Annotated in this window: 57 protein-coding genes (2 of these 57 running past the window's edge); 17 read left to right on the top strand and 40 right to left on the bottom strand. The window is 67.3% G+C overall.

Annotated elements, in window-relative coordinates:
- Positions 1-330, top strand: partial view of an efflux RND transporter permease subunit gene (locus tag LZ005_RS11815; protein ID WP_237808267.1) — the 3' end only. Its footprint begins 2,874 nt before the window's first position; the window shows 330 of its 3,204 coding nt (coding positions 2,875-3,204); its start codon lies off the left edge, out of view; it ends in the stop codon at positions 328-330.
- Positions 330-1,685, top strand: coding sequence for an efflux transporter outer membrane subunit (locus LZ005_RS11810; protein ID WP_237808266.1), 1,356 nt, complete (start codon positions 330-332; stop codon positions 1,683-1,685). The genes LZ005_RS11815 and LZ005_RS11810 overlap by 1 nt, the downstream gene beginning before the upstream one ends.
- 5 nt (positions 1,686-1,690) lie before the next feature.
- Here the strand turns inward: LZ005_RS11810 and LZ005_RS11805 are convergent, their stop codons facing one another.
- The 4 genes from LZ005_RS11805 to LZ005_RS11790 form a co-directional block, all read right to left on the bottom strand.
- Positions 1,691-3,373: a tetratricopeptide repeat-containing response regulator gene (locus LZ005_RS11805; RefSeq protein WP_237808265.1), complete on the bottom strand. Its 1,683-nt coding sequence runs from the start codon at positions 3,371-3,373 to the stop codon at positions 1,691-1,693.
- An 8-nt stretch (positions 3,374-3,381) separates the two neighbouring features.
- Positions 3,382-4,095: a HAMP domain-containing sensor histidine kinase gene (locus LZ005_RS11800; protein ID WP_307727800.1), complete on the bottom strand. Its 714-nt coding sequence runs from the start codon at positions 4,093-4,095 to the stop codon at positions 3,382-3,384.
- A 79-nt stretch (positions 4,096-4,174) separates the two neighbouring features.
- The gene (gene mnmC / locus LZ005_RS11795; RefSeq protein WP_237808264.1) at positions 4,175-5,800 is read right to left on the bottom strand and encodes an FAD-dependent 5-carboxymethylaminomethyl-2-thiouridine(34) oxidoreductase MnmC; all 1,626 of its coding nucleotides are present in this window, start codon (positions 5,798-5,800) and stop codon (positions 4,175-4,177) included.
- Entirely contained in the window at positions 5,797-6,351 is a 555-nt protein-coding gene (locus tag LZ005_RS11790; protein WP_237808263.1) for a DNA-3-methyladenine glycosylase I, read from the bottom strand. Before LZ005_RS11790 ends, mnmC begins: the two co-directional genes overlap by 4 nt.
- Positions 6,352-6,458: 107 nt before the next feature.
- Between LZ005_RS11790 and LZ005_RS11785 the strand changes: the two genes are divergently transcribed.
- The 3 genes from LZ005_RS11785 to LZ005_RS11775 all read left to right on the top strand — a co-directional run bounded on the left by LZ005_RS11785 (position 6,459) and on the right by LZ005_RS11775 (position 7,981).
- The gene (locus tag LZ005_RS11785; protein WP_237808262.1) at positions 6,459-6,794 is read left to right on the top strand and encodes a hypothetical protein; all 336 of its coding nucleotides are present in this window, start codon (positions 6,459-6,461) and stop codon (positions 6,792-6,794) included.
- 104 nt (positions 6,795-6,898) lie between these two features.
- Positions 6,899-7,357, top strand: coding sequence for an OsmC family protein (locus LZ005_RS11780; protein ID WP_237808261.1), 459 nt, complete (start codon positions 6,899-6,901; stop codon positions 7,355-7,357).
- 3 nt (positions 7,358-7,360) lie between these two features.
- Positions 7,361-7,981 (top strand): FMN-binding negative transcriptional regulator, encoded by a 621-nt coding sequence (locus LZ005_RS11775; protein ID WP_237808260.1) that lies wholly within the window; start codon positions 7,361-7,363, stop codon positions 7,979-7,981.
- A gap of 6 nt (positions 7,982-7,987) precedes the next feature.
- On the opposite strand, the gene LZ005_RS11770 is transcribed toward LZ005_RS11775, so the two are convergent.
- Positions 7,988-8,482, bottom strand: coding sequence for a DUF4142 domain-containing protein (locus tag LZ005_RS11770; RefSeq protein ID WP_237808259.1), 495 nt, complete (start codon positions 8,480-8,482; stop codon positions 7,988-7,990).
- Positions 8,483-8,853: 371 nt separating this feature from the next.
- Here LZ005_RS11770 and LZ005_RS11765 point away from each other — a divergent pair, with 371 nt between their 5' ends.
- From LZ005_RS11765 to LZ005_RS11755, 3 genes are read left to right on the top strand one after another with little or no spacing between them, the layout of a single operon-like run.
- Positions 8,854-10,146: a carbohydrate porin gene (locus LZ005_RS11765; protein WP_237808258.1), complete on the top strand. Its 1,293-nt coding sequence runs from the start codon at positions 8,854-8,856 to the stop codon at positions 10,144-10,146.
- Between the two features lie 8 nt (positions 10,147-10,154).
- Entirely contained in the window at positions 10,155-11,885 is a 1,731-nt protein-coding gene (locus tag LZ005_RS11760; protein WP_237808257.1) for an ABC transporter permease subunit, read from the top strand.
- Positions 11,886-11,894: 9 nt separating this feature from the next.
- Complete coding sequence (locus LZ005_RS11755; protein ID WP_237808256.1) at positions 11,895-13,196, top strand: nitrate/sulfonate/bicarbonate ABC transporter ATP-binding protein; 1,302 nt, start codon at positions 11,895-11,897, stop codon at positions 13,194-13,196.
- A gap of 4 nt (positions 13,197-13,200) precedes the next feature.
- Here the strand turns inward: LZ005_RS11755 and LZ005_RS11750 are convergent, their stop codons facing one another.
- The 5 genes from LZ005_RS11750 to LZ005_RS11735 form a co-directional block, all read right to left on the bottom strand.
- On the bottom strand, positions 13,201-13,467 hold the full coding sequence (locus LZ005_RS11750) for a TfoX/Sxy family DNA transformation protein (protein ID WP_237808255.1): 267 nt from the start codon (positions 13,465-13,467) through the stop codon (positions 13,201-13,203).
- On the bottom strand, positions 13,464-13,934 hold the full coding sequence (locus LZ005_RS11745; protein WP_307727799.1) for a WYL domain-containing protein: 471 nt from the start codon (positions 13,932-13,934) through the stop codon (positions 13,464-13,466). Before LZ005_RS11745 ends, LZ005_RS11750 begins: the two co-directional genes overlap by 4 nt.
- 12 nt (positions 13,935-13,946) lie before the next feature.
- A complete protein-coding gene (locus LZ005_RS21790; RefSeq protein WP_307727798.1) occupies positions 13,947-14,186 on the bottom strand; it encodes an HTH domain-containing protein in 240 nt (79 codons plus the stop codon).
- A 5-nt stretch (positions 14,187-14,191) separates the two neighbouring features.
- The gene (locus LZ005_RS11740) at positions 14,192-14,509 is read right to left on the bottom strand and encodes an antibiotic biosynthesis monooxygenase (protein ID WP_237808254.1); all 318 of its coding nucleotides are present in this window, start codon (positions 14,507-14,509) and stop codon (positions 14,192-14,194) included.
- A 76-nt stretch (positions 14,510-14,585) separates the two neighbouring features.
- Complete coding sequence (locus LZ005_RS11735; protein ID WP_237808253.1) at positions 14,586-15,110, bottom strand: DUF1993 domain-containing protein; 525 nt, start codon at positions 15,108-15,110, stop codon at positions 14,586-14,588.
- 147 nt (positions 15,111-15,257) lie between these two features.
- Between LZ005_RS11735 and LZ005_RS11730 the strand changes: the two genes are divergently transcribed.
- The gene (locus LZ005_RS11730; protein WP_237808252.1) at positions 15,258-16,250 is read left to right on the top strand and encodes a GGDEF domain-containing protein; all 993 of its coding nucleotides are present in this window, start codon (positions 15,258-15,260) and stop codon (positions 16,248-16,250) included.
- A gap of 57 nt (positions 16,251-16,307) precedes the next feature.
- Positions 16,308-17,141, top strand: coding sequence for a transposase (locus tag LZ005_RS11725; RefSeq protein ID WP_237808251.1), 834 nt, complete (start codon positions 16,308-16,310; stop codon positions 17,139-17,141).
- A gap of 61 nt (positions 17,142-17,202) precedes the next feature.
- Here LZ005_RS11725 and LZ005_RS11720 read toward each other — a convergent pair whose 3' ends face one another.
- The 8 genes from LZ005_RS11720 to LZ005_RS11685 form a co-directional block, all read right to left on the bottom strand.
- Positions 17,203-17,979 (bottom strand): enoyl-CoA hydratase, encoded by a 777-nt coding sequence (locus tag LZ005_RS11720; protein WP_237808250.1) that lies wholly within the window; start codon positions 17,977-17,979, stop codon positions 17,203-17,205.
- Positions 17,980-18,086: 107 nt separating this feature from the next.
- Positions 18,087-19,283 carry an acetyl-CoA C-acyltransferase gene (locus tag LZ005_RS11715; protein WP_237808249.1) on the bottom strand — a complete coding sequence of 399 codons (1,197 nt, stop codon included), beginning with the start codon at positions 19,281-19,283 and terminating at the stop codon, positions 18,087-18,089.
- 20 nt (positions 19,284-19,303) lie between these two features.
- A complete protein-coding gene (locus LZ005_RS11710; protein ID WP_269106663.1) occupies positions 19,304-19,750 on the bottom strand; it encodes a PaaI family thioesterase in 447 nt (148 codons plus the stop codon).
- Between the two features lie 54 nt (positions 19,751-19,804).
- Positions 19,805-22,189, bottom strand: coding sequence for a 3-hydroxyacyl-CoA dehydrogenase/enoyl-CoA hydratase family protein (locus LZ005_RS11705; RefSeq protein ID WP_237808247.1), 2,385 nt, complete (start codon positions 22,187-22,189; stop codon positions 19,805-19,807).
- 28 nt (positions 22,190-22,217) lie between these two features.
- The gene (locus tag LZ005_RS11700; RefSeq protein WP_237808246.1) at positions 22,218-24,008 is read right to left on the bottom strand and encodes an acyl-CoA dehydrogenase C-terminal domain-containing protein; all 1,791 of its coding nucleotides are present in this window, start codon (positions 24,006-24,008) and stop codon (positions 22,218-22,220) included.
- 49 nt (positions 24,009-24,057) lie between these two features.
- A complete protein-coding gene (locus LZ005_RS11695) occupies positions 24,058-24,660 on the bottom strand; it encodes a TetR/AcrR family transcriptional regulator (protein WP_237808245.1) in 603 nt (200 codons plus the stop codon).
- A gap of 146 nt (positions 24,661-24,806) precedes the next feature.
- Complete coding sequence (locus tag LZ005_RS11690) at positions 24,807-25,472, bottom strand: hypothetical protein (RefSeq protein WP_237808244.1); 666 nt, start codon at positions 25,470-25,472, stop codon at positions 24,807-24,809.
- Positions 25,473-25,486: 14 nt separating this feature from the next.
- Complete coding sequence (locus tag LZ005_RS11685; RefSeq protein WP_237808243.1) at positions 25,487-26,527, bottom strand: S41 family peptidase; 1,041 nt, start codon at positions 26,525-26,527, stop codon at positions 25,487-25,489.
- Between the two features lie 136 nt (positions 26,528-26,663).
- Here LZ005_RS11685 and LZ005_RS11680 point away from each other — a divergent pair, with 136 nt between their 5' ends.
- Both LZ005_RS11680 and LZ005_RS11675 read left to right on the top strand, forming a co-directional pair.
- Positions 26,664-27,896, top strand: a complete 1,233-nt coding sequence (locus LZ005_RS11680; RefSeq protein ID WP_237808242.1) for a sensor histidine kinase — start codon at positions 26,664-26,666, stop codon at positions 27,894-27,896.
- Positions 27,893-28,534 carry a response regulator transcription factor gene (locus LZ005_RS11675; RefSeq protein WP_237808241.1) on the top strand — a complete coding sequence of 214 codons (642 nt, stop codon included), beginning with the start codon at positions 27,893-27,895 and terminating at the stop codon, positions 28,532-28,534. The genes LZ005_RS11680 and LZ005_RS11675 overlap by 4 nt, the downstream gene beginning before the upstream one ends.
- Here LZ005_RS11675 and LZ005_RS11670 read toward each other — a convergent pair whose 3' ends face one another.
- From LZ005_RS11670 to LZ005_RS11620, 11 genes are read right to left on the bottom strand one after another with little or no spacing between them, the layout of a single operon-like run.
- On the bottom strand, positions 28,535-28,906 hold the full coding sequence (locus tag LZ005_RS11670) for an RNA-binding S4 domain-containing protein (RefSeq protein ID WP_237808240.1): 372 nt from the start codon (positions 28,904-28,906) through the stop codon (positions 28,535-28,537).
- A complete protein-coding gene (gene clsB, locus LZ005_RS11665; RefSeq protein WP_237808239.1) occupies positions 28,906-30,066 on the bottom strand; it encodes a cardiolipin synthase ClsB in 1,161 nt (386 codons plus the stop codon). Before clsB ends, LZ005_RS11670 begins: the two co-directional genes overlap by 1 nt.
- Before the next feature lie 5 nt (positions 30,067-30,071).
- Positions 30,072-30,875, bottom strand: coding sequence for an endonuclease/exonuclease/phosphatase family protein (locus LZ005_RS11660; protein WP_237808238.1), 804 nt, complete (start codon positions 30,873-30,875; stop codon positions 30,072-30,074).
- Between the two features lie 18 nt (positions 30,876-30,893).
- Positions 30,894-31,613, bottom strand: coding sequence for an ABC transporter substrate-binding protein (locus tag LZ005_RS11655; protein ID WP_237808237.1), 720 nt, complete (start codon positions 31,611-31,613; stop codon positions 30,894-30,896).
- Positions 31,614-31,655: 42 nt separating this feature from the next.
- On the bottom strand, positions 31,656-32,372 hold the full coding sequence (locus tag LZ005_RS11650) for an ABC transporter substrate-binding protein (RefSeq protein ID WP_237808236.1): 717 nt from the start codon (positions 32,370-32,372) through the stop codon (positions 31,656-31,658).
- Between the two features lie 9 nt (positions 32,373-32,381).
- Positions 32,382-33,131 (bottom strand): substrate-binding periplasmic protein, encoded by a 750-nt coding sequence (locus LZ005_RS11645; protein WP_373889324.1) that lies wholly within the window; start codon positions 33,129-33,131, stop codon positions 32,382-32,384.
- Between the two features lie 53 nt (positions 33,132-33,184).
- The gene (locus tag LZ005_RS11640) at positions 33,185-34,366 is read right to left on the bottom strand and encodes an aspartyl/asparaginyl beta-hydroxylase domain-containing protein (RefSeq protein WP_237808234.1); all 1,182 of its coding nucleotides are present in this window, start codon (positions 34,364-34,366) and stop codon (positions 33,185-33,187) included.
- Positions 34,363-34,821 (bottom strand): dihydroneopterin triphosphate diphosphatase, encoded by a 459-nt coding sequence (gene nudB / locus LZ005_RS11635; protein ID WP_237808233.1) that lies wholly within the window; start codon positions 34,819-34,821, stop codon positions 34,363-34,365. The genes LZ005_RS11640 and nudB overlap by 4 nt, the downstream gene beginning before the upstream one ends.
- A 48-nt stretch (positions 34,822-34,869) precedes the next feature.
- Positions 34,870-36,675, bottom strand: a complete 1,806-nt coding sequence (gene aspS, locus LZ005_RS11630) for an aspartate--tRNA ligase (RefSeq protein ID WP_237808316.1) — start codon at positions 36,673-36,675, stop codon at positions 34,870-34,872.
- A 30-nt stretch (positions 36,676-36,705) separates the two neighbouring features.
- A complete protein-coding gene (locus LZ005_RS11625; protein WP_237808232.1) occupies positions 36,706-37,311 on the bottom strand; it encodes a DUF502 domain-containing protein in 606 nt (201 codons plus the stop codon).
- A gap of 17 nt (positions 37,312-37,328) precedes the next feature.
- Positions 37,329-37,595, bottom strand: coding sequence for an FmdB family zinc ribbon protein (locus LZ005_RS11620; protein WP_237808231.1), 267 nt, complete (start codon positions 37,593-37,595; stop codon positions 37,329-37,331).
- A 213-nt stretch (positions 37,596-37,808) separates the two neighbouring features.
- On the opposite strand from LZ005_RS11620, the gene LZ005_RS11615 reads away from it, so the two are divergent.
- The 3 genes from LZ005_RS11615 (at position 37,809) to LZ005_RS11605 (ending at position 39,446) form a co-directional block, all read left to right on the top strand.
- Complete coding sequence (locus LZ005_RS11615) at positions 37,809-38,735, top strand: FkbM family methyltransferase (RefSeq protein WP_237808230.1); 927 nt, start codon at positions 37,809-37,811, stop codon at positions 38,733-38,735.
- An 11-nt stretch (positions 38,736-38,746) separates the two neighbouring features.
- Positions 38,747-39,049 (top strand): putative quinol monooxygenase, encoded by a 303-nt coding sequence (locus LZ005_RS11610; RefSeq protein ID WP_237808229.1) that lies wholly within the window; start codon positions 38,747-38,749, stop codon positions 39,047-39,049.
- A 76-nt stretch (positions 39,050-39,125) separates the two neighbouring features.
- On the top strand, positions 39,126-39,446 hold the full coding sequence (locus LZ005_RS11605; protein WP_237808228.1) for a heavy metal-binding domain-containing protein: 321 nt from the start codon (positions 39,126-39,128) through the stop codon (positions 39,444-39,446).
- A 27-nt stretch (positions 39,447-39,473) separates the two neighbouring features.
- Here LZ005_RS11605 and LZ005_RS11600 read toward each other — a convergent pair whose 3' ends face one another.
- From LZ005_RS11600 to LZ005_RS11565, 8 genes are all read right to left on the bottom strand, one after another.
- On the bottom strand, positions 39,474-40,067 hold the full coding sequence (locus LZ005_RS11600) for a methyltransferase domain-containing protein (RefSeq protein ID WP_237808227.1): 594 nt from the start codon (positions 40,065-40,067) through the stop codon (positions 39,474-39,476).
- Complete coding sequence (gene ubiB, locus LZ005_RS11595; RefSeq protein WP_237808226.1) at positions 40,064-41,629, bottom strand: ubiquinone biosynthesis regulatory protein kinase UbiB; 1,566 nt, start codon at positions 41,627-41,629, stop codon at positions 40,064-40,066. Before ubiB ends, LZ005_RS11600 begins: the two co-directional genes overlap by 4 nt.
- Complete coding sequence (locus tag LZ005_RS11590; protein ID WP_237808225.1) at positions 41,626-42,222, bottom strand: SCP2 domain-containing protein; 597 nt, start codon at positions 42,220-42,222, stop codon at positions 41,626-41,628. The genes ubiB and LZ005_RS11590 overlap by 4 nt, the downstream gene beginning before the upstream one ends.
- A 73-nt stretch (positions 42,223-42,295) precedes the next feature.
- Entirely contained in the window at positions 42,296-43,213 is a 918-nt protein-coding gene (locus LZ005_RS11585; protein ID WP_237808224.1) for a Tim44 domain-containing protein, read from the bottom strand.
- A 9-nt stretch (positions 43,214-43,222) separates the two neighbouring features.
- Positions 43,223-43,957 (bottom strand): bifunctional demethylmenaquinone methyltransferase/2-methoxy-6-polyprenyl-1,4-benzoquinol methylase UbiE, encoded by a 735-nt coding sequence (gene ubiE, locus LZ005_RS11580; protein WP_237808223.1) that lies wholly within the window; start codon positions 43,955-43,957, stop codon positions 43,223-43,225.
- An 89-nt stretch (positions 43,958-44,046) separates the two neighbouring features.
- Positions 44,047-45,222 carry a DUF4214 domain-containing protein gene (locus LZ005_RS21890; RefSeq protein WP_237808222.1) on the bottom strand — a complete coding sequence of 392 codons (1,176 nt, stop codon included), beginning with the start codon at positions 45,220-45,222 and terminating at the stop codon, positions 44,047-44,049.
- A gap of 69 nt (positions 45,223-45,291) precedes the next feature.
- Positions 45,292-46,512 carry a DUF4214 domain-containing protein gene (locus LZ005_RS11570; RefSeq protein ID WP_237808221.1) on the bottom strand — a complete coding sequence of 407 codons (1,221 nt, stop codon included), beginning with the start codon at positions 46,510-46,512 and terminating at the stop codon, positions 45,292-45,294.
- Positions 46,513-46,591: 79 nt separating this feature from the next.
- The gene (locus LZ005_RS11565) at positions 46,592-47,995 is read right to left on the bottom strand and encodes an MATE family efflux transporter (RefSeq protein ID WP_237808220.1); all 1,404 of its coding nucleotides are present in this window, start codon (positions 47,993-47,995) and stop codon (positions 46,592-46,594) included.
- Positions 47,996-48,134: 139 nt separating this feature from the next.
- Between LZ005_RS11565 and LZ005_RS11560 the strand changes: the two genes are divergently transcribed.
- Together LZ005_RS11560 and LZ005_RS11555 are read left to right on the top strand one after the other, a co-directional pair.
- The gene (locus LZ005_RS11560; protein WP_237808219.1) at positions 48,135-48,848 is read left to right on the top strand and encodes an SIMPL domain-containing protein; all 714 of its coding nucleotides are present in this window, start codon (positions 48,135-48,137) and stop codon (positions 48,846-48,848) included.
- Positions 48,849-48,875: 27 nt separating this feature from the next.
- Positions 48,876-49,712, top strand: a complete 837-nt coding sequence (locus LZ005_RS11555) for an AraC family transcriptional regulator (protein ID WP_237808218.1) — start codon at positions 48,876-48,878, stop codon at positions 49,710-49,712.
- 88 nt (positions 49,713-49,800) lie between these two features.
- Here the strand turns inward: LZ005_RS11555 and LZ005_RS11550 are convergent, their stop codons facing one another.
- The 3 genes in view from LZ005_RS11550 to LZ005_RS11540 are tightly spaced (each overlapping or abutting the next) and all read right to left on the bottom strand, a layout consistent with a single transcriptional unit that may run on beyond the window.
- Positions 49,801-50,217 carry a gamma-butyrobetaine hydroxylase-like domain-containing protein gene (locus LZ005_RS11550; protein WP_237808217.1) on the bottom strand — a complete coding sequence of 139 codons (417 nt, stop codon included), beginning with the start codon at positions 50,215-50,217 and terminating at the stop codon, positions 49,801-49,803.
- On the bottom strand, positions 50,210-50,632 hold the full coding sequence (locus LZ005_RS11545; RefSeq protein ID WP_237808216.1) for an HIT family protein: 423 nt from the start codon (positions 50,630-50,632) through the stop codon (positions 50,210-50,212). Before LZ005_RS11545 ends, LZ005_RS11550 begins: the two co-directional genes overlap by 8 nt.
- On the bottom strand, positions 50,629-54,212 hold the 3' portion of the coding sequence (locus LZ005_RS11540) for an FAD/FMN-binding oxidoreductase (RefSeq protein WP_237808215.1). It continues 409 nt past the right edge of the window; the window shows 3,584 of its 3,993 coding nt (coding positions 410-3,993); its start codon lies beyond the right edge, outside the window; it ends in the stop codon at positions 50,629-50,631. Before LZ005_RS11540 ends, LZ005_RS11545 begins: the two co-directional genes overlap by 4 nt.

Here is a 54,212-nt window from a genome sequence, read left to right as displayed (position 1 = left end):
GAATTCGCCGGCCGCACGCCGCTCCAGGCCGCCATCGAAGCGGCGCGCCTGCGCCTGCGCCCGATCCTGATGACCTCGGTCGCCTTCATCATGGGCGTGCTGCCTCTGGTGCTGTCGACGGGGGCCGGCGCCGAAATGCGCTCGGCCATGGGCGTGGCCGTGTTCTCGGGAATGATCGGCGTGACCGCCTTCGGCCTTTACCTGACCCCGGTGTTCTATGCGCTGCTGCGCCAGCTGAGCGGGGCGCGCGCCCTGACCTGGCATGGCCAGCACAGCCATACCGCCGAAGCCTTTGCCGGGACCCATCCCGTGCAGGAAGGAGTGAAATGATGAAATTCAGCATACTCGTGGCCGCCCTGGCCCTGGCCGGCTGCGCCGAGATCGTGCGCGCGCCCCAGCCCGCCCTGCCGGAGGTGCCGGCCAGCTTCCAGCATGCCGACGCCAGCGCCGCGGCCAGCCTGCGCGCCGACTGGTGGCAGCTGTTCGACGACGCCCAGCTGGCCCAGCTCGTGGAGCAGGCCCTGCAGCAAAGCACCAGCGTGCAGGCGGCCACAGCGCGGCTGCGCCAGGCGCGCGCATTGAGCGGCCTGAGCGATGCGGCGCGCCTGCCCCAGCTCGATCTGAGCCTGGCCAGCACGCGCCAGGGCGGCAGCGCCCAGACCACGCCCGGCACCCTGCATGCGCTGCGCCTCGGGGCCTCGTACGAAGTCGACCTGATGGGGCGGCTGTCGGATGCCAGCCGCGCGGCCCGCCTGGACGCCACCGCCGCCGCCCAGCTGCTGGCCCAGGCGCGCCTGCTGGTGCAGGCCGACGTGGCCCAGAACTATTTCGCGCTGCGCGCACTGGACGCCGAGCGCGCCCTGATGCTGGCCACCGTCACCGCCTATCAGGAAAGCCTCGACCTGACGCTGCGCCGCCAGGCCCAGGGCGATCTGTCCGAGCTCGATGTCGAGCGCCTGCGCGCCGAAGTCAACGCGACGCGCGCACGCGCCCTGGCCCTCGAGCGCCAGCGCCAGAGCCTGGAATCGACCCTGGCCGTGCTGGTCGGCGCCCGTCCGGGCGCCTTCCATCTGGACGAAGCCATGTGGGACGGCAAGCTGCCGGCCGTGCCGGCCGGTCTGCCCAGCACGATGCTGGCGCGCCGGCCCGATCTGGCGGCGGCGCGCGCCAGCCTCGATGCGGCCGACCTGCGCATCGAGGCCGCGCGCCATGCCTGGTTCCCGAGCCTGAGTCTGACCATGGCCGGCGGCAGCGCCAGCAGCGAGCTGTCGCAGCTGCTCAAGGGCGGGGCCGGACTGTGGGGCGCGCAGGCGCTGCTGAGTACGCCGCTGTTCGATGGCGGACGCCGCACGGCCGGGGTGCAGGCGGCCGCCGGCGCGGCCGATCTGGCGGCGGCCGACTACCGCGCCCAGCTGCTGCAGGCCTTCAAGGATGTGGAGGATCAGCTGGCCGCGCTGCAGCTGCTGCAGGCGCAGGAGGCGGTCCAGGCCAGCGCCGTGCAGTCGGCCGCGCGCGCCCTGCTGCTGTCGGAAAGCCGCTACCGCAATGGCATGATCGGGCAGCTCGAAGTGCTCGATGCGCGCCGCACCGAACTGGCCAGCCGCCAGCAGGCGCTGCAGGTGAAGGCGGCGCGCTTCCAGGCCACGGTGGCCCTGATCAAGGCGCTCGGCGGCGGCTGGTCCTGAGCGCCCTAGCTGGACGCAGCCTCCGGCGCCAGGTCGCGCGCCGGATTGAGCTGCGCCAGCTGTTCCATCAGCTGGGCGAAGCGCTGCTGCCCCGGCGAAATCTTGTCGACGTGGCGCAGCACCTCGGCCGTCTCGGCGGCCAGGGCGTCGTCGTAGCCCTTCTGCTGCAGGGTTGAAATCAGAATCTGGGCGGCATTGAACAGAATCCGCAGATTGTTCGGCAGGGCCTTGCGCGCGCCGCGCATCCATTCGACGGCCTCGAACAGCTTGCCGGTCTTCCACAGCAGCACGCCCTGGTTCATCATGTCGGCCGCTTCCTTGCGCGAAGCCATGATCAGGCGGTTGCCCTCATCGCCCATGCGCGCCTTGTCGAAGATCTTCTGGACGTCGTCGAGCAGCAGGGCATTGTCGTGGTTATTGCGGATCACGTAGCACAACAGATCGACCGGCGCCTCCTTGACCCCGACCGCGAACAGCAGCGTGGCCAGTTCCAGACAGGTCGGCACGTCCGGCCGCTCCGGATTCTGATTGAGCATCTGTTCGAGCTCATCGCCGGTCAGGCGCGCGCGCCGGAAGTCGCCGCTTTCGTGATAGATCAGGCCCTCGGTGATCTTGGCGCGCAGCTGCACCAGATCGGTCGAGAATTCGCGCTGGGCCGTCAGCAGCAGGTTCAGCGCTTCCTTGGTTTCGTTCTTCTGGCCGCACACGCGTGCCAGGCCGAAATAGGCTTCCGGCGTCTTGTTGACCGAGTATTCGCCGACGGCGATGCACTTGCGGAAGGCCTTCTCGGCAATGCCGTAATTGCCCAGGCGCAGAGCCACTTGGCCAAGGCTGCGCTGGCGCGTGACCGAATTGGGCGAAATCTGGGCCGCCCGTTCCAGGATCGTGCAGGCGTCCTCGTGCTGGCCCATATGCTGATAGGCGGCGGCCAGCTGGTCGTAGGCGTCCATGTAGAAACGGTTCTCGACGATGATACCCTGGAAGATCTGGCGCGCGGCCTCGTACTCGCCATTGGCCATGCGGATCTTGCCCAGGCCAACGCGCGCCCATTGGAATTCGCGCTCCTGCAGGATGCGCTCGTAGACGGCCTTGGCCTTGTCCGGCTCGCCCGCCTTCATCAGCAGCGTGGCCTTCATGCGCAGCAGGTCGATCTCGTGGATTTTGTTCAGCTGAATCTGCTCGTCGCAGATACGCGCGGCGCGCAGAAAATCGCGGTCGGCATAGGCCTGGTCGATCTCGCGGAACACCTGCTTCTTGTGCCAGACGCGGTTCAGGCGGGTCAGCAGCACGCCCTCGGTGATCGGCTTGATCAGGTAGGCGTCGGGCTGGTGCTCGGCCGCGCCCATCACCGACTCGACGCTCTTCTCGGCCGAGACCATGAGGAACACGGCGCTCGGCAGCAGCAGGCTGCGCGCGCGGATTTCCTCCAGCACCTGCTGGCCGTTCTTGCCGTCGCCGAGGTTGAAGTCGCACAGCACCACGTCGTAGCGCGTGCGGCCGAGCGCGACGATGGCCTCGCCGCCGCTGCTGGCCTGGTCGATGTTCTTCGCGCCCAGATTGCGCAGGCTTTCGCGCAGCAGCTGGCGAATCCCGGCGAAATCGTCGACGACCAGATAGTTCTTTTCCGCCCAGTTGACGGAGGAGGCATTGAAGCTGGGCGAGGAGACCGCGCGCAAGGTGCCGTTCATCGGGCCTCCTAAGGCAGGCGCAGGATAAAGCAGCCGCCGCCGTATGCGCCGCCGTTTTCCAGGCTGACGCTGCCCGTGCGGCCGTGGGCGCGGTGCATGCGCGCGACTTCGCTGGCGAAGAACAGGCCCAAGCCGGTGCTATTGGTGCGGAAGTTGACGCCGCTGCGCTGGCCCGACAGCATGGCCTGGCCGGCGGCCAGCATGGCGGGCGGATAGCCGCGCCCATTGTCTTCGACGCGCAGCACCAGATAGCCGTCCTCCTCGGCGATGGCGAGGCGGATCTTGTCCTGGGTGTAGTTGATGGCGTTGTTCAGCGCGTGGCAGAGCAGGCCGATGATCAGGTCCTCATCGAAATACCAGATCTGCTGCGGGTCAACGTCGAGCGCCAGCTGGATGCCCTTGGACTGCAGCAGCACGCGCTCGGCCGAAATCACCTGCTGCACCAGCTGGCCGACTTCCTGCGGCTGCACTTCGAACGGATAGGCGGGCGTGCCGACCTGCTTGTACAGGGCCAGCAGCTGGATCAGATTATCGTTGAGGCGCTTGGTCTGGTAGAGCATGTGCGCCATCTGCGGGACCGCCTCCTGCATGGCCGGGTCCGCCTTGCCGAGCAGGCTTTCCAGCGTGCCGGACAGGACACTGACCGAATTCTTCATGTCGTGCGCCGTCGAGGCCAGAAACATGAACAGGTCGGGGTGACTGCTGTGATCGTCTTCCATCATGGCGGGGCCTTTCGCGGGCGGCATTGGGGGCCGCAAAAATTGCCATGTAACAATTATAGCGGGGCCCGCTGAAGCGTGCTCAGGAAACACCTTTGCGGCGTGCCCGCAACAGGAAGCGGCCCGGGTCGAGGGCCTCGGCCAGGCTGGCTTCGAGGGGCAGCGGTTCGCCCTCGAGCTGGGCGACCAGCAGTTCGGCCATCAGCGGCGCCCAGATCAGGCCGCGCGAGGCATAGCCGAGCGCCGCGTACAGGCCCGGCTGGCGCGCCAGATCGCGCAGGCGTTCGCTGCGTCCGGCCTGGCTGGCGGCCGGCAGCGCCCCGACCAGAGGCAGGCGGTCGGGCGCGACGGCGCGAAAGCCGACCCGCCCGGCCAGCGGCGCGCCGTGCAGATCGCAGCCGAGCAGCTGGCTGGCGCGCGCCAGATTGTCGGCATGGCTGACCGGGTCGAGCGCGCGCCCCTGATGCAGGTCGTAGCTGGCGCCGGCGCAGGCCACGCCGGCATGCAGCGGCGTCACATAGGCTTCGCCGCAGACCACCAGCGACAGGGCCGGCGCATGCGCCGCATCGAGATGGCTGACCTGGCCGCGCACGCTGCTGATCGGCAGCGCTGCCAGCGGCGGCAGCGCTGCCGCGCCGCTGGCTAGGATCAGGGTGGGGCTGCGGGCCAGGGTCGCGCCGGCAGCAGTTTGCACCTGCCAGCCGTCGGCGTCCGGCGCGATCTGCAGCGGGCCGGTGCCGAACTGGCGCTGCAGACGCGGACCGGCCGCGTCCAGCATAGCGGCGCAGGCGCTGGCCGGGCGCGCCCAGCCGGCCGCAGGAAAGTGCCAGGCCCCGTGCGGGGCCGCATACCCGAGCAGGGCGCTGGCCTCGGGCGCCTCCAGCCAGCGGGCGAAGTCGGCCGGGTAGCCCCAGCGCGCCGCGATCTCGCGCTGGGTGGCGGCATGGGCGGCGTCGCGCGCCAGATGCAGCACCCCGCACTGGGCGCCGAGGAAGGCTTGGCCAACCCCGCCCAGGCCCTGCCAGTAGCGCAGCGCGAACAGATAGGCGGCCCGCGTCAGGCGCGTCGGCACGGCGTCGTCCTTGGACAGGATGGGCATGAAAATCCCGGCCAGATTGCCCGAGGCCTCCTGGGCCGGCGCCGCATGCTGGTCGAGCAGGCTGACCTGCCAGCCGCGCGCGCACAGGCGCTCGGCCACGCTGCAGCCGGCCACGCCGGCGCCGAGCACCACAGCCGTGCGGGCCGGCGCGGGGGCGGCGGGCGGCATCGGTTTGCGGCTCATGTAGCGGGCGAGGTCCGGCCGATCGAAGGCGAAGCCCTGCGCCTCGAGGCCGTGGCGCTGGGCCGCGTCGAGCGCGTCCGCCGTCAGGATGGCGCCCGGCACGCACAGGCGCGCCAGCAGGCGGCACCAGTCGTGTCCGGCAATTTGCTGCAGATGGACGGCGTCGAGCTGGACGCGCAGTTCGCTCAGGCCCTGCCAGGCCGGGGCCACCAGCCAGTCCAGGGTCACGCGCGCATCAGCCTGCGGGTGGCGCTGCATGCCGGGCAAGGGGCCCTCGGCCTGCAGCACGATCAGGTGCAGGCGCGCGCCGTCCGCATGCTCGGCCTGCCAGGCCGCGATCAGCGGGGCGGGATCGGCGTCGCCCGCCAGCAGGACGGTAAAGCGCGCCCGGCCCTGCCAGGCGGCGCGCAGGGCGGCGAGCATCATCGGCAGAAGCAGTCCGGATCGTGGTCGTTGACCATGCCGATGCCCTGCATGTAGGCGTAGATGATGGTCGAGCCGACGAATTTGAAGCCGCGCTTGCCGAGGTCCTTGGAGATGGCGTCCGACAGGTCGGTGCGCGCCGGGCGCTCGCCGTCCTTGAAGCGGTTGACCCGGGGCTGGCCGTCGACCCAGGCCCACAGATAGCTGTCGAGCGTGAGGCCGGCTGCGCGCATGCGCAGATAGGCCTGGGCGTTCGTGATGCAGGCGCGCACCTTGAGGCGGTTGCGCACGATGCCGGGATTGGCCAGCAGCGCGGCCACCTTGTCCTCGCCATAGGCCGCGATCGCGTGCGCATCCCACTGGTCGAAGGCCTGACGGTAGTTTTCGCGCTTGTTGAGGATGGTTTCCCAGCTCAGGCCCGCCTGCGCGCCCTCGAGATTGAGCATCTCGAACAGGCGCGTCTCGTCATGGCAGGGCACGCCCCACTCATGGTCGTGGTAAGCAAGATACAAGGGATTGGCCGGATTGGCCCAGCGGCAGCGATGGACAGTCATAGCCACCAGTATAGCCGCCCCCCACTTGCGCCGCCTATTGCTTTGTGGCAATATTACACCCACTGTGCCCCCGACCCTGGTACAGCGCTGCAGACAGGAGTGGAAAGATGCTGAACATCCCCAAATTCGGAACCGTGCACGGCTGGCGGACCGCCCTCACCCTGCTCGGCACCCTCCCCCTATTGACGGCCTGCGGATCGGAAGAATTCGATACCGGCTTCACCGTCAAATCCGTGTCCTACTACCGGCGCAATCTGGACGAAGCGCGCACCGTGACCGAACAGTGCAAGCTGTTCCTGTCGCGCGAGTACGCGACCATGAATTCCCACGAACAGCAAGCCTGGCAGGACTCCACCGACGGGCGCAACTGCAAGACCGCGCGCGACGTCGTCAGCACCGAACTGTTGCGCGAACGCCAGCGCCAGCAACGCGAGCTGAACTAAATTTCGGGCGGCCAATGGCCCGCCCTGCCCGGGCCCAATTGGCCCTGTCCGCCTGTCAACACATGCGCTAGCATGGACGCTCCCTCACGTTCTGTGCCCAAGCCATGCACGACTACCACGCCCGCATCCACTGGACCCGCGCGGACCAGACTTTTACCGACAATGCCTACAGCCGCGCCCACGACTGGGCCTTCGATGGCGGCGCCCTGGTGCGCGCCTCGTCCTCGCCACTGTCGGTGCCGCTGCCTTTCAGCGACCCGGCCGCCGTCGATCCCGAGGAAGCCCTGGTGGCCGCGACCGCCAGCTGCCACATGCTGTTCTTCCTGTGGCTGGCGGCGCGCGCCGGCCTGGTGATCGACAGCTACACCGACCAGGCCGTCGGCCACATGGACACCGACGAGCGCGGCCGCATCGCCATCACCCGCATCCGCCTGCGCCCGCAGATCGTGTTCGGCGGCGCCGCGCCCACGCCGGACCAGCTGGCCGCGCTGCACCACGAGGCGCATGAACGCTGCTACATCGCCAACTCCCTGCGCGCCGAGGTCGTGGTGGAGGCGGCCTGAGCCATGTACACCCCGTCCGCCTTCAGCCTCGACAGCCTGGCCGGCCAGCACGCGCTGATGGCCGCGCATCCGCTCGGCGCCCTGGTCACGCACACGGCCGCCGGCCTCGACGCCGAGCACCTGCCCTTCTGCCTGATCGACCCGACGCCAGAAGCGCCGCTGGGCACCCTGCGCGCCCACGTGGCGCGCGCCAACCCCGTCTGGCGCCAGGCCGAGGCCGCCGCCATGGTCGTGTTCTCGGGCGCCAGCGCCTATGTCTCGCCCAGCTGGTACGAGGGCAAGGCCAGCCACCACCGCGAAGTGCCGACCTATAACTACGCGGTCGTGCATGCGCACGGGCGCCTGCGCGCCATCGAGGACCCGCAATGGCTGCTGGCCCTGCTGGAACGCCTGACCGCGCGCCACGAGGCCGGCCGCGCCGCCCCCTGGTCCGTGCACGACGCGCCGCGCGACTACATCGACAAGCTGCTGCAGGCCATCGTCGGCATCGAGATCGTGATCACGCGCATCGACGGCAAATGCAAGGCCAGCCAGAACCGCAGCGCCAGCGATCAGGCGCGCGTGGCCGCGGCCCTGGCCAGCGAAGCCCCGGCCATGAGCGCCCTGATGCGCAAGACGGGCTGAACCCGGCTAGCGGCGCTTGCCCGGCACATCGTGCAGGTGCTGCTCGACCGCGGGCTGCAGCTTGTCGATCAGGGCCACGAGGTCGGCGTCCTTGGCCTTGCCGCGCGCGGCCTTGAGCTTGCTGAGCACCTTGCGGTGGGCGTCCATGCCGGCCTGCTGCAGATAGGCTTTGTCGAAGTCCGCCCCATTCAGGCCGGCCAGCTTGTCGGCGATTTTTTGATGGGCGGCGTCGAGCGCCGTCGGCAGGCTGACGCCCTTGCTCTGGGCCAGCTGCTGGACCTGGGTCAGCGCCTGGCCGTGTTCGTCCACCATGCGCTGGCCAAAGCGCTTGACCTCGTCCGCACTGGCATGGCTGAGGGCCAGCTTGCCCCACTCCACTTCCGCCATATTCGCCACGGCCAGGTCGGAAAAAATGCTCTGGTCGGCCTTGGACAGGGTCTGGTCCTGGGCCAGCACGGGCGCCGCCAGCAATGCCAGCAGCATCAGAATTATGCGCATCATCGCTACCTCCTGAAGGTGATTGTGGTCTGTTCGACATCAGGGCGGCGGGCCAAGTTCCCCTGTCATGACAGCGACATCTGGCGGCCGCAGACTTACATTTTGAAACGGGTTCGGCGTTGACTCTCGTAAAGACGATCGCCTACACTACGCCGTTTTCATTTTTTGGAGCCCCTGCATGGGCACTTGTTCGAGTGGTAGTTCAGGCCGGTCCGACACCGGCCACCGCCCGGCAAGATAAGGCAGGCCACCGGCCTCACCCTCATCTGCCACCGGGCCGATGAGGGGTCTCCCGCGCGCACGCGCGCACTCCCCCGCCACAAGCACACACGTTCAATCATGCGCGGCGCTCCGCAGCGAATGCGGAGGCATACATGAGCAAGCACTTTTTGCTGGCAGCGCTGGCGGCCCTGGCCGTGCCGTGCGCGCACGCCGGCGACGACGACTGGAACCTGCACCTGCAGGCCACCCGCGTGTGGCAGCAGCAGGCCGCTTTCAGCGCGCCCTACACGGGCGCCTACAGCCTGCGCCCGCAGGCGGCCCAGGGCCAGTCGCTGAGCGCGACGGCCAGCGCCGGCCTGCGCCTCGGTCCCGAGACCGAGGTCTATCTCGATGCCGAGGCCATCGGCGGGCGCCTGCTGTCCGAGCTGCACGGCCTGGGCGGCCTGAGCAATGGCGAGCAGACCAAGGCCGGCGCCAGCGGCATCACGCTGTACCGGGCACGCGCCTATCTGCGCCAGCAATGGGCGCTGAGCGAGACGCGCGAAGCCGTGGCCGACGATGTGCACCAGCTGGCCGGCAGCCAGGCCACGCGCCGCCTGGTGCTCACGGCCGGCAATCTGTCGGCCGCCGACCTGTTCGACAATAACCGCTATGCGCACGACCCGCGCAGCGCCTTCCTGAATGCGGCCCTGATGGCCAATGGGGCCTGGGACTATCCGGCCGACGCGCGCGGCTACAGCTGGGGCGCGGCGCTCGAATACGTCGACGGCAAACGGGTCTGGCGCATCGGCCGCTTCGCCGTGCCGCAGGAATCGAACGGCCTGCCGCTCGACCACGCGCTGGCGCGCCACCATGCCGACCAGGCCGAGTTCGAGCAGGGCTACGACTGGAACGGCCAGGCCGGCAATCTGCGCGTGCTGGTGTTTCGCAACCGCGCGCGCATGGGCGCCTTCGCCGATGCCCTGGCCAGCCAGCCGGGCGCGCCCGACCTGGCCAGCGTGCGGCGCGAGCAGATCAAGCGCGGCCTCGGCCTGTCCTGGGACCAGGACCTGAGCGCGGCGCTCGGCCTGTTCGCCCGCCTGGGCAGCAGCGACGGCCACACCGAAACCTATTCGTTCGCCGAGATCGAGCAGAGCGCCAGCGCCGGTCTGGTGCTGCGCGGCGCCGGCTGGGGCCGCGCGGACGACCGCCTCGGCCTGGGCGGCGCCCGCAACGGCCTGCACGCGGCCCACCGCGCCTATCTGGGCGCCGGCGGCCACGGCGCCTTTCTCGGCGACGGCCGCCTGCGTTATGCGAGCGAGCAGATCGCCGATGCCTGGTACAGCGCCGCCCTCGCCCCCGGCCTCGACCTGAGTCTCGACCTGCAGCGCATCGTCCACCCGGGCTACAATGCCGAACGGGGACCGGTGCGCCTGGCCGCACTGCGCCTGCATCTGCAGCGATAAGGACCGCCATGCTCAACCTGTTCACCCCTCAGCGCGGCGCGCGCAATCTGCTGGCCACCACGCCCAACCGCTGGGACTGGGCCCTGCTGCCACTGGTGCTGGCCGTGCTGGCCATCCTGGCGTTTGGCGCCATGCAGATGAGCCGCCCCTTCGTGATCGGCCAGCCGACCCCGATCGTGCTGGACGCCGCCTACCTGCCCTACTACCTGCTGCGCACGATCCTGCGCATGTTCATGGCCCTGGCCTGCGCGCTGGTCTTCAGCTTCGTGTTCGCGGCGGTGGCGGCCAAATACCGCTTCGCCGAAAAAATCCTGGTGCCCCTGCTCGACGTGCTGCAGTCGGTGCCGATTCTCGGCTTCCAGGCGATCGCAATCGCGCCCTTCATCGCCCTGTTCCCCGGTAATCTGCTGGGGGTCGAGTGCGCCGCCATCTTCGCGATCTTCACCTCGCAGGCCTGGAATATGGCCTTCAGCCTGTACCAGTCGATGCGCACGGTGCCGCCCGAACTGGCCGAGGCCGCGCGCGTGTTCCGCCTGTCCGGCTGGCAGCGCTTCTGGCGCCTCGAACTGCCGTTCGCCATGCCCGGCCTGCTGTGGAATATGATGATGTCGATGTCGGGCGGCTGGTTCTTCCTGGTCGCGGCCGAAGCGATCTCGGTGGCCAACCAGGACATCAAGCTGCCCGGCATCGGCGCCTTCATCGCCGTCGCCATCGAACAGAAAAACGGCAGCGCCATCGCGCTGGCCATCGGCGCCATGCTGGCCGGGATCCTGCTGTACGACCAGCTGTTCTTCCGCCCGCTCCTGGCCTGGGCCGATAAATTCCGCTTCGAAGAATCGCAGAACGAAGTCGCGCCCTCGTCCTGGCTGCTCGACTGGACCCGCCGCAGCCGCCTAATGCGCGCCGCCACCCAGCGCTTCTGGGCCCAGCTGGGCCGCGCGCTGGGCTGGTTCACGCTGCCGCCCTTCGATCCCCCGCCGCGCCCTGCGCGCGCCCACAGCCGCCACTGGCCGCGCGTGCTCGACGCGCTGATGGCGCTGCTGGCCGCGCTGGCGGCCTGGCGCTTCATCGCCTTCGTGCATGTCGATGTCGGCTGGAGTGAAGCCCTGCACGTGGTCGGCCTTGGCTGCATCACCCTGGTGCGCGTGCTGGTGCTGATCGCGATCGCCTCGCTGATCTGGGTGCCGGCCGCGGTCTGGATCGGCCTGCGTCCGCGCTACGCCCAGAAGGTGCAGGCCGTGGCCCAGTTTCTGGCGGCCTTCCCCGTCAATCTGATGTTCCCGCTGGTAGTGTTCGTGCTGGTGCGCTACCAGCTCAATCCCGACCTCTGGCTCAGCCCCCTGATGGTGTTCGGCACCCAGTGGTACATCCTGTTCAACGTGGTGGCCGGGGCCACCACCCTGCCGACCGAGCTGCGCCTGGCGGCTGACAATCTCGGCCTGTCCGGCTGGCTCAAATGGAAGCGCGTCTACCTGCCGGCCGTGTTCCCCAGCTTCGTCACCGGCGCCATCACGGCCAGCGGCGGCTCCTGGAACGCCAGCATCGTGGCCGAATACGTCAGCTGGGGCAAAACCAATCTGGTGGCGGCCGGCCTGGGCAGCTATATCAAGCAGATGACCGATGCCGGCGACTTCCACCGCATCGCCCTCGGCATCGGTGTGATGTGCGTATTCGTCATGGCCCTGAACCGCTTTTTCTGGCGCCGCCTGTACCTGCTGGCCGCGAACCGCAGCAGCTGAGGAGTAGAGATGCAAGACCCGATCCTGATCGACCTGAAAGCCATCCGCAAATCCTTCCGTGCCAGCGACGGCAAGCCGCGCACCGTGCTCGAAGGGGTCGACTTCCGCCTGGCCGAGGGCGAAATCGTCGCCCTGCTGGGCAAATCCGGCTCCGGCAAATCGACGCTGCTGCGGATTATCGCCGGCCTGATTCCGGCCGAAGGCGGCAGCGCGCGCTACCGCGAGCGCGACATCCACGGCCCCCAGGCCGGCATCGCCATGGTGTTCCAGAGCTTCGCCCTGTTCCCCTGGCTGACCGTGCAGCAGAACGTCGAACTCGGGCTCGAAGCCCAGGGCGTGGCGGCGGCCGAACGGGCCGCGCGCGCGGACGCCATGCTCGAGCTGATGGGCCTGGCCGGCTTCGGCGGCGCGCTGCCGCGCGAGCTGTCGGGCGGCATGCGCCAGCGGGTCGGCATCGCGCGCGCTCTGGTCACCAATCCCGATGTGCTGCTGATGGACGAAGCCTTCTCCGCGCTCGACGTGCTGACCGGTGAGACACTGCGCACCGACATCCTTGAGCTGTGGGACAAGCGCGCGATTCCGACCAAGGGCATCCTGATCGTCTCGCACAATATCGAAGAAGCGGTGGTGATGGCCGACCGCATCATCATCCTGTCGAGCGACCCGGGGCGCATCCGCACCGAAGTGCCGATCACGCTGGCGCGTCCGCGCGACGCCGATTCGCGCGAGGTGCGCGCCCTGATCGACGAGGTGTACGGCCTGATGACCCAGCGCCCGGTGCCGGCCCCGCAAACCAGTCCGGTGGCGCCCAGCTTCGTCGACTACCGCCTGCCGCACACCGACGTGGCGCGCATCGAAGGCGTGCTCGATCTGATCGCCGAGCCGCCGTTTGGCGGCCGCGCCGACCTGCCCCAGATGGCCGAGGAAGCCGAGCTGGCCGACGAGGAGCTGTTCCCCACCTACGAAGCGCTCGGCATGCTCGGCCTGGCCATGGTGGAAGGCGGCGACATCCTGCTCACGCCCCTGGGCCGCCACTACGCCCAGGGCGACCACACGCTGCGCCAGGAGCTGTTCGGCCAGCAGCTGCTGACCCACGTGCCGCTGGTGGCGCGCATCCGCGAGCTGCTCGAACGCGAGAGTACGGGCGCCATGCCGGCCAGCCGCATCACCCGCCTGTTGGAAGAACATCTGGAAACCGAGGAAGCGCGCCGCGCCTTCGAGATCGCGGTGGAATGGGCGCGCTATGGCGAAGCCTTCGAATACGACTACCAGACCGGGCGCCTGACCCTGCCGGTGGACGACGAAGCCTGAGGCCTTACAGCAGGCCCATGGCCTCCAGGCGCAGCAGGATAGCGAGCTTGCGCTCGCGCTGCACCTGACGCCAGTCGATATCCTCGATGGCGCCGATCAGGCCATACAGCATATTGATGCTCAGGCCCGGCACCACGTCGCGCAGGCGCGCATAGACCTCGAACGGGTCGCAGGCGCGCAGCTGCTCGGGCGTTTCGATGCCGATGGCGTGCAGCCAGGCCTGGCTTTTCGGGCCCAGGCCACGCAGGCCCGCCAGCGCCGTTTTTTTCATCGCCACCCTCCGTGGTTCTCGATCCATTCAGCCGGCATGCGCACCCCATGCTGACGCTCGATATGGTCCCAGTAGTCGCGCAGCGTGCGCCCCGCCTGCTGCGGGTAGTGCTGATCGCCGGCGCGCAGCGCGCGCACGCGCTCGAGCCGGAAGTCGCGAAAATCCTGACGCAGTTCGCACCAGGCGTTCAAGGTCCAGACCCGCCCCCAGCAGACCAGGCCGAGAGGCCAGACCGTACGCGTGCTCGGTGTCCCATTCGCGTCCGCATAGTCGAGCGTCAGCTTGCGGCGCGTATCGATCGCCTCGCGCAGCGGGCCCAGAATCAAGGGCTGCTCGGGCGGGCCGGCCGCGAACAGGGCGACCGCATCGGCCGCGGCGCGCCGGTCGCGCGGCAGCGCATTGCGGATTTTTTCACCGGCCGTGGTGACCGCCACCCGCAAGGCCGGATCGCCCCACTGCGCCGCCATCCGCAGTCCGAACTACAGCGCCACCAGTTCCTCGCGCGAGAACAGCAGCGGCGGCAGATCGCAGCGTTCCGACAGGGCGTAGCCGACCCCGGCCTCGCCCACAATCGGCATGCCGCTCGCCTGCAGATCGGCGATATCGCGATAGACCGTGCGCAGCGAGACGCCGAGCCGCTCGGCCAGCAGCGCGCCGCGCGTCAGCCGGCGCGCGCGCAGAATCTGCATCAGCTGGAACAGGCGGTCGGCGCGACGCATCGGTGTCAGCTGATCTGGGAGCGCATCAGCAGGCCATGGCGCATCGACGCGCCGGTATCGTCCAGCAGTTCGAAGAAGGCCAGACAGGACGGGCTGTGCATGACGCCCTGCATGGCCGACTCGATGGCGGCGCGTTCACGCCAGCGCACGATGTCGATCCAGCTGCCATCGTGCATCTTGACGGTATCGCGCCCGATGAAGCCGGGGAAGGCGGCCAGCGCAGGGGCCATGCCGTCGATGCGGGCGAGCAGCTGCTGCTCATCGACGCCGGGCTTGGTACGGAAAGGCGCCAGTTCAATGACGCCCGTGGTGGTATGCGGCATAAGTCCTCCAGAACAGTAAAGAGGCCCGCAGTCTAGCGAGGGGCTGCTGACAGCGTGGTGTCAGCAGCCCGCGCATTCATTCCTGCAGCAGCGGCAGATTGCTGCCCAGGTAGTCGAACTTGCCCAGGTCCACACCCTGCGCGCGCAGGATGGCGTAGGAGGTCGTCAGGTGGAAGTAGAAGTTCGGCAGCGCATAGGTGTTGAGGTAATCCTCGCCGCGGAATTTGAGTTCGCGGTTGGGGATCTTGACCGTGATCGTGCGCCCATAGGCATCGGCGAACTGCTCCGGCTTCAGGGTCGCGAGGAAGTCCAGGGTCTTCTGCACGCGCGCCTTGAGTTCACCGAAATTGGCTTCGGTATCGGGGAAGCTCGGCACCTCGACGCCGGCCAAACGGGCGGCGGCGCCCTTGGCCTGATCGGTCACGATCATCACCTGGCGCGCCAGCGGGAACATGTCCGGCGCCAGACGCGCATTGAACAGCACGGCCGGATCGAATTTGCGCGCCTCGGCATTGGCCACCGCCTTGTCGAGGATGGCCAGCAGATTGTTCAGAAAACGGGTGTAGACACCCACGGATTGCTGGTGAATCGATTGGGACACAGGGATCTCCTTGGAGTGTGGGCAAAAGGGCAAGCCGGACGATTCTAGCAAACGGACGGCGCCTCTGCAGACGGCCGCATTTCTTCCCCAAACGCAATAATGTGAAAGAATCTTGGCCGCCAAATTCGGTAGCATAGATGCACAATCATGCCACCCACCGCCCTCTTCTCCGTCAGTCAGATGGCCGCCATACTGGCGCGTCTGCCGGACCCCGCCTTTGTGCTCACGCGCAGCGGGCGCTATGTCGCGATCCTGGGCGGGACCGACAGCCGCTACTACCACGACGGCAGCCAGCTGATCGGCAAGACGATCGGCGAGGTGCTGGTGCCGGACAAGGCCGCCTGGTTCCTCGAGGAGATCGCCGGCGCCCTGGCCAGCGGTTGCCTGCATGTGGTCGAGTACGGTCTGCACAGCAGCGACGTCAGCGGCCTCGGCGCCGACGGCCCCGACGAGACCATGTGGTTCGAAGGGCGCGTGCAGGCGCTCGACTTCCAGATCGACGGCGAGGACGTGGTGCTCTGGGTGGCCAGCAATATCTCGGCGCGCCACACGCTCGAGGGCGCGCTGCGCACGCAGGGCGAGGTCGACGAGCTGTCCGGCCTGCACAACCGGCGCAAGCTGATGGCGGCGCTGGCGGCCCAGTACGACAGTTTCGCGCGCTATGCGACCCCGGCCGCGCTGATGATCTTCGACATCGACCACTTCAAGGCCATCAACGACCAGTTCGGCCATCCGGCCGGCGACCGCACGATCGCCGCGATTGCCGCGATCTGCCGCAGCGAGCTGCGCGCGCCCGACCTGGCGGCGCGTTACGGCGGCGACGAATTCGTGGTGCTGATGCCGCACACCAGTGCGCGCGGCGCGGCCACGATCGCCCAGCGCCTGCGCGCGCGCGTCGAGCAGGAGCTCAATGTCGAGCGCGAGGGCGGGCTGCGGATCAGCATCAGTGCCGGCGTCAGCGAATTCCAGGCCGGCGACCCCGATTACGAAGCCCTGCTGCAGCGCGCCGACAAAGCCCTGTACCGCGCCAAGCACGCCGGCCGCAACGGCGTGTTCTGCCACTGCCACCCCTGCCCCGGCGAGCGCTACTGCCCCGCCGCAGATACCGAACGGTGTCAGGTCCGGCGATCGGACATTTAAGAACTTTTTCGCGTCGATGCGGTCAACGCTGGATCATCCTTTTGATCCGGAACGCGTATGACCCGTCCACTGCGATTTGAATTCCCCGGCGCTGTCTATCACCTGACCGCACGCGGCAACCGCCAGCGCCCCATTTTCCAGGATGAGATTGACCGGCGCTTCTGGCTGCGCATCCTCGGGGAAGTCTGCGAGCGCCGCCGCTTTCGTATCCATGCCTACTGTCAGATGGGCAACCATTACCATCTGGTGCTGGAAACGCCGGAGCCGAATCTCGCGCGCGGCACGCATGATCTGAACGGCCGCTATGCGCAATGGTTCAATGCGCGCCACCGCCTGGTCGGGCACCTGTTTCAAGGACGCTATCACGCGGTCCTGGTACAGAAGGAAAGGCACCTGCTCGAGCTGGCCCGCTATGTCGTGCTCAATCCGGTACGCGCGGGCCTGGTGGCACAGGCCGAGGATTGGCCCTGGAGCAGCCACCGCGCCGTGCTCGGCCTGCAGGATTGCCCCGTGTGGCTCGATGCCGACGCCACGTTGTCGCTGTTTGGCGATGGCGGCGCGCGCCTGCTGGGCTACCAGCGCTTCGTCGGCCAGCCCGTCAGCGCCCATCCCTTGCGCACCGTTCAATACCAATGCGTGCTGGGCGACGCCGCCTTCATCGCGCAGCATTGCCGCCAGGTCCAGCCCAGTAGCACGCACGCCAACCGCCAGCAGCGCCAGGCGCTAACAGGGCCGCTCAGCGAGATCTTTCAAGAAGCCAGCGACCGCGATACGGCCATCGGCGTGGCATACGACAGCGGTGCGTACTCGATTGCGGCCATCGCCGCGCAGGCCGGCGTGTCAACGCGTACCGTCGGCCGCGTGCTCGCCAAACTGCGACGACAGAGCTGAGCGACGAAAGTTCCCCGATGTCCGATCGCCGGACCTGACACCGTTCCGTTACACCGTTCCGTTAGTCGAATTTGGAGAAGTCGGGCTTGCGCTTCTCGAAGAAGGCGGTGAAGGCTTCTTTGGCTTCGGCGCCGTTCAGCATGGCGGCGAAGTGCTGGTTCTCGATCGCCATCGTGTCGTCGATCGCGGCCTGGCGGCTGCGCTTGATCAGCATCTTGCTGGTGCGGATCGAGGCCGCCGGCAGGGCCACCAGCTTGGCCGCCTGGGCACGCGCGTACGCGTTCAGCTCGGCCGCGGGCAGGATGCGCGCCACCAGCCCCATCTCGAGCGCTTCGGCGGCGCTGAAGGCTTCGCCCAGCAGCAGCTTCTCCTGCGCACGCGCCTGGCCGGCAATCTGCGGGAACAGCAGGCTCGAGGCGTACTCGGGACACAGCCCGAGCTGGGTGAAGGGCATCGAAAAACGCGCATTGTCGGCGCAGTAGACGAGGTCGCAATGCATGAGCAGGGTGGTGCCGATCCCGACCGCCGCGCCGGCCACCGCCGCCACCACCGGCTTGGCGCAGCCGTGTAGCGCCCGCATGAACTGGAACACCGGGCGGTCGCTATTGTCCACGCCGGGCTGGGGCGCATTGCGCAGGAAGTCCTCGAGGTCGTTGCCAGCGGTGAAAATCTCGGGCTTGCCCTGGATGATGATCGCACGCACGGCCGGATCGGCGTCGGCCGCCTTGAGCGCATCGGCCAGGGCCTGGTACATCGCGCCGGTGATCGCGTTCTTGCGCTCGGGGCGGTTGAATTCGAGGGTCAGAATGCCGTCGGCTTGGCTGCTCAGAATGTCCATGTTCGCTTGTCTCCAGATGGATGCAGGGCGGACCGCCGGGTTCGTACGTCGCTTGTGGCGCACGCACGCAACCGGGGGTCCGCCCTGCGGGGTGTTGTTGGCGGGTCTTACATTGCTTCGAAGATGCCGGCCGCGCCCATGCCGGCGCCCACGCACATGGTCACCATACCGTACTTGAGCTTGTTACGGCGCAGGGCGTGGATGGTGGTCGCGGCGCGGATCGCGCCGGTGGCGCCGAGCGGGTGGCCGAGGGCGATCGCGCCGCCCATCGGATTGACCTTGCTGGTGTCGAGGCCGAGATCCTGGATCACGGCCAGGGCCTGGGCGGCGAAGGCTTCGTTGAGCTCGATCCAGTCGAGCTGGTCCTGGCTGATGCCGGCTGCGGCGCAGGCGGCCGGGATCGCAAACTTGGGACCGATGCCCATGATCTCGGGCGGCACGCCGCGCACGGCGAAGGAGGAGAACTTGGCCAGCGGGGTCAGGTTGTGTTCCTTCAGGATCTTTTCCGACACGAGGATCAGGGCGCCGGCGCCGTCCGACATCTGCGAGGCATTCCCGGCCGTCACCGAGCCCTTGGCGGCGAACACCGGCTTAAGCTTGGCCAGGCCTTCCAGGCTGGTGTCGGCGCGCGGGCCTTCGTCCAGCTCGGCCAGGCGGGTCTTGAGGTCGACCCCGCCGCTGGCCAGATTCGGCGTGCGGTAGGTGATCTCGACCGGGCAGACCTCGTCCTTGAACAGGCCGGCCTGCTGGGCGGCGATGGCGCGCCGGTGCGATTCGACCGAGAACGCGTCCTGGGCCTCGCGCGAGACCTTCCACTGCTCGGCCACTTTCTCGGCCGTCAGGCCCATGCCATAGGCCAGGCCGATGCTCTCGTCCTTGAACATGTTGACGTTCATCGAGGGGTGGTGGCCCATCATCGGCACCATCGACATCGATTCGACGCCGCCGGCGATCATCACATCGGCTTCACCGACGCGGATGCGGTCGGCCGCCATGGCCACGGCCGTGATGCCGGAGGCGCAGTAGCGGTTGACGGTCACGCCGCCGATGGTGTTCGGCAGGCCGGCCATGACGACGGCATTGCGCGCCACGTTGAAGCCCTGCTCGGCCTCGGGGAAGGAGCAGCCGATGATGGCGTCGACGATCAGCTTGGGATCGAGGTTCGGCACCTGGCTGACGGCGTGCTGAATCACGCGCACCAGCAGGTCGTCCGGACGGGTTTTGTTGAACATGCCGCGCGGCGCTTTGCCGATCGGGCTACGGGTGGCGGCGACGATGTATGCGTCTTGAATTTGTTTGCTCATGATGTTCTCTCTTATGTCGGTCAGCGTTTGGCGGACAGATACCATTCAACCTGGACTTGGGCGGCCAGCGTGTCCTGCGCGTCGTAAATGTCGACGTGCACCGGAAACGCCAGCTTGCCTTCCTGCTTCAGGGCGGCTTTCAGGGCCGCCAGATCACCGGGTACACGGCCCTCGGCGCGCGTGGCCCCTTTGGCCACTTTCTGATACTGGATGCGCGATTCCTTGGCGACCGGCCGCATTTCCAGGATCAGTTCGGCGAACCCACCGGCCATCGCCGCCCCCGAGGCCGTTTCGGCCAGGGTGAACAGGGCGCCCGCGTGGGGCGTGTGCAGATGGTTGTGCAGTTGCGCCGCGTCGGGCATCGAGCACGTGGCCGTCCCGGGTCCAATCGCGTCGATCGTGATGCCGCACAGGCGCACGAAGGGCAGCGTGTCCATCATTTGCTGCCGGATTTTCTCGTACACCATGCTTGGCCTCACTTTCAACAGTACCCGGAACCCCAGTGACAGGAGCGACATGGTTTAGTTGCGTACCGGTTTGCCGGTTTGCAGCATGCCCATGATGCGTTCCTGCGTCTTCGGATGGTTCAGCAATTCCAGGAAGGCCTTGCGTTCCATGTCGAGCAGGTATTGTTCGCTGACCAGGCTGCCCTGGTCGACGTCGCCACCGGACACGATCTCGGCGATCATCGTGCCGAGCTTGAAGTCGTGGGCGGAGATGAAGCCGCCGTCGCGCATATTCACCAGCTGGGCCGTGAAGGTGCCGATGCCGTAGCGGCCGACCACCGGGATCAGCTTCTGCAGCGGCGGGCGGTAGCCCTTGTCGTACATGGCGCGCGCTTCGGTCTTGGCCACGTGCAGCAGCTCGTGGATGTTGAACACGATCGTGTCGTCTTCCTTCAGATAGCCCATGGCCTTCGCTTCCAGGGCCGACTTGGAGACGGCGGCCGTGGCGGCGTTGAGCATGCCGACCTTCAGGAACTGCAGAATGTCATTGCCCTTGGCTTCGGCCGCGGCGCGGCACACGGCTTCCTTCAGGCCGCCGCCGCCCGGCACCAGGCCGACGCCGACTTCCACCAGGCCGATGTAGGACTCGAGCGCGGCCACGCGCTTGCTGCACTGGAGCAGCATTTCACAGCCACCGCCCAGGGCGATGCCGGCCACGGCCGCCACCACCGGCACGTTCGCGTACTTCAGGCGCATGAAGCAGTCCTGCAGCTTGCGGATGTGCGGATCGACGGCCTTGGCGCCGCCCATCATGAAGGCGGGCATGGCTTCCTGCAGGTCGGCGCCAGCCGAGAAGGGGCCGCCTTCGGCCGCGTCGGCATTCCAGATCACCATGCCTTTGTAGTTCTGCTCGGCTTCGGCCACGGCGCGCTCGAGGCCGGCCACGACGGCCGAATTGAGCGTGTGCATCTTGGTCTTCAGCGAGACGACCAGCACCTCGTCGTTCATATGCCACAGGCGCACCGACTCGTCCTCGTGGACGGTGACGCCGGCCGTGCGGCCATCGATGGCGCCGGCGCCCAGCACCGGGGCGCGGAACACCTGGCGCGCGTAGACGGCCAGGTCGGAACGCGGCACATAGCTGTTGCTGGCGGCGCTGTACGAACCTTCCGGCTTGTGCACGCCGTCGACTTCCATCACCCAGGCCGGCAGCGGTGCATTGCACAGGGCCTTGCCTTCGGCGATGTCCTGGGCCACCCACTCGGCGATCTGCTTCCAGCCGGCGGCCTGCCAGGTTTCAAACGGGCCCACATTCCAGCCGAAGCCCCAGCGCATGGCGAAGTCGACGTCGCGCGCGTTGTCGGCGATGTCCTTCAGGTGGACGGCGATGTAGTGGAAGGCGTCGCGGAAGATCGCCCACAGGAACTGGGCCTGCGGATTGGTCGACTCGCGCATGGCCTTCATCTTCTTGACCGGATCCTTTTCCTTCAGGATGCGGCCAACGATGTCGGCCGCCTTGGCGCCGCCGGCCACGTACTCGCCGCTGGCGAAGTCGAGGCGCAGGATGTCCTTGCCGACTTTCTTGTAGAAGCCGGCACCGCTCTTCTGGCCGAGCGCGCCCTTGGCCACGAGCTGGGCCAGCACTTCGGGGGTCTTGTAGACCGGGAAGAAGGGATCATCGGCCAGATTGTCCTGCATGGTCTTGATCACGTGGCCCATCGTGTCCAGGCCAACCACGTCGGCGGTGCGGAAGGTGCCCGACTTGGCGCGGCCCAGCTTGGCGCCGGTCAGGTCGTCGACCACGTCCACGCTCAGGCCGAACTTCTCGGCTTCGTGGATGATGGCCAGCATGCCGAAGATGCCGACCCGGTTGGCGATGAAGTTCGGCGTGTCCTTGGCGCGCACCACGCCCTTGCCCAGGGTGGTGGTCAGGAAGCCTTCGAGCTGGTCGAGAATGGCCGGCGCGGTGGCCGTGGTCGGAATCAGCTCGACCAGGTGCATATAGCGCGGCGGGTTGAAGAAGTGCACGCCGCAGAAGCGCGCCTTGAGAGCCGCGTCGAAGCCGTCGGCCAGGGTGTTGATCGACAGGCCCGAGGTGTTCGAGGCGAAGATGGCCTGGGGCGCGATGTGCGGGGCGACCTTCTTGTACAGGTCGTGCTTCCAGTCCATGCGCTCTGCGATGGCTTCAATGATCAGGTCGCAGCCGGCCAGCTTGGCCAGGTCGTCTTCGTAGTTGGCCACTTCGATCAGGGCGGCGTCGTCCTTGTTGCCGAGCGGGGCCGGGTTGAGCTTCTTCAGGTTCTCGATGGCGCGCAGCACGATGCCATTTTTCGGACCTTCCTTGGCCGGCAGGTCGAACAGCACGACCGGCACTTTGGCGTTGATGCAATGCGCGGCAATCTGCGCACCCATCACGCCGGCGCCGAGTACGGCGACTTTCTTGACGATGAAGTTAGTCATGACTTTTCCTCAGTGATTCTGTGACGGGTTAGAACAGATCGGCTTCGAGGGCCATCAGCGCGGCCGCGCCCGAGCGGGCCTGGCGGATCAGCATGGCCGTTTCCGGGTACAGGCGGGCGAAGTAGAAGCGGATGGTGGCCAGCTTGGCCTTGTAGAAATCGTCGCCGCTGTCGAGCTTGGCCAGTGCGATCTTGGCCTGCTGGGCGAAGAAGTAGGAGAACACCAGGTGGCCGACCACGCGCAGATAGGGCACGGCGGCGGCGCCGACTTCTTCCGGATTCTGGAAGGCCTTCATGCCGATTTCCATGGTCAGCTTGGTGACCTTGTCGCCCAGTTCGCCGAGCGGGGTGACGAATTCGGACATCGACTCATCGAGGCCATTGTCTTCCACAAAGGCCTTGATCTTCTCGCCGAACTTGCGCAGCTTGGCGCCATTGTCCATCAGGATCTTGCGGCCCAGCAGGTCCAGCGACTGGATCGTGTTGGTGCCTTCGTAGATCATGTTGATGCGGGCGTCACGCACATACTGCTCCATGCCCCACTCGCTGATGAAGCCGTGGCCGCCATAGACCTGCAGGGCCTCGCTGGTGGCGATCCAGCCGTTGTCGGTCAGGAAGGCCTTGATCACCGGGGTCAGCAGGGCCACTTCGTCGGCCGCTTCCTTGCGCACGTCTTCGTCCGGGTGGTTCAGTTCGCGGTCGATCTGCAGCGCCACGTAGGAGCAGAACGCGCGGCCGGCTTCGGCGAAAGCCTTACCGGTCAGCAGCATGCGGCGCACGTCCGGGTGCACGATGATCGGGTCGGCCGCGCGCTCGGGCGCTTTCGGGCCCGACAGGCTGCGCATTTGGATGCGGTCCTTGGCATAGGCCAGGGCGTTCTGGTAGGCCACTTCGGTCAGGCCGAGCGACTGCATGCCGACGCCGAGGCGGGCCGCGTTCATGAACACGAACATGGCGTTCAGGCCCTTGTTCGGCTGGCCGATGATCCAGCCCTTGGCGCCGTCCAGGTTCATCTGGCAGGTCGAGTTGGCGTGGATGCCCATTTTTTCTTCGATCGCGCCGCAGGTGATGGCATTGCGCTCGCCCACGCTGCCGTCAGCGTTGGGAATGAATTTCGGGACCAGGAACAGCGAGATACCCTTGGTGCCTTCGGGGGCGTCCGGCACGCGCGCCAGCACCAGGTGGACGATGTTCTCGCTCATGTCGTGCTCGCCGGCCGAGATGAAGATCTTGTTGCCGGTGATCGACCAGGAGCCGTCCGCATTCGGGATGGCCTTCGAGCGCAGCATGCCCAGGTCGGTGCCGCAGTGCGGCTCGGTCAGGCACATGGTGCCGGTCCACTCGCCCGAGACCAGCTTGGGCAGGTAGAACTTCTTCTGCTCGTCGGTGCCGTGTTCCTTCAGGCACTCGTAGGCGCCGTGCGACAGGCCCGGATACATGGTCCAGGCCTGGTTGGCCGAGTTCAGCATCTCGTAGAAGGAGTTGTTCAGCACGATGGGCAGGCCCTGGCCGCCGTATTCGGGGTCGCAGGCCAGCGCGGCCCAGCCGCCGTCCACATACTGGCGGTAGGCTTCCTTGAAGCCCTGGGGCGTGCGCACGCTCTTGGTGGCGGCGTCATAGTGGCAGCCTTCGCGGTCGCCCGAGTGGTTCAGCGGGAACAACACTTCCTGCGTGAACTTAGCGCCCTCTTCCAGCACCTGGTTGATGATGTCGGCGTCGGTCTCGGCGTGCGCCGGCAATTCCTTCAAAACTTCCGACACATTCAGCATTTCGTGCAAGACAAAGTGCATGTCGCGCAGCGGTGCGGTGTACTGACCCATGATGTTCTCCAAATAAAGCGAAATGGCGGGGGACCTGCCCCGGAATTGGTTAAGCCCGCTGTTGCGGGTTCTGGTAATCCTTCATCAGGCGCTCGAAGCCGGCTTTGGCGCGCTCGACACTGCCCGGCGTGCGCAGGAAGCGCGCATCGTGGTGCAGGGCGAGGATCAGGCCGTACATCTCGTACACCAGCTGGCTGGCATCGGTGTCGGGACGCAGGTCGCCGCAGTCGATCGCCAGTTCCACACAGCGCAGCAGGGCCTGCTGCCAGGCGCGCACCATGGCCACCAGCTCCTCGCGGATCGGGCCCGGACGGTCGTCGTATTCGACCGCGCCACTAATATAGATGCAGCCCGAGGCGATTTCGACGCTGACGCGCTTGATCCAGCGCGCATACATGCCGCGCAGACGCACCATGCCGCGCGCCTCTTTCAGGCTCGGATAGAAGACTTCCTGTTCGAAGCGGTGGTGATACAGCTTGAGGACTTCGATCTGCAGGTCTTCGCGCGAGCCGAAATGCGCGAACACGCCCGATTTGCTCATGTTCATCTTGTCTGCGAGCAGACCAATGGTGAGCCCTTCGAGACCGTCGCGGCTCGCGAGTTCCAGCGCCACATCGAGGATGGCGGCGCGGGTCATTTCACCCTTGCGCATGAATTTGGCTGTGTGATTAATAGAGCTACCCGTTAGGCAGGAAACCGAACGTTCGTACTATTATCCACTGCCCTGCAAAAGTCAAACGGGAAGTTTAGAAGTGATGTTCTATTGCTGCACCGCAGCAGAAGCGCGCGTGATGAGGCTTATTCAAAAATGAAATCAATCACCTCGGGCGCGGCCCCCGTGCGCACTTCACCGGCGGCCGGCAGGCTGGCAAAGCGCAGCGTCACCTCCTGCACGGGCAGGCCGAACAGGCGGCGCGTGACGGCCGCCAGCGGCCGTGGCGGTAATGCGACAGGGTGCAGGCTGACCACGGCCGGCTGGGTCTGAAACCGCATGACCAGGCCGGCGCAGTGCTGGCTGGCCAGGCGCAGGCGGTGGCCGACGGAGAAGGACTTCACTTTCTGCAAGCCCTGCTCGCAGGCCGCGCGCAGTCGCGCGAGCGGATAGCGGCCATCGGGCCGGATCGCCACCGCGTACTGCAGGCTCAGGCCGAGGCTGGCGGCCGGGCGGTTGACCGACACCACCGCGTCCTCGCGCTCGGCGACCGCATCGAGCGGCAGGTCGACCCCGCCGAACAGCTGATAGGGCAGCGAGCGCGCGACGCTGTGCGAGCGCAGGCTGAGCACCAGGCCGTCGAGCGCCACTCCGCTCTGGCGCGGCCAGGTGACGACGCGCACCTGCAGGTCCGGGTAGAGGCGCGCCTGCTCCTGCTGGAAGCGCTGCAGCTCGGCATACAGGGGCCGGTAGGGCTGGCTGAGCGGGGCCGCGGCCGGGGCGGCGGCCAGCATCATGAGCAGGCTGAACATGCCGCGAGTCTAGCTCACTTCAGGCGCGCCAGGGCCGCTTCCAGCACCGGGTCGCGCCCGGCCGCGAAATCGGCCGCGGCCGCCACCACCGTCACATCGGGCAGAATGCCGCGGTCTTCGATCGGCTGCGTGTCGCCCGCATAGGCGACCCAGCGCGGCACCGTGTAGCTCCAGTCGGCATTCAGGCGGTAGCTGGCCGGATTACCGCTGGCGCCGGCGCTGCGCTCGCCGAGCAGGATCACATTCGGCAGGCCGTGCAGCAGACTGAGGAAGCTTTCGGTGCTGCTCGCGCTGGCGGCGCCGGTCAGCACGATCAGCTTGCCGCGGTAGGTCCAGGGCCCGCGCGGCTCCACGATGCGCGCTTCGAGCGGGGTGAAGTCGCTGTGGCGCGCGCCATTGCGCGTCTTGGTGTAATGCATGACGCGGCTCTGTTCGAGCAGGCGCGCGCCAAAGGCGGCCGCCAGGCTGTCATCGCCGCCGCCGTTCATGCGCACATCGATGATCAGGGCCGGGCTGTCGCGCAGCTGCTCGAACAGCTGGTCGATGTCGGCCACGCTGAAGGCGCCATTGCGCCAGCTGCGGATGCCGACATAGGCGCCGCCCGGCACCCGCGCATAGCCCAGCTCGTCGCGCAGCAGCACGCCCTGCTGCCCCTTGAACCAGTTGGCCAGCAGGTTCAGGTCGACATTCGCGGCGCGCGGATTCGTATAGCTGGCCAGCTGGCTGCCGTTGGGACCGTCGAAATGCACATGCAGATCGTGCAGGCGGCCCAGCATCTGCAGCAGCACGGCCTGCAGCTCGGGCTGGGATTTGCTGGCCGCGGCCTGGGGCCGGAATTCGCTGCGCAGCGCGTCCCAGTCGATCTGCTTGTCCTCGAAATGGGCATAGTCGCGGTCGAAGGTCGACCACAGGCTGTCGAACTGGCTCAGGGCCTGCTCCTGGCTCCAGCCGGCCGGGGCGGTGACGGTGACATTCAGGCTGGCGCTGGGGCCGCCGCCGCAGGCACTGAGCAGACCGGCCAGCAGCGCGGCGGCGCAAAGGGTTGGGGCTCGCATGGTATCGCTTCCTCGTAGTGAACAGGCCTGCTACTGTACGCAGGCGCGCGCCGCCGCACATGTGCCGAAAGTCGCAGCCGGCCGCCATGACTTTCGGCACAGTCTGCATGCGGCCGTTTCGCGCTACAGTCACGCTATGTGGAAACCACGCCATCCTTTCGGCCTGGCGGGCCTCGTGCCCTGCCTGGCCTTCATCGCCATCACCGCCGGCGCCCAGTGGGTCGCCCATGCGACCTATGCGGGCCTGGGCAATCTGCCACTGGCCGCCAGCGCCCAGGCCCTGGCCAACCTGATGAGCGCTCCACCGAGCGCCAGCTATGCGGGCAGCGCGCGGATGGCCCTGAACACGGCTCTGTACAACGGCGGCGCCGCCCTCGCCTACGCCCTGTTCGCCTGGGCCTTCTGGACCGCCAGCGATCCGGCCCGGCCGGCCACGCCGGCGCGCCTGCGCTTCTGGCTCGGCGTGCAGAGCGCGCTGGCCCTGTTCGCCGCGGCCGACCTGCTCTACTTCACACTGCTGGCGGTCGGCTATCTGCTGCCGTGGCGCGCCGCGCGCCGCTGGCTGCTGCTGATCGTGCTGGCCACCCCGGCCACCCAGTTGCTGATACTGGCCCTGGGCGTGGGCCAGGCCCCGCCCGACTTCCCGTGGCTGATCAAGATCGGCCTGACGGCCCTGCTGCAGAGCGTGGCCGTCGGCGTCGGCCACCTGATGGCGCGCGAACGCAGCGCGCGCCTGCGCCTGCAGCAGGCGCATGGCGAACTGCTGGCCACCCAACGCCTGCTGGCCGACATGGTGCGCAGCTCGGAGCGCGGGCGCATCGCGCGCAATCTGCACGACGCCATCGGCCACCACCTGACCGCCCTGCACCTGCATCTGGACCTGGCCGCGCGCCAGAGCGCGCCGGTGCCGCCCGCGCTCGATGTGGCGCGTGGCCTGGCGCGCGATCTGCTGGCCGAGGTGCGCGCCGTGATCAGTGCCGAACGCGCGCGCCTCGGGCTCGATCTGGAGCCGGCCCTGCGCGCGCTGTGCGCGGCCGTGCCGGCGCCGCCGGTCAGCCTGGACTTCGACGCGCCGCCACTGGACGCGCCCCTGATCGCCGACTGCGCCTTCCATCTGGTGCAGGAAGGCCTGACCAATGCGCTGCGCCACGCGGCGGCCAGCCAGATCCGGGTGCGCGTGCAGGCCAGCGCCGGCGCCCTCGAGATCGAGGTCACCGACGACGGCCGCGGCGGCGCGGCGGCCGAGGGCAATGGCCTGCGCGGGCTGCGCGAGCGCGTGGCTGCCGTCGGCGGCAGCCTGCATTGCACGGCCCGGCCCGGCGCCGGCTTCAGCCTGCACGCGCGTATCCCTTTGGAGTGGCAAACATGATCGAAGTGACTCTGGTCGACGACCAGCAGCTCGTACGCAGCGGGATCAGCGGCCTGCTGGCCCTGACGCCCGACATCCGCGTGCAGGCCGAAGCCGGCGACGGCGTCGCCGCGCTGGCCAGTATCGCCGCCGCGCCGCCGGCCGTGCTGCTGCTCGACGTGCGCATGCCCGGCATGGACGGCCTGGCCGTGCTCGAGGCCCTGGGCGCCCGCGGCGACCTGCCGCCGACGATTCTGCTGACCACCTTCGACGACGACGCCGTGCTGTTCGCCGGCATGCGCGCCGGCGCGCGCGGCTTTCTGCTGAAGGACATTTCGCTCGAACGCCTGGCCGAGGCGATCCGCGCGGTGGCCGCGGGCGGCACCGTGTTCCGCCCGGTGCTGACCGAGCGATTGCTGGCGGCCGTGGCGCGCCATCCGACCGGCTTTGACGCCTCGCCCCTGCCCGATCCGCTGTCGGCGCGCGAAATCGAAATCCTGCATCTGATGGCGGCCGGCCTGAACAACCGCGAGATCGGCGCCACGCTCGGCCCGAGCGAAGGCACGATCAAGAACCACGTCTCGAACATCCTGTCGAAACTCGGGGTGCGCGACCGCGTGCGCGCCGTGCTGCGCGCCATGGAACTCGGCTACGTGTAACTAGGGCAGCTCGTCGAGGCGGCGCCGGTCGCGCTTGGTGGGGCGGCCCTTGATGCTCAGGCCCGGCTCGGGGAACAGGCGCCGGTTCTCGGCATTGAGGGCACGGCGCGCCAGGCTGTCGGCGGTTTCCTCATACAGGGTGCGCGCCACCGTGGCCGGGCCGCGCTGGGCCGACAGGCCGCGCACCACCACTTCCCACTGCTCCGCGCCATTGTCGATCTGGTAGACCTCGCCCAGGCGCACCGTGCGCGCCGGCTTGATGCGTTCGCCGCCGAGGCGCACGCGCCCGCCGTCCACGGCCTGGGCCGCCAGCGAGCGCGTCTTGAAAAAACGCGCCGCCCACAGCCATTTGTCGATCCGGTAATCATCCATCACGCATATCCTATCGCGAACACGCGCATCAGGGCGCGGTAGATCCAGTAGGCGAGGCTGTAGCCGAGGCGGCGCTGCCACGGGATGTTGGCAAAGTCGACCGGGCTGACGGCCACGCCCTCGGCCATGGCCGCCTCGATCCGGTGGCGCAGATCGGCCGCGAAACGGGCGTCGCGCACGACCACGTTCGCTTCCTGGTTGACGAACAGCGACAGGCCGTCGACATTGCTCGAGCCGACCGTCGCCCAGACGCCGTCGACCACGGCCACCTTGCCGTGCAGCTGGGTCTTGCGGTATTCGATCACCTCGACGCCATCGGCCAGCAGGCGCGGGTAGAAAGCCTTGGCGACGGCGTCCTGCAGCGCATGCTCGCCGACCCCGATCAGCAGGCGCACACGCACGCCACGGCGCGCCGCGTGGGCCAGGGCGGCGCGGAATTTGCGTCCCGGCGCAAAATAGGGATTGGCCATCAGCACGCTGTCGCGCGCATTCGCAATCGCCTGCAGGTAGGCGCGCTGGATCATCGCGCGGTTGCGCAGATTGTCGCGCACGACGAAGCCGGCCTCCGTCGGCTGGCCCGGCTGCGAGCGCTGGAAGCGGCGCAGGTCGCGGTACAGGCCGATCCGGCGCAGCAGCGACAGGCGGCCCAGGCGCGCCCACTGGGCCTGCAGCTCCTCGTGGATCGGCGCCACCAGCGGCCCGCGCACATGGACTGCGAAATCCCAGCGCGGGGCCGGCAGCGGCTGGGCGCTGCCGTCGTCGCTGAGCAGATCGTCATTGGTGTTGATGCCGCCGACGAAGGCCTCGCGCCGGTCGACCACGCACAGCTTGCGGTGGGTGCGCGAGACGCCGCGCCGGAACCAGGGATTGAAGCTGCGGTGGCCGGCCCCGGCCGCGCTCAGTTCCGCGTGCAGGCTGGCGCTGTGGACGCGCCCCGTGCCCCACCAGTCGGTGATCACATACACCTGCACCCCGCGGCGGGCGGCGCGGCACAGGGCCGCGCACACGGCCTGGCCGGTGGCGTCGTCGGCAAAGATATAGGTTTCGAAATACACCGACTGCTGCGCCGTGTCGATGGCCGCAAGCAGGGCCGGGAACAGGGCCATTCCCGTGTGCAGCAGCGTGACCGTGTTATCGCCGAGATAGCGGACCGCTCGCATGCGTGTCAGGCATCCAGGGCCAGATTGGCCACGATCGGCGCATGGTCGGACAGCTTGCCCCACAGCGAACCGTGCAGCACCTCGGCCGCCTCGACCTGGAAGCCGCGCACGTAGATGCGGTCCAGGCGCAGCCAGGGCATCAGGGCGGGAAAGGTGCGCGCCGGACGCGGCCCCGGCTGCGGCCGCCCGGCCAGGGCGCGCAGGCGCGCCGCCACCGCCGAGCTCTGGCCCAGCTCATCGAACACTTCACGCACGCCGAGGGCCTGGCGCAGGCGCTCGGACAGGGAATTGCGCCAGTCATTGAAGTCGCCGGCGATGATCACCGGCTCGTCCGGCCCGGCCGAGCTGCTGACGGCCTGCACCAGCTGGTCGGCCTGGCGCCCGCGGCCGGCCTCGAACAGGCCGAAATGCACGACATAGCAGTGCACGGGGCGCGCGCCCGTTTCCAGCACGCAGTGCAGGATGCCGCGCTGCTCGTAGGCGTGGTCGGACACATCGTGGTTGGCCTGGCCGAGAATCGGATGCACCGACAGCAGCGCATTGCCATGGTGGCCGTGGTCGTACACGGCATTCATGCCATAGGCGGCGTGGTGCGAGTCGCCGGCGAAAAATTCGTGCTGGCCCATGCTCGGCCAAAACGGCTCGCCATAGCGTTCGGCATGGCGGTCATGGCGGCCCTGCACTTCCTGCAGGAACAGCACGTCGGCGCGCAACAGGCCGATCGCCTTTTTCAGAGCGTGCACGCGCGGTTTGCTGCCGATGCTCGATACGCCCTTGTGGATATTGTAGGTAACGACGCGCAGCTTCATACGTCCATTGTACGCCCGCTATTCGCGGCTTTGGGTATACCGCGCTTCGATCACGGCCACGGTGCCGTCGGTCAGCATCGCATGCCAGCCGGCGTTCAGGCGCGCGATCTCGGCGTCCGGCAGGGCGCGGTTGCAGGCCAGGTAGACGTCGGTGCGGCGAAAGGTCAGCAGCGGCACCAGTTGGCCCTTCAGGCCGCGCCGTTCGATTTCGATCTCGGCATGGCGGCGGCTGGCCACCCACAGGTCGATCCGGCCCATCAGCAGCTTCTTGATATTGAGCGCGTCGTCGGCCACGAATTCGACCTGCAGGCCATGCTCCTGCAGGGTGCGGGCGCGGTAGTCGCCCACGTAGGAGCCGATGCGCAGGCCGCGCGCATCGTCCAGGCTGCGCAGCACATGGCGGTCGCGCGCGCGGCCGACCAGCATCCAGTCGGACGCATGCAAGGGGCCGACCCATTTGAACAGGGCCTCGCGTTCGGGCAGACGCGCCATCGGAAACACGCAGGTGTCGGCCTGGGTCTGGGCCAGGCTGAAGCTGCGCGACCAGGCGTACATCGTCATCGTGTAGGGCGTGTGGGTGCGCTCCATCAGCGTGCGCACCTTGTCGGCCGAATAGCCGGTGATGCGCTCGCCCTGCTTCATGACCGAGGGCGGCACTTCCTCCGTCACCAGGCGCAGTGGCGCGGCGCGCGCCGGTGAGGCGCACAGGACGGTAGCAAGGAGCAGCAGGGGCAGCATGCCGCCAAGTCTAGCATTACCGACAGCAGGTGTTGCAAGAAATCAATCCCGCCAGCTTGCGTATTTCTGCTCGATGGCGGCGCCGCTGCCGTCCTCGTTGATGCTGGCGATGGCCGCGTTGAGGCGCTGGATCAAGGTGTCGGGCACATCGTGGTTGCAGGCCAGATAGGCCGAGGCGCGGCGGAAGGTCAGCACCGGCACCACCTGTTCGCGCAGGCCCTTGCGCGCGATGACGATCTCGGCGAAGCGCTTGCTCGAGACCCACAGGTCGATCCGCCCGTGGATCAGCTTTTGCAGGTTCAGTTCGTCCTTGGGCACATACTCGACCTGGAAGCCGCGGTCGCGCAGGTAGTCGCCGCGCACATCGCCGTAGTAGGCGCCGATGCGCAGCGGGCGGGCCGCCTCCAGGTCTTTCAGCTTGCGGCGGTCGCTGGCGCGGCCGTACAAAATCCAGTCGCTGACGGCCAGCGGGCCGACCCATTTGAACAGGGCCTCGCGCTCGGGGATGCGCACGGTCGCGTACAGACAGGTATTCGGCATGCTCTGGGTCATCGCGTAGCCGCGCGTCCATGGGTACATGTCGATGCTGTAGTCGACCTTGGCGCGCGCCATCATCAGGCGCACCTTCTCCGTCGAGTAGCCGGAAATCTCATTCCCGACCTTCATCACCGAGGGCGGAATCTCCTCGGTCAGCAGGCGCAGGCGCTCGGCCGCGGTGGCCGGCAGGGCGAGGCAGCAGAGCAGGAGCAGACGACGCATCGGCCTTCCTCAGCGCGAAGCCGTGGCAAGCGGGTCTTGCCAGAGCTCGTATTTTTTATCGATGGCGTGCGCCGTGCCGTCCTGCTTCATGGCCTCGAGCGCGCTGTTCATGCGCGCCACCAGGCTGTCCGGCACCGAGCGGTGGCAGGCCAGGTACATCTGGGTGTGGCGCCAGGTCAGGACCGGCTCGATCTTGCTCTGCCAGCCATTGAGCACGACGGTCGCGTTGCCAACGCGCAGGCTGGTGGCCCACAGGTCGATCCGGCCCAGCAGCAGCTTGCGCGGATTCGAGGACTGGCTCTGGACCGCGTCGACATTGAAGCCCTGGGCCTGCAGCGCGTCGCCGCGCACATCGCCGTTGTAGGTGCCGATGCGCAGCTGGCCGACATCGGCCAGGGTCTTGAACTTGTAATGCCGCTCGCTCAGGGCGAACAGGGTCCAGTCATTGTCGTGGGTCGGGCCGACCCATTTGAACAGGGCCTCGCGCTCGGGCGTGCGGGTGGTCGAGTAGACGCAGGTGTTGGGCTCGTTCTGTGCCATCAGATAGGCGCGCTTCCAGGGCAGCAGTACGATCTCATACGCGGTGCCGGTGCGGCGCAGGATCTCGCGCACCTTGTCGGTGGCAAAGCCGACCAGCTGGCCATTGGCCATCATGGCCGCGGGCGGCGAATGCTCGGTGGTGATTCTCAGGCGCGGATCGGCCGCAGCGGGACCGGCGGCCAAGATGGCCGCCAGCAGACCCGTTGCCAGTATGCCCAAGCGTCTCATATGAGCATTTAAACACTTTTTGGGACGGCTTGGGCGGACCGGCTTCAGATCGCCCAATCCTGCGGCAGACCGCCCTGCTTGTGCACGGCTTCGAACAGGGCCGCGATATGGGTGCGCTCGGCCTCGGTGATATCCGGACGCCAGATTTCAAACAGCAGGATCACGCGCTCTTCGGCGCTGTCGTTCCAGGCCTCGTGCTCGATGGTGTCGTCGAAGGCCCAGGCCTTGCCCTCCTCCCAGTGGCGCACGTCGCGGCCGACGCGGAAGCCGCAGCCGCCAGGCACGATCAGCGGCAGGTGGCAGATCAGACGGGTATTGGTCATGCCCGTGTGCGGCGGAATGCGCGTGCCCGGCTTCAGGCGCGAGAACATGATCGAGGGCGAGACCCCGGGGATGCTCGAAATCGGCGCGTCCTTCAGCACTTCCATCGTGGTCGGGCAGCGCGCGATCGCGTCGAGCATGGCCATGCCGTCCTTGACCAGGTAGTAGGCGCCCCAGTCGGGGTTGTTCATCATGCCGCCCTGGGCGATGGTGGCGCGGCGCGGGTCGCCCTGGATGTAGGGGGCGAAGGCATTCGGGTCGGCCAGGATGCCCTGCAGCTCGGCGCGGATGGCGTCGGTGGCCGCTTCCAGCTTGTCCATCCAGGGGAACAGTTCGCGCGGGAAGAAGGTCACCGGGGCCAGGCCGGGGAAATAGAAGAAATGCGGTTCCTGGAAGTAGATTTTCTGCTTGCCTTCGAGCAGATCGAGGGCCTCGGCAAAGCGCGGGCTCATCGGTGCATCGACCTTGGCCAGCTCGCTGCGCAGATAGTTGGAGAAGCCGCTCGCATAGCGCGCCAGGGCGGCGCGCGCGCGCTCCAGATCGTTCTTCTGCTCGGTCGCCAGCGCGTCCTCGGGCGGGGCCACCATCAGCGCCGCCTGGTAGTGCGAGGAGGCGGCCTTTTCGTCGCCGGCGGCGTCGAAGATGTCGGCCTTGAACACCAGCGCGCGCAGGTGGCGCGGCTCGAGCGCCAGCACCTGGTCGAGCGCGGCCATGGCGGCGCGCTGGTCGCCCAGGTGCATGCAGGCCATGGCGATGCCCAGGTGGGGCGTGACGTCATCGTTCAGGCCGGCGGCCAGGGCCGCGCCAAAGGCCTGGCGCGCGCGCACGGCGTCGCCTTTGCTCAGGAATTGCACGCCCTGGGCGACTTGGTTCTGGGCTGCTTGGGCTTTGTTCCGGGTCGTCATAATGTCTTGTTGGTGTAATGAGGCAGTTGCAGGATGGCTTCCGCGTTCGAGGGCGAGAAGCAGCGGTCGGCCGCTTCCAGATACGGATACCAGGCGTAGCGCAGGTGTTCGCGCGGGGCCAGGGTGACGGGGGTGTCGCGCGGCACGCAGACCGAGAACACGTGCTCGGTGTTCTGGGTCACGCCGGGCGCATAGCGGTGGCGCCAGACCGGATAGATGTCATACACATTGGCCAGCTGCCAGTCGCGCAGGACCAGGTCGCGGCCGTCGGCCAGGATGCCGGTTTCCTCCCGCAGTTCGCGCGCGGCGGTCTGCAGCAGCGGTTCATCGGGCGCATCGAGCGAGCCAGTGACCGACTGCCAGAAGCCGGGCCGGTCGGCCCGTTCGAGCAGCAGCACCTCGAGCGCTGGCGTGTGGATCACCACCAGCACGGATTCGGGAATTTTATAAGGCATGGGCGAGATGAAAAAATGGCGCGGTCGCCCGCGCCATCATTCGGTCGCTCAGGACGCGACTTTCGCGGCGTCCGGATTGTTGCGCAGACGGATGTGCAGCTCGCGCAGCTGCTTCTCGTCGACCACCGACGGCGCCTGGGTCAGCAGACACTGGGCGCGCTGGGTCTTCGGGAAGGCGATCACGTCGCGGATCGACTCGGAGCCGGTCATCATGGTGACGATACGGTCCAGACCGAAGGCCAGGCCGCCGTGCGGCGGGGCGCCGTATTTGAGGGCGTCGAGCAGGAAGCCGAATTTCAGCTGCGCTTCCTCGGCGCCGATCTTCAGCGCGCGGAACACTTTCGACTGCACGTCTTCGCGGTGGATACGGATCGAGCCGCCGCCCAGTTCCCAGCCGTTGAGCACCATGTCGTAGGCCTTGGCGACGCACTTGCCCGGATCGGTTTCGAGCATGTCCTCGTGGCCGTCTTTCGGCGAGGTGAACGGGTGGTGGGTGGCGGTCCAGCGATCGTCTTCCTCGTCGTATTCGAACATCGGGAAGTCGACCACCCACAGCGGCGCCCACTTGTCTTCGAACAGGCCGTTGTTCTTGCCGAATTCGCTGTGGCCGATCTTCACGCGCAGCGCGCCGATGGCGTCGTTGACGACCTTGGCCTTGTCGGCGCCGAAGAAGATCAGGTCGCCGTCCTGGGCGCCGGTCTGCTCGAGGATCGCGGCCAGCGCGGCGTCGTGGATGTTCTTCACGATCGGCGACTGCAGGCCGTCGCGGCCCTTGGCCTTCTCATTGACCTTGATGTAGGCCAGGCCCTTGGCGCCGTAGATGGCGACGAACTGGGTGTAGGCGTCGATTTCCGAACGCGGCATGGCGCCGCCGCCCGGCACGCGCAGGCCGACCACGCGGCCGTTGGGCATATTCGCCGCGCCGCTGAAGACCTTGAATTCGACGTCCTTCATCACGGCCGTCAGATCGGTGAACTGCAGCTTGACGCGCATGTCCGGCTTGTCCGAACCGTACAGGCCCATGGCGGTGGCGAAGTCCATCACCGGGAAGGGGTTGGGCAGTTCGACGTCCAGCACTTTCTTGAACACGTGGCGGATCATGTCTTCGAACAGATCGCGGATTTCCTGTTCGGTCAGGAACGAGGTTTCGCAGTCGATCTGGGTGAATTCCGGCTGACGGTCGGCGCGCAGGTCTTCGTCGCGGAAGCACTTGGTGATCTGGTAGTAGCGGTCGAAGTTGGCGACCATCAGCAGCTGCTTGAACAGCTGCGGCGACTGCGGCAGCGCGAAGAAGTGGCCGTCGTGCACGCGCGAGGGCACCAGGTAGTCGCGTGCGCCTTCCGGGGTCGACTTGGTCAGCATCGGGGTTTCGATGTCGATGAAGCCGCGCTCGTCCAGATACTTGCGCACTTCGATCGCGACCTTGTAGCGCATGCGCAGGTTGTTCTGCATCTGCGGGCGGCGCAGGTCGAGCACGCGGTGGGTCAGGCGCGTGGTTTCCGACAGATTGTCGTCATCGAGCTGGAACGGCGGCGTGACCGAAGCGTTGAGCACTTCGACCTGGGAGGCGTGGACTTCGATCTTGCCCGACTTCAGGTTGGTGTTGACCGTGCCTTCCAGACGCGCATCGACGCGGCCGGTGATGCGCAGGCAGAACTCGTTGCGCACGGCTTCGGCCACTTTGAAGACCTCGGCGTTATCCGGGTGGCAGACCACCTGCACCAGGCCTTCGCGGTCGCGCAGGTCGATGAAGATGACCCCGCCGTGGTCGCGGCGACGGTGGACCCAGCCGCACAGGCTGACGGTTTGGCCCAGCTGTTCTTCGGTGACGAGGCCGCAGTAATGAGTACGCATGGAAGACATAGGATTTTCGATCGAGGTTGGTTATTCGGTGGCGGGCAGCTGGTCGGGTGCGACCACGCCCATGGAGACGATGTACTTGAGCGCCGCGTCCACGCTCATGTCCAGTTCGATGACCTGGCTCTTTTCCATCATGAGGAAAAAGCCCGAGGTCGGGTTGGGGGTGGTCGGCACGTAGACGCTGACGTAGTCGCCCACCAGATGGTTTTTCACATCCCCGCCCGGGACGCCGGTCAGGAAGGCAATCGTGTAGCTGCCGGCGCGCGGGTACTGGATCAGCACCGCCTTGCGGAACGCATTCCCGCTCGAGGAGAACAGGGTGTCCGACACCTGCTTGACGCTGGTGTAGATCGAGCTGACCACGGGAATCCGGGCCAGCAGCTTTTCCCACAGGCGCACCACGTAGTTGCCGATCAGATTATTGGTCAGCAGACCGGTGACAAATACGATCAGCAGGGTCAGCACGGCGCCCAGACCCGGGATGCGGAAGCCGAACAGCGTCTCCGGCTGCCACTCGTGCGGCAGGATCAGCAGCGACTGGTCCAGGGTGCCGATGATCATGCTCAGCACCCAGGCCGTGATGGCCAGGGGCACGAGGATCAGCAGACCGGTGATGAAGTATTTGCGCATGCGCTCTCCAGGCGGGCTTATTCCGAGGCCGGGGCCAGGGTCGGCGCAGGGGCCGCGGCCGGGCTCTCGGCGGTGGTGGCGGGCGCGCTGGTGCCGCCGCTGCCGCCGCGGAAATCGGTCACATACCAGCCCGTGCCCTTGAGCTGGAAGCCGGCGGCCGTCACTTGTTTCTTGAATGAAGACTTGCCGCACGACGGGCAGTCGGTCAGCTGCGGGTCGGATACCTTTTGCAAGACATCCTTCGCGAACCCGCACTCGTCGCAACGGTAGGCGTAGATTGGCATCGTTTTACTCCGCAAAAATCATCAAAAACCCTGAATTATAAAGCTTTTTCTATCCTTCTGGCGATTTTGGGGCGCAAGCCGCCGGCTTCAAGGGCGGCGCCCCCGGCGCGCGCGCGGCGGCTTATTTTACTTGCAAGTCCGACCGCCGCGCGCGCATCCGGCCGGCTGAAGCCGCTACAATGCCTGTTATGACTTTTTCATCGTGAGCCGATCTTGCGTTCCCTGCTGATAGCCCTGCTGCGCCGCCTCTGCTTCGGCGCGCCCCCGGTCGATGGTCCCCTGTTCGCGCGCGGCGACGCGCCCCATCTGCCCGATGTGATCGAACTCGAGCATGGCCAGGTGCTCGTGCGCGGGCGCCACGGCTGGCTGGTCGGCAACCGCTATGACGAATACCTGGGCAAGGCCCTGATGCTGTACGGCGAGTACGGCGAGATCGAGCAACGCTACCTGGCCGGCCTGCTGCGCCCCGGCGACACGGTGATCGAGATCGGCGCCAATATCGGCAGCGAGACCGTGGGCCTGGCGCGCGCCGTCGGTCCAAGCGGGCGCGTGCTGGCCTTCGAGCCCCAGCCCGGCGTCTACCAGATGCTGTGCGCGAATGTGGCCCTGAACGGCCTGGCCCAGGTCCAGACCTTCCAGCTCGGCTGCGGCGCGGCCGAGGCCACGCTTTATGTGCCGCGCTACGACTTCGGCGCCGGCGGCAAGCACAATTCGGGCGCCGTCCAGCTCAGCGCCGAGGCGCGCGGCGAGGCCGTCAGCGTGCGCCCGCTCGATCAGCTCACCACCGAGCTGGCGCAGGTGCGCCTGATCAAGATCGACGTCGAGGGCATGGAGCGCGCCGTGCTCGAAGGCGCCCAGGCCCTGCTCAAGCGCTGCCGCCCCATCCTGTACGTCGAAAACGACCGCGCCGAGCGCAGCATGGCCCTGATCGAGTGGCTGCAGGCGGCCGGCTACCGCCTGTGGTGGCATCTGCCCCCCCTGTACAACCCGGTCAACTATTTCGGCAATCCGGCCAATGCCTATCCGCGCATCGTGTCGGAAAACATGATCTGCTTCCCGCAGGAGGCCGTCGACGAAGACGCCGTGGCCGGCCTGATGGAAGTGACGGACGCCAGCTGGCATCCCTCGCGCACACGCTAACGGAGACGCCCATGTACGGATTGATCGGCAACATCCAGGCCCAGCCAGGCCAAGGCGCGGCCCTGAGCGCCATCCTGCTGCAGGGCCTGGCCAATCTGCCCGGCTGCCTCAGCTACATCGTCGCGCGCGACCCGGCCGACCCCGACGTCCTGTGGGTGACCGAGGTCTGGGACAGCCAGGCCAGCCACCGCGCCGCCCTCGCCCTGCCCGTTGTGCAGGCCGCCATCGTGCAGGGACGGCCCCTGATCGCCCGCTTCGGCGAACGCCACGAGACCGAGCCGCTCGGCGGCAGCGGCCTGGGCGGCGCGCGGTAAAAACGGCCCCACATTGCCGTTTCGCCGCGCCGCGCCGACGGGCACACTGCGCTCACTTTCACTCAGGAGAGCCAGCATGATCGTCAGCACCACGCCCAGCCTGCAAGGCCAGACCATCACCCGCTACTGCGGCATCGTCACCGGCGAAGCCATCCTCGGGGCCAATCTGTTCAAGGACCTGTTCGCCAGCATCCGCGACCTGGTCGGCGGGCGCTCGGCCACCTATGAGCGCGAACTGCAGCGGGCGCGCGACATCGCGCTCGAAGAACTGCAGCAGCGCGCCCAGGCCCTGGGGGCGAACGCCGTCGTCGGCGTCGACCTCGACTACGAAGTGCTGGGCGAGCGCAATGGCATGCTGATGGTCTCGGCCAGCGGCACCGCCGTCGTCGTCGCCTGAGCTGCAAGCTGTCCGCGCGCGCCGTCCCTAGCGGCGGCGCCAGCGCTGCCAGCGCTCCTTGCCTGCGAACACAGGAATCGAATCGGCCACGGGCCCATCCTCCTCCAGCCTGAAGTGAGGCTGCAGCAGCGCCTGCAGGACGGCCGGATCGGCCCCGAACGGCGGGCCTTTGGGCGCTGCATCGAAGAAGAAGAAACCAGCGAGCTGGCCGCCCGGCGGCAGCAGGGCCGCCCAGCGCGCCACCACCTCGGGCCAGCGCGCGCGCGGCATGGCGCACAGGAAGGCGCGTTCGTAGATCAGCTCGAGCGGCGCGGCCGGCTGCCAGGCGAAAAAATCGGCCTCGTGCAGACGCACGGCCCAGCGCGGGTGGCGGGCGCGCGCCTGCGCCACCGCCTCGGGCGCGAAATCGATGGCGTCGACCTCCCAGCCGAGCGCGCACAGATAATCGAGTTCCCAGGCCGTGCCACAGCCGGGAATCAGGGTGCGCAGCGGGGCCTCGGTGGCGGCGAAGCGCTGCAGATCGGCCGGCACGGCGCCGCGGTCCCAGGGCGTGAAGCCGCGCGCGAAACGCTCGTCCCAGAAGGCCGGATCGCGCGGGTCGCGGCTGGCGAAATCACTCATCCGTGGTAATAGCGGAAGTAAATCTGGGCGCCGACCAGACCGATGACGAAGGTGGCCACGAACACGGCAATGAAGGCCAGCAGGCGGTTGGTGCGCTGCTGCTCGCCGATCAGCACCTTGATCAGCTCGGCTTCATCGCGGCGCGGTGCGGCCGCCTGCTGCAGCGCGCGGTGCACCATGCGCGGCAGCTGCGGAATGATGTGGGTAAAGCGCGGCGCCTCGGCCTTCAGACGCTCCATCATGCCGGGCAGGCCGACCTGCTCGGCCATCCAGCGTTCCAGATAGGGCTTGGCCGTCTTCCACAGGTCGAGGTCGGGATCGAGCTGGCGCCCCAGGCCTTCGATATTGAGCAGGGTCTTCTGCAGCAGCACGAGCTGGGGCTGGACCTCGACATTGAAGCGGCGCGAGGTCTGGAACAGACGCAGCAGCACCTGGCCGAAGGAGATGTCTTTCAGCGGGCGGTCGAAGATCGGTTCGCAGCAGGCGCGCACGGCCGCCTCGAGCTCGTCGACGCGGGTCTCGGGCGGGGCCCAGCCGGATTCGATGTGGGCCTCGGCCACGCGCTTGTAGTCGCGCCGGAAGAAAGCCAGGAAATTCTGCGACAGGTAGTCCTTGTCGAAATCGTTCAGGGTGCCGACGATGCCGAAGTCGAGCGCGATGTAGCGGCCGAAGCTGGCCGGATCGATCGACACCAGGATATTCCCCGGGTGCATATCGGCGTGGAAGAAACCGTCGCGGAACACCTGGGTGAAGAAAATCTCGACGCCGTCGCTCGACAGCTTTTTCAGGTCGACGCCCTCGGCCGCCAGGCGGTCGATCTGGGAAATCGGAATGCCATGCATGCGCTCCATCACGATCACGTTCGAGGAGCAGTAGTCCCAGTACATCTCGGGCACCAGCAGCAAGCGCGAGTCGGCGAAGTTGCGGCGCAGCTGGCTGGCATTGGCCGCCTCGCGCATCAGGTCGAGTTCGTCGTGCAGGTATTTGTCGAACTCGGCCACCACTTCGCGCGGCTTGAGGCGCTTGGCGTCGGCCCACACGCGGCTGACGAACTCGGCCGCCAGATGCATCAGGGCCAGGTCGTGGTCGATCACTTCCTTCATGCCGGGGCGCAGCACTTTGACGGCCACATCCTTGCCGTCCTTGAGGCGCGCGAAGTGCACCTGGGCGATCGAGGCCGAGGCCACGGGCGTGCGTTCGAAGCTGGCGAACAGCTGCTCCGGATGGGCGCCGAGCGAGCGCGTGATCTGGGCAATCGCGAGTTCGGAATCGAAGGGCGGCACGCGGTCCTGCAGGCGCGCCAGCTCGTCGGCGATATCGGGTGGCATCAGGTCGCGCCGCGTCGACAGCACCTGGCCGAATTTCACGAAGATCGGCCCCAGTTCCTCGAGCGCCATGCGCAGGCGCTCGCCACGCGGCGCATGCAAGCTGCGCCAGAAGAACAGGCGCGTGAACAGCTTGCGCGTGCGCGGCACCGGAAGGGCCGAAATCAGCAGATCGTCGAGGCCATACTTGATGGCCACACGCAAAATCTTGGCGAGACGGACGAATTTCAGAATCATGAGGCGGCCAGTTTCCGTTCCAGCGCGGCGATGCGCTTGTCCATGCGTTCGACGTCGTCGCGCAGGCGCGCGATCTCGCCGCCATAGCCGTCCACCGCGGCCGGGCGCACCAGCAGCGGCTGCTCCTCGAGGAAATATTCGGCCAGGTTCTCGGCCAGCTTCTGCTGGGTCTGTTTGGCGGTCTCGACGGCGCCACGCGCACCGGCCACCACCCGTGTCGCCAACAGCGGACCGAGCCAAGGCTCGAGGTCGTGCTCGGCTTCCCAGCGCAGACCCTGGGCCACGGCCGAGATCGCATTGGCGAACTCGGCGTCGCCTTCGACTTTCACATACGAGAAGGCGCGCTCACGGTTCTGCAGGATCAAGGGCAGATCGGCCAGCTTGAGACGGATGGTGACGGCGGCCACGCCCGCGTCCGCCACCAGCAGGCCATCGGCGCCGACGCGCAGATGCAGCGCCGTGGCGCCCGCGTCGATGCAGGCGATCTTGCCGGCATGCGGGACCAGGGCCGCGCGCGCCCAGGCTTCCTGCGCCAGCAGGTGATTGATGACCGCCGCGGCCGGCGCGGACGGATCGGGAAGGGGAATCGCCATGAAGTGCTTCCTGAAAAACAAAACCGCCCGGAAATCCGAGCGGCCTTGATCTTACCATGCAGGCAGGGCTGGCTTATTGCACCTGCTGAATGCCCGCCAGAATCCAGCGGCCACCGCCAGCGACGGCGCGCGTCATGTTCCAGACCTCGCAGAAGGGCTCGGCCGGGCCGTTCTCCGACTGCTTGATGGTGGCGTCGAATTTCACGCTGGCGACGTAATCGCGCTCCAGGGTCTCGACGCCGAGCAGCTCGGCATTGAGGGTGACGACGTCGGTGAAATTGCTCTCGCCGGCGGCGCGCTCCTGCAGCTGCAGGCGCAGTTCGCCGAAGACTTCGGGCGTGACGAATTCACGCAGGTCGGCGGCGTCGCCCTTGTCCCAGGCGGCCTGCATGCGCAGGAAGCTGGCCTTGGCCTCACGCAGGAAACCATCGGTGTCGAAGCCGGCCGGCACGCCCCAGGGGGCGCTGACCGGGGCCGCAGCCGCGGCGGCCGCGCCGCCCTGGAAGGCGGCCGGTTCCAGACGCGAACCGATTTCCGGCGTCGGCGCCGGCGCGCCATAGGCATAGGGCGCAGCGCCAGCCGGCTGGGCCTGCTGCGATTTACCGCGCAGCAGACGGAACAGGAAGACGGCGGCGGCCACCAGCAGGCCGATCATCAGGATCGAGCCGAGCGCATTGGCCATGCCGGCGCCCATGCCGAGACTGGAGAACAGGGCGCCGAGGCCGAGGCCGAGCAGGGCCCCGCCCAGCACGCCCTTCCACATGCTCGGCTTCTGGACCGGTGCGGCCGGGGCCGGCGCGGCAGCGGCCGGGGCGGCCTGACGCTGGCCGGCCAGCGGCGCCTGTTGCGGCGCCGGCTGCGGCGCCTGACGCGTGACGGTGGGCGACTGGCGCCCGATTGAGCGGCCGCCGCCCATCGGTTTGGCGACGGCATCGACCACCAGCGCGGTCGCGGTGGCGGCCAACAGCATGCTGATCACAAACTTCTTCATGGTGTCCCTTTACAGTTTGATACCCGTGTGGAGAGCAGCCACACCTGCGGTCAGATTGAAATACTGGACCCGCTCCAACCCGGCGGTTTCCATCATGCCCTTCAAGGTTTCCTGGTCCGGATGCATGCGGATCGACTCGGCCAGATAGCGGTAGGATTCCGCATCGCCGGCGATCTTCTGCCCGAGCCAGGGCAGGACCGAGAAGGAATACAGGTCATACGGTTTCTGCAGCGGCGCCGCCACCTTGGAAAACTCCAGCACCAGCAGCTTGCCGCCCGGCTTGAGGACGCGCTGCATTTCCTTCAGCGCCAGGTCCTTGTGCGTCATATTGCGCAGGCCAAAGGCCACGCTGACGCGGTCGAAATAATTGTCCGGGAAGGGCAGCTTCTCGGCGTCGCACAGCAAGGTGGGGGTCACGCGGCCCAGGTTCAAGAGGCGGTCGCGGCCCACGCGCAGCATCGACTCGTTGATATCGGTGAGCCAGACTTCGCCCGTGGGACCGGCCTGCTTGACGAATTCCTTGCTCAGGTCGCCGGTGCCGCCAGCGATGTCGAGCACCTTCATGCCCGGGCGCACGGCCGCGTTGGCGATCGTGAAGGCCTTCCAGACGCGGTGCAGGCCGGCCGACATCAGGTCGTTCATCACGTCGTACTTGGACGCGACCGAATGAAAGACCTTGGCGACTTCGTGAACTTTTTCTTCTTCGGCCACCGTCTTGTAGCCGAAATGCGTGGTATTGGTCATGGTGTACAGCCCTTAAGGATGGCTGGCATTATACCCGCCCCTCCCCAGGCCGACGCCGGTGAAAAACGGCGCGGATTACCGATTCCCGCTCACAGGCCGAGGGCCGGTGCGGGCGGCGCCACCCCCGTGACCACGACCGGCCCGCCAGCCTGGCCATCGGCGAGGGCGCCGACGCTCACGGCCATGCTGGCGTCATCCGTCACCTGAGCCAGCCAGGCGGCGCGCACGGCCCCCTCGGGCGGCGCGCTGGCCGCCAGCTGGGCATACAGGCTCATGGCATTGGCGGCGACCAGTTTGTCGCGCAGTGCAAAGGCGTCGGCGCCGCTGGCGCTGGCCAGGATCGCGCTGCCCAGTTCGGCCTGACTGAACTGGCCATGCTGGAGCTGGTCGGCCCAGTACAGCAGGCCGCCCGCATCGGCCGGCCGGCCAAAGGCATGCAGATAGATGTCGTTGATCCGCTGGGGCAGGGATTGGGCGGCGCTGGCCTGCGCATATTCGGCCGAGGCGAGCAGGCCCTGTTCGAGCGCATGCACGCTCTCGCCCGCGTTCAGGCGTCCCATCCAGTAGGCCAGCCCGCCGGCGTCGGCCGGCCGCCCGAGCCAGGCCAGATACTCGGCCTGGACCACGCTGGCCGCGCCCTCCCCGCCCGGCGCGGCCAGGCGTGCGCCGATGCCATTCGCAAAGCTCCAGCCCGGCTGCTGATTCGGCACCCAGGGCGGCGGCGGCGTGTAGGCGACGGTCTGGTTCAGGCTCTGCAGGGCCGTGCTCAGGCTGGCGCCGTCATGCACGGCAGCGAACCAGTCGAGCGCATGGCTGGCCACGCTGAGGTAGGCCAGATTCGCGCTGGCGGCATTCACTTGCCAGCCCGTATTGAAGGCATCGAGGGCCAGCAATTTGCTCGCCAGCGCGCGCAGATCGTCGGCGCCGGCGGCGCGGAAAATACTGCTGGCCAGGCTGTCGAGGCTGAGCTCGCCGCTGGCGAGCAGGCCGCTCCAATAGCTGATCGCCGCGCTTTCCGCGTGGCGGCCGAAGCTGTTCCAGTAGAGTTTGTCGACCAGGGCGGCCGGCGTCAGGCCCAGCTCCTGGGCCAGCCCGCTTTGCAGCTTGGCCAGCCAGAGCGCCGCGCCGTCGCGCGCGGCGAGCCGGGTCAGCTGGGCAATCGCCTCAGGATCCGTCGGCCGGCCGAGATAGGCCAGGTGCAGCAGATTGAAGGCCGCTGGCAGCGGCAAGGCCGCCAGCTGCAGGGGCGCGAAAGGATTTGCCACAGCTCAGTCTCCCAAAGGCATCGGACTGAGCATGATGGAAAACTTATCGATTTATAAATGTGTCCGCGATCACACGTGGACGATGGACGGCTGGCCGACGATCTCCGGCAGCACGGCCGGGTACATGAGGTCGCCGTTATCGAGCGTGGCGATCTGGCTGATCATCGAGGCGTCGTCGTGCACGCGGCCCAGCCAGTTGTGCATATCGCTGAGGAACAAGGCCGGATTCAGCACCTCGTCCGCATTGCTGGTCTGCAGATACATATCGAAGGCATTCGCCGCCACCAGCTTGTCGCGCAGGACCAGGGCATCGCCGCCCTGGGCGCCGGCCATGATGGCGCCGCCCAGATTGTTGACGCTGAGCTTGCCCTCGTTGACGAGGCCGGTCCAGTAGCTGAGCCCGCCCACATCGGCCGGCCGCGCAAAGGCGTTCTGATAGATCTGGTTGACCATCTGCGCCGTGCTCAGGTGGTTGGACGTGAATTCCGAAGAGCCCGCGATGCCCGACTGGACCGCATCGAGCGAATGGGTGCGCGCGGCCACCGTGCTCCAGAAATTGAGGCCGCCGATATCGGCCGGGCGCCCAAAGTAGGCCACATACAGGGCCTGCACGCCGCTCGACATGGCCGGGCCCACGCCGCTGAGGATGTCGCCGAAGGTGAAGCCGCTCAGGCTGCCCTGGGCCGCCGTCGTGACGGCCGCGCTGCCCGCCGGCTGGATGACCACGTCCGGAATATTGGTGAACATATCGGACAGCTGCGACAGGGCCGTGCTCAGGCTGGCGCTATCGTGCACCGGGCCGAGCCAGCGGCCCGAGCCGCCGACCAGGGCCAGCATATCGTTGGTGTCGAGGCCGCCGGTGGTCTGCCAGAAGCTGTCGAACGCGCTGGCGGCGATCAGCTTTTCGCGCATGGCGGTGCCGTCCGTGCCGCTGGCGGCCGCCACGATGCTGGCGCCGAGCGTGCTGGCCGTCACCGCGCCGCTGTTGAGCTGAGCGCCCCAGTAGGTCAGGGCCTCGGCCGTCGGCGCATGGCCGAAGCTGTTCTGGTAGATGGTCTTGATCATGCCCAGCGGCGTATTGCCCGAGGCCATGATGAAGCTGCCGTCATTGGCCAGCGCCGACTGCAGGGCGTCGAGGCTGCGCGCGCTGGCGAATTTGCCAGCCCAGTATTCCATCGCCAGCATATCGGCCGGACGGCCCAGATAGGCGATGAACAGGGTCTGAATCGAAGCATAGCTGGTCACGCCAGGGCTGCCGATGGCGGGACCGAGCACAATCGGATGGTTCATGGTTGGCACTTTCCAATAATGTCAAGCCGACAGTCTAGAACGCTGTTAAGCGTCTTTTTGTCCCAACTTTGTCGCGAATTTAGTGGGCAAGCGTCTGCGGCGTATGCATGACCAGACTGCGCAGCCAGCGGCGCTGCAGGATGCGCAGCGTATAGGCCGGCGCCTTGCACAGGGCCTCGCCGCCGATGGCCAGCGCGAACACCCAGCTCAGCGGCCAGTGCAGGACCAGGCCAGTGTAGGCCGTCAGCGGCAGCACCAGCAGCCAGACCACGACCATGTCGACATACAAGGTGTAGCGCACCTCGCCACCGCTGCGCAGAATGCTGACGCAGGCCACCACGTTGTACAGACGCAGCCAGAGCGTGAAGCAGACAATGAAGAACAGCTGATGCGCGAGCGCCAGCACCTCCGGCTCGACCTTGCCGAACAGCGACAGGATCGGCGTGCGTAGCGCCGCCATCAGCAAGCCGAACACGAGCGTCGCGCCGGTGACCACGGCCGCCAGCACCAGCGCATGGCGCTTGGCCGCAGCGAAGTCGCGCGCGCCGAGGGCGGTGGCGATCATCACTGCGGCGGCCGTGGTAAAGCCGATGAACAGGTCGATACTCAGGCCCTCGATCGGCCCCATCAGGGTGGTCGAGGCCAGCTGCACCGTGCCCATATGGCCATAGATCACGCTGAAGCCGAACATGCCGCCGGCGAATACGATTTCATTGAGCACCAGCGGCACGCTCTGGCGCAGGAAGCGGCGCACCTCGTCCGGGCGGAAGGCCGCGCGAAACTCGGCCAGGCTCAGGCAGATTGGCGACTTCGCGTAATAGATCAGCGCGATCAGGACCGCGCATTCGACACACTTGGCCGTCAGCGTGGCCAGGGCCGCGCCGGCCACCCCGAGCTGGGGCGCGCCGGCGTGGCCGAAGATCAGAAAGTAGTTGAGCACGGTATTCAGGCCCACGGCCAGCACCCCGACCAGCATCGGCAGCGTGGCCTTGCCGTAGACGCGCAGCACGGCCGCGATCACGGCCACGGTCGCCATGAGCAGGTGGAAAGGGGCGCTCAGGCGCAGGAACTGCGCGCCCAGGCGCACCAGCTCGACATCGTCGGAAAACCAGCCCATGATCTGCTGCGGCATCCAGGCCGTGGCCAGCGTGAACGGCAGCGCCGCCAGCCAGCCGGCCACCAGGGAAATAGCCAGCACGCGGCGCACACCGGCCGCGTCGCGCGCGCCGACATACTGGGCCGCCAGGGTGGCGCCGCCGCTGGCCACGCCCGAGATCATCAGAATCACGATGAAAAAGAATTTGCCCGCCAGCCCGACCGCCGCGACCGCCGTGGCGCCGAGCGCGGCCACCATCAGCACATCGACCAGGGCCAGCGAGGAGGCCAGCATCAGCTGGGCCGAGATCGGCCAGCCGAGCGCGAAGAAGCGCCGGAAGAAACCCGGCTCGAGGGCGCGCACATGGCGCAGCAGCGAAGTCATCATGGGCCGCATGATGCGGGCGGCGCGCCGCCTTGTGTTCCAGCCTCAGCTGAATTTCTTCCACTATCGGCTCATTGCCGCCCTTGGGACAGGCCTGTAATGATGCTAGACTGGCAAGCCGCACATTCTCCGGAGACACCCGATGTGGAAGACCGCCCTGCTGACGCTGAGCTTTGCCGGACTGACGGCCTTTGCCACAGCCTCGGAACTGCCCGCCTATCCGTTTATTCACGTGAATGGCAGCGCGAATGTGACCGTGATTCCGACGGTCGGTGAAATCGATCTCGATATCGTGTCGACCGATGCCGACCCCGCGGCGGCCTGGACCATCGTGGAAACGCGCATGGCCGAACTCAAGGACGTGTATGCGGCGCTGGAGCTGGATGCGGCCGGCATCGAGATGCAGTCGATCCGGCGGCGCAACAAGCGCACCAATGTCCCCGGCGAAGTGATCCCCGAGACGATCTGTTCGGTGCACCTGACGATTCGCGATCTGAGCAAATGGGACGGCCTGGTCGCCGGCCTGCTGAAGCTGGCCAATATCGATGGCTTCGGCGTCGCCTTCAGCCGCGACGACCGCAAGCGCATTGAAAAGGAGATGATGGCCGAGGCCATCGCCGATGCCCAGGCCAAGGCGGAAGACATGGCAAGCGGCCTCGGTCGCAAGATCGCAGGCGTCGGCGGCATTTCCGCCCAGCCCCTGAAGAATCTGACCTACGCGTTCGGCCTGTCGACCGCGTTCGAGGGGCGCGGCGGCGCCCCGGTCGAGAGCCGGCGCAGCGGGCTGCCGACCTTCATTGCGCCGCAGAAGCTGAGCATCACGGTCGACGTGCTGTACAAGCTCAAGGAGCGCTGAGGCCCAGCGCGACCGGGGAGGATTCCGATGCTGATCCGCGAATGGGTTGGCGCCAGCGACGGTCCCGGCTGGCGCTATCTGCACGAAGTCTGCCAGGGCTGCGGCTTCTTCTGGCACTACCACCCCGAGTTCGAGCTGACCTTCACGCGCGGCGGGCGCGGCACGCGCTACATCGGCAGCGACGCCGATAGTTTTGGCGACCTCGACCTGGCGCTGGTGGCGCCCAACCAGCCGCACACCTGGCATTCGCCCGAGGCCGGGCAGGACAAGGAAGTGCAGGTGATCTTTTTCACGCTCGACTGGCTGCGCGGGCTGGCCGGGCATGGCGCAAGCGAGCTCAACGCGCTGGTGCACTGGCTCGCGCAGATCCAGACCGGCGCCGTATTCAGCCCCGCCTTCAGCGCGCGCATGGCGCCCCACTTCGCCCGGCTGGCGCAGAGCGAGGGCCTGGCGCGGCTCGGCTGTCTGTTCGAGATCCTCGGCCAGCTCCAGCACGACCGCGAGCTGCGCCTGCTGCAGGGCTACCGGGCCGGCGTCGAAGACCGGCGCCTGGCCGCCGCCCTCGCCTATCTGCAGGCGCATTACACCGAGGCCCTCAGTCTGGACGATCTGGCTGCGGCCGCGCGCAGCAGTCCGGCCACGATCAAGCGCCTGTTTGCGCAGCAGATGCAGACCAGTTTCAGCGCCCTGCTGGCGCAGCTGCGGATCGGCCATGCCTGCCGCCTGTTGCAGGGCGAGCAGCCGATCCCCGTGATCGCCGAGGCGAGCGGCTTTCCCAGTCTCAGCCAGTTCTACCGCAAATTCCAGGAGCTGCAGTCACAATCCCCGGCCGCCTACCGCAGGCAGCAGCGCCGCCGCCCCTGACAATTTCCCCCAAAACAAATCGGGGTCAGACCCCATTTATCCGTGCGGATAAATGGGGTCTGACCCCGATTTGTTTGGGGGGAAAGGATTAGTGCTTGTGGCCGCAGCCGTGGCGCGTGGGTGCGCTCGCCAGCACGGCGCCCGGTGCTCGCCCGCTGTCGCCCTCGAATCCGGCAGCGTGCAGCTGGGCCAGGTAGTCGGCCCACAGCCGCACCTGGCTCGTGCCGAGCTGGTACAGGTAGTCCCAGGTGTAGATGCCGGTGTTGTGGCCGTCGCTGAACGTCGGCTGGACGCCGTAATTGCCGACCGGCTCGAGCGCCACCACGCCGACTTCGCGCTTGCCGACCTGCAGCACCTCCTGCCCGGGCCCGTGGCCCTTCACTTCGGCCGAGGGCGAATACACGCGCAGATATTCGAACGGCAGGCTGAATACCTGGCCGTCGTCGTAGGCGATCTCGAGCACGCCGGACTTCTGGTGGACGGTGATATTGGTCGGATTAGGCATGCTGCAATCTCTCCTGGATGGCGGCGCGCAACTGGGGCAGCAGCGCGCGCCGCGCGGCCAGCGTGGCCTCGGGCGTCACGCGCACGGCCGCCGCCCACACGGGCGCGGGGAACTGGGCATCGTCGGGATAACGCGGAATCACATGCCAGTGCAGATGCGGCACCACATTGCCCAGGCTGGCCAGATTGAGCTTGTGCGGCTGCATCACGGCGCGCAGCGCGCCTTCGACCTGCCACACCACGTCCATCAGGCGCTGGCGCTCGGCCGGGCTGAGGTCGCTCATCTCGCGCACATGGGCGCGCCAGATCACGCGGCAGAAACCCGGATGCTGGGCGTCATCGACGAGAATGACATCGAGCTCGGCATCGCTGTAGACGGTGTCGGCGCGCGCCGCGCACAGTTCGCACTCGCTCATACGAGCACCCGTTCGATGCCGCCGTCATTGGCGCGCGCCACGTAGTCGGGCATCCAGTTCTCGCCCAGCAGATGGCGCGCGATCTCGATCACGATGTAGTCGGCCTGGGTGCCGGCGTCGTCGTTGTAGCGGCTCAGACCCTGCAGGCAGGACGGGCAGCTGGTCAGAATCTTGACCTCGCCCGTGAAGCCGTCGGCGCGCAGCTTCTCGGCGCCCTTGCTGACCTCGCCTTCCTTGCGGAAGCGCACCTGGGTCGAGATGTCGGGCCGGGTCACGGCCAGGGTGCCGGACTCGCCGCAGCAGCGGTCGTTCTTCTCGATCTTGTCCTGCCCGGCCGCCGACAGCAGCGCGTTCACGGTCTTGACCGAGTCCTGCTGCTTCATCGGGTTGTGGCAGGGCTCGTGGTACATGTAGCGCACACCGTTCACACCTTCGAGCTTGACGCCTTTTTCGAGCAGATACTCGTGGATGTCGACGATGCGGCAGCCGGGGAAAATCTTCTCGAACTCGTAGGTCGCCAGCTGGTCATAACAGGTACCGCAGGACACGACGACGGTCTTGATGTCGAGGTAGTTGAGGGTGTTGGCCACGCGGTGGAACAGCACGCGGTTGTCCGTCATCATCTTCTCGGCCTTGCTGTAGTCGCCCGAGCCGCGCTGCGGGTAGCCGCAGCACAAATAGCCGGGCGGCAGCACCGTCTGCACGCCCACTTCCCACAGCATGGCCTGGGTGGCCAGGCCCACCTGCGAGAACAGGCGCTCCGAGCCGCAGCCGGGGAAGTAGAACACGGCTTCCGTATCGGCCGTGGTCGTCTTGGGGTTGCGGATGATCGGGATAAACTTGTCGTCCTCGATGTCGAGCAGGGCGCGCGCGGTCTTCTTCGGCAGGTTGCCCGGCATCTTCTTGTTGATGAAGTGGATCACCTGCGCCTTGATTTCGGGCTTGCCCGTGGTCGGCGGCGGCGCCTTGGTCTGCTTGCGCGCGAACTGCTTGAACAGCTCGTGGCCGAAACGCTGGGCCTTGTAGCCCCAGCCGATCATCATCTGGCGCGTGGCATTGATGGTGGTCGGGTCGGTCGCGTTCAGGAAGAACATCGAGGCCTTGGTGCCGGGATTGAAGGACTTCTTGTCCATCTTGCGCAGCAGATTGCGCATATTCATCGACACGTCGCCGAAGTCGATGTTCACCGGGCACGGCGTCTCGCACTTGTGGCAGACCGTGCAGTGGTCGGCCACGTCCTCGAACTCGGCCCAGTGCTTGATCGACACCCCGCGCCGCGTCTGCTCTTCGTAGAGGAAGGCTTCGATCAGGGCCGAGGTGGCCAGAATCTTGTCGCGCGGCGAGTACAGCAAATTGGCGCGCGGCACATGGGTCGAGCACACGGGCTTGCACTTGCCGCAGCGCAGGCAGTCCTTGACGCTGTGCGCGATATTGCCGATGTCGCTCTGCTGCATGATCAGCGATTCATGCCCCATCAGGCCGAACGATGGCGTGTAGGCATTGCGCAGGTCGGCGCTGTACTCGGGCAGATTGAGCAGCTTGCCCTTGTTGAAGCGGCCTTCGGGGTCGATCCGCGCCTTGTAGCTGCGGAAGTCCTTGATCTCGTCTTCGGTCAGGAACTCGAGCTTGGTGATGCCGATGCCGTGCTCGCCCGAAATCACGCCGTCGAGCGAGCGCGCCAGGGCCATGATGCGGCCGACGGCCTGGTGGGCGTCCTGCAGCATCTCGTAGTTGTCGGAGTTGACCGGAATATTCGTGTGCACATTGCCGTCACCGGCGTGCATGTGCAGGGCGACGAACACGCGGCTTTTCAGCACGCGCTTGTGGATCGCCGCCACGTCCTCGAGGATCTGGCGGAAGGCGCCGCCTGTGAACATATGGCGCAGCGGATTGCGCAGCTCGCTCTTCCAGCTGGCGCGCACGGTGCGGTCCTGCAGCACGTGGAATACGCTCGCATGCGGCTGGGCCACGATGCGCGCGTCGAAGTGGGTGCGCAGCGATTCGAGCCCGAGCGCAGCCAGGGCGTCGCGCGCCTCGGCCAGCGGCTGGTCGAGATGCTCGAGCAGATAGGTCCAGCGCGCCTGCACGCCCTGCAGCAGGGCCTCGGCCTGCTGGACGCGGTCTTCGAGGATTTCCTCGGCATCGATGCTCTCGCCCGAAGCGTCGTCGCTCTTGCCGATCGGCAGATTGCTCTGGCCGAAGAAGGCCTTGAGCTCCTCCACCAGTTTGAGCTTGTTGCGCAGCGAAAGTTCGATGTTGATGCGCTCGATGCCGTCCGTGTACTCGCCCATGCGATTCAGGGGAATCACCACGTCTTCGTTGATCTTGAAGGCATTCGTGTGTTTGGCGATGGCGGCCGTGCGCGCGCGGTCGAGCCAGAATTTCTTGCGCGCCTCGGGGCTGACGGCGACGAAGCCTTCGCCCACGCGCTGGTTGGCCAGGCGCACCACTTCCGAGGCCGCATGGGCCACCGCGTGCTCGTCGTCGCCGACGATGTCGCCGAACAGGGCCATCTTGGGCAGCACGCCGCGCTTGGATTTGGTTGCATAGCCGACCGCGCGCAGATAGCGCTCGTCCAGGTGTTCCAGGCCGGCCAGGCGGATCGTCTCGAAGCCGGGGCCGCCCGTCGCGGGCAGGCTGTCGAGGTAGTCCTTGATCTCGACGATCGAGGGAATCGCCTCGCGCGCCTGGCCGAAAAATTCCAGGCAGACCGTGCGCGTGTACTTCGGCATCTTGTGCAGAATCCAGCGGGCCGAGGTGATCAGGCCGTCCGTGCCTTCCTTCTGGATACCGGGCAGGCCGGCCAGGAATTTGTCGGTCACGTCCTTGCCCAGGCCCTCCTTGCGGAAGCGGCGGCCCGGGATCTCCAGGGTCTCGGTCTTGAACGGGGTCTTCTGGCCCGGATGGGTCCAGTCGAGGCGAAAGCGCGCGACCGGGGCGTCGTGGATCTTGCCGAGATTGTGGCCGACGCGCGTGACCTCGAGCCAGTCGCCATTCGGATCGACCATGCGCCACGAGGCCAGATTGTCGAGCGCGGTGCCCCAGAGCACGGCCTTCTTGCCGCCCGCGTTCATCGCGATATTCCCGCCGATGCAGGAGGCGTGGGCCGAGGTCGGATCGACGGCGAACACGAAGCCGGCCGCTTCGGCCGCGGCCGAGACGCGGTTGGTGACCACGCCGGCGTGGGTGTGGATAGTCGCGTAGTCGCGCTCAACGCCGTCGAGGCGCTGCATCTCCACCGGGCCGATATCGATCAGCTTTTCGGTGTTGATCACGGCCGACATCGGCGTCAGCGGAATCGCGCCGCCCGTGTAGCCGGTGCCGCCCCCGCGCGGGATGATGGTCAGGCCGAGCTCGATGCAGCCCTTGACCAGGCCGGCGATCTCGTCCTCGGTATCCGGGGTCAGCACCACGAACGGGTACTCGACGCGCCAGTCGGTAGCGTCGGTCACATGGGTGGTGCGGCTCATGCCGTCGAACTTGATGTTGTGCTTCTCGGTGTAGCGGCTCAGCACCTTCTGGGCGCGCTTGCGCAGCTCATAGGTTTCGCGGAATTCGCGCCCGAAATCCTCGACGGCCT

Origin of the sequence: Massilia sp. TS11 (assembly GCF_022012445.1) — a bacterium.
Classification (GTDB): domain Bacteria; phylum Pseudomonadota; class Gammaproteobacteria; order Burkholderiales; family Burkholderiaceae_D; genus Telluria.
Note: the sequence above shows the minus strand (reverse complement) of the source record. Positions and strands in the feature narration are given on the sequence as shown.

What these genes read in the sequence shown, in the direction of transcription:
- LZ005_RS11810 (WP_237808266.1), top strand. Translation starts at nt 330, where the DNA reads ATGAAATTCAGCATACTCGTGGCCGCCCTGGCCCTGGCCGGCTGCGCC.
- LZ005_RS11805 (WP_237808265.1), bottom strand. Translation starts at nt 3,373, where the DNA reads ATGAACGGCACCTTGCGCGCGGTCTCCTCGCCCAGCTTCAATGCCTCC.
- LZ005_RS11800 (WP_307727800.1), bottom strand. Translation starts at nt 4,095, where the DNA reads ATGATGGAAGACGATCACAGCAGTCACCCCGACCTGTTCATGTTTCTG.
- mnmC (WP_237808264.1), bottom strand. Translation starts at nt 5,800, where the DNA reads ATGATGCTCGCCGCCCTGCGCGCCGCCTGGCAGGGCCGGGCGCGCTTT.
- LZ005_RS11790 (WP_237808263.1), bottom strand. Translation starts at nt 6,351, where the DNA reads ATGACTGTCCATCGCTGCCGCTGGGCCAATCCGGCCAATCCCTTGTAT.
- LZ005_RS11785 (WP_237808262.1), top strand. Translation starts at nt 6,459, where the DNA reads ATGCTGAACATCCCCAAATTCGGAACCGTGCACGGCTGGCGGACCGCC.
- LZ005_RS11780 (WP_237808261.1), top strand. Translation starts at nt 6,899, where the DNA reads ATGCACGACTACCACGCCCGCATCCACTGGACCCGCGCGGACCAGACT.
- LZ005_RS11775 (WP_237808260.1), top strand. Translation starts at nt 7,361, where the DNA reads ATGTACACCCCGTCCGCCTTCAGCCTCGACAGCCTGGCCGGCCAGCAC.
- LZ005_RS11770 (WP_237808259.1), bottom strand. Translation starts at nt 8,482, where the DNA reads ATGATGCGCATAATTCTGATGCTGCTGGCATTGCTGGCGGCGCCCGTG.
- LZ005_RS11765 (WP_237808258.1), top strand. Translation starts at nt 8,854, where the DNA reads ATGAGCAAGCACTTTTTGCTGGCAGCGCTGGCGGCCCTGGCCGTGCCG.
- LZ005_RS11760 (WP_237808257.1), top strand. Translation starts at nt 10,155, where the DNA reads ATGCTCAACCTGTTCACCCCTCAGCGCGGCGCGCGCAATCTGCTGGCC.
- LZ005_RS11755 (WP_237808256.1), top strand. Translation starts at nt 11,895, where the DNA reads ATGCAAGACCCGATCCTGATCGACCTGAAAGCCATCCGCAAATCCTTC.
- LZ005_RS11750 (WP_237808255.1), bottom strand. Translation starts at nt 13,467, where the DNA reads ATGAAAAAAACGGCGCTGGCGGGCCTGCGTGGCCTGGGCCCGAAAAGC.
- LZ005_RS11745 (WP_307727799.1), bottom strand. Translation starts at nt 13,934, where the DNA reads ATGGCGGCGCAGTGGGGCGATCCGGCCTTGCGGGTGGCGGTCACCACG.
- LZ005_RS21790 (WP_307727798.1), bottom strand. Translation starts at nt 14,186, where the DNA reads ATGCGTCGCGCCGACCGCCTGTTCCAGCTGATGCAGATTCTGCGCGCG.
- LZ005_RS11740 (WP_237808254.1), bottom strand. Translation starts at nt 14,509, where the DNA reads ATGCCGCATACCACCACGGGCGTCATTGAACTGGCGCCTTTCCGTACC.
- LZ005_RS11730 (WP_237808252.1), top strand. Translation starts at nt 15,258, where the DNA reads ATGCCACCCACCGCCCTCTTCTCCGTCAGTCAGATGGCCGCCATACTG.
- LZ005_RS11725 (WP_237808251.1), top strand. Translation starts at nt 16,308, where the DNA reads ATGACCCGTCCACTGCGATTTGAATTCCCCGGCGCTGTCTATCACCTG.
- LZ005_RS11720 (WP_237808250.1), bottom strand. Translation starts at nt 17,979, where the DNA reads ATGGACATTCTGAGCAGCCAAGCCGACGGCATTCTGACCCTCGAATTC.
- LZ005_RS11715 (WP_237808249.1), bottom strand. Translation starts at nt 19,283, where the DNA reads ATGAGCAAACAAATTCAAGACGCATACATCGTCGCCGCCACCCGTAGC.
- LZ005_RS11710 (WP_269106663.1), bottom strand. Translation starts at nt 19,750, where the DNA reads ATGGTGTACGAGAAAATCCGGCAGCAAATGATGGACACGCTGCCCTTC.
- LZ005_RS11705 (WP_237808247.1), bottom strand. Translation starts at nt 22,189, where the DNA reads ATGACTAACTTCATCGTCAAGAAAGTCGCCGTACTCGGCGCCGGCGTG.
- LZ005_RS11700 (WP_237808246.1), bottom strand. Translation starts at nt 24,008, where the DNA reads ATGGGTCAGTACACCGCACCGCTGCGCGACATGCACTTTGTCTTGCAC.
- LZ005_RS11695 (WP_237808245.1), bottom strand. Translation starts at nt 24,660, where the DNA reads ATGCGCAAGGGTGAAATGACCCGCGCCGCCATCCTCGATGTGGCGCTG.
- LZ005_RS11690 (WP_237808244.1), bottom strand. Translation starts at nt 25,472, where the DNA reads ATGTTCAGCCTGCTCATGATGCTGGCCGCCGCCCCGGCCGCGGCCCCG.
- LZ005_RS11685 (WP_237808243.1), bottom strand. Translation starts at nt 26,527, where the DNA reads ATGCGAGCCCCAACCCTTTGCGCCGCCGCGCTGCTGGCCGGTCTGCTC.
- LZ005_RS11680 (WP_237808242.1), top strand. Translation starts at nt 26,664, where the DNA reads ATGTGGAAACCACGCCATCCTTTCGGCCTGGCGGGCCTCGTGCCCTGC.
- LZ005_RS11675 (WP_237808241.1), top strand. Translation starts at nt 27,893, where the DNA reads ATGATCGAAGTGACTCTGGTCGACGACCAGCAGCTCGTACGCAGCGGG.
- LZ005_RS11670 (WP_237808240.1), bottom strand. Translation starts at nt 28,906, where the DNA reads ATGGATGATTACCGGATCGACAAATGGCTGTGGGCGGCGCGTTTTTTC.
- clsB (WP_237808239.1), bottom strand. Translation starts at nt 30,066, where the DNA reads ATGCGAGCGGTCCGCTATCTCGGCGATAACACGGTCACGCTGCTGCAC.
- LZ005_RS11660 (WP_237808238.1), bottom strand. Translation starts at nt 30,875, where the DNA reads ATGAAGCTGCGCGTCGTTACCTACAATATCCACAAGGGCGTATCGAGC.
- LZ005_RS11655 (WP_237808237.1), bottom strand. Translation starts at nt 31,613, where the DNA reads ATGCTGCCCCTGCTGCTCCTTGCTACCGTCCTGTGCGCCTCACCGGCG.
- LZ005_RS11650 (WP_237808236.1), bottom strand. Translation starts at nt 32,372, where the DNA reads ATGCGTCGTCTGCTCCTGCTCTGCTGCCTCGCCCTGCCGGCCACCGCG.
- LZ005_RS11640 (WP_237808234.1), bottom strand. Translation starts at nt 34,366, where the DNA reads ATGACGACCCGGAACAAAGCCCAAGCAGCCCAGAACCAAGTCGCCCAG.
- nudB (WP_237808233.1), bottom strand. Translation starts at nt 34,821, where the DNA reads ATGCCTTATAAAATTCCCGAATCCGTGCTGGTGGTGATCCACACGCCA.
- aspS (WP_237808316.1), bottom strand. Translation starts at nt 36,675, where the DNA reads ATGCGTACTCATTACTGCGGCCTCGTCACCGAAGAACAGCTGGGCCAA.
- LZ005_RS11625 (WP_237808232.1), bottom strand. Translation starts at nt 37,311, where the DNA reads ATGCGCAAATACTTCATCACCGGTCTGCTGATCCTCGTGCCCCTGGCC.
- LZ005_RS11620 (WP_237808231.1), bottom strand. Translation starts at nt 37,595, where the DNA reads ATGCCAATCTACGCCTACCGTTGCGACGAGTGCGGGTTCGCGAAGGAT.
- LZ005_RS11610 (WP_237808229.1), top strand. Translation starts at nt 38,747, where the DNA reads ATGTACGGATTGATCGGCAACATCCAGGCCCAGCCAGGCCAAGGCGCG.
- LZ005_RS11605 (WP_237808228.1), top strand. Translation starts at nt 39,126, where the DNA reads ATGATCGTCAGCACCACGCCCAGCCTGCAAGGCCAGACCATCACCCGC.
- LZ005_RS11600 (WP_237808227.1), bottom strand. Translation starts at nt 40,067, where the DNA reads ATGAGTGATTTCGCCAGCCGCGACCCGCGCGATCCGGCCTTCTGGGAC.
- ubiB (WP_237808226.1), bottom strand. Translation starts at nt 41,629, where the DNA reads ATGATTCTGAAATTCGTCCGTCTCGCCAAGATTTTGCGTGTGGCCATC.
- LZ005_RS11590 (WP_237808225.1), bottom strand. Translation starts at nt 42,222, where the DNA reads ATGGCGATTCCCCTTCCCGATCCGTCCGCGCCGGCCGCGGCGGTCATC.
- LZ005_RS11585 (WP_237808224.1), bottom strand. Translation starts at nt 43,213, where the DNA reads ATGAAGAAGTTTGTGATCAGCATGCTGTTGGCCGCCACCGCGACCGCG.
- ubiE (WP_237808223.1), bottom strand. Translation starts at nt 43,957, where the DNA reads ATGACCAATACCACGCATTTCGGCTACAAGACGGTGGCCGAAGAAGAA.
- LZ005_RS11570 (WP_237808221.1), bottom strand. Translation starts at nt 46,512, where the DNA reads ATGAACCATCCGATTGTGCTCGGTCCCGCCATCGGCAGCCCTGGCGTG.
- LZ005_RS11565 (WP_237808220.1), bottom strand. Translation starts at nt 47,995, where the DNA reads ATGATGACTTCGCTGCTGCGCCATGTGCGCGCCCTCGAGCCGGGTTTC.
- LZ005_RS11560 (WP_237808219.1), top strand. Translation starts at nt 48,135, where the DNA reads ATGTGGAAGACCGCCCTGCTGACGCTGAGCTTTGCCGGACTGACGGCC.
- LZ005_RS11555 (WP_237808218.1), top strand. Translation starts at nt 48,876, where the DNA reads ATGCTGATCCGCGAATGGGTTGGCGCCAGCGACGGTCCCGGCTGGCGC.
- LZ005_RS11550 (WP_237808217.1), bottom strand. Translation starts at nt 50,217, where the DNA reads ATGCCTAATCCGACCAATATCACCGTCCACCAGAAGTCCGGCGTGCTC.
- LZ005_RS11545 (WP_237808216.1), bottom strand. Translation starts at nt 50,632, where the DNA reads ATGAGCGAGTGCGAACTGTGCGCGGCGCGCGCCGACACCGTCTACAGC.